The 57671-nt window shown below is 66.4% G+C and carries 50 protein-coding genes, 1 tRNA gene and 1 pseudogene (2 of these 52 only partly in view); 24 read left to right on the top strand and 28 right to left on the bottom strand.

Features of this window, described 5'->3' with window-relative positions; all coding sequences use genetic code 11:
* On the bottom strand, positions 1-1153 hold the 5' end (the start) of the coding sequence (locus ACETII_RS05930; protein WP_363349957.1) for a penicillin-binding protein 1A. It extends 1250 nt beyond the left edge of the window; 1153 of the gene's 2403 nt are visible here — the first part of the coding sequence; its start codon is at positions 1151-1153; its stop codon lies off the left edge, out of view.
* A gap of 320 nt (positions 1154-1473) precedes the next feature.
* Positions 1474-2715 carry an N-acetylmuramoyl-L-alanine amidase gene (locus ACETII_RS05925; protein WP_472787456.1) on the bottom strand — a complete coding sequence of 414 codons (1242 nt, stop codon included), beginning with the start codon at positions 2713-2715 and terminating at the stop codon, positions 1474-1476.
* Between the two features lie 714 nt (positions 2716-3429).
* Between ACETII_RS05925 and ACETII_RS05920 the strand changes: the two genes are divergently transcribed.
* Positions 3430-6414, top strand: coding sequence for an Rne/Rng family ribonuclease (locus tag ACETII_RS05920; protein ID WP_472787455.1), 2985 nt, complete (start codon positions 3430-3432; stop codon positions 6412-6414).
* Between the two features lie 74 nt (positions 6415-6488).
* Here ACETII_RS05920 and ACETII_RS05915 read toward each other — a convergent pair whose 3' ends face one another.
* Positions 6489-7658 carry a pyridoxal phosphate-dependent aminotransferase gene (locus ACETII_RS05915; RefSeq protein WP_472787454.1) on the bottom strand — a complete coding sequence of 390 codons (1170 nt, stop codon included), beginning with the start codon at positions 7656-7658 and terminating at the stop codon, positions 6489-6491.
* Positions 7659-7805: 147 nt separating this feature from the next.
* Between ACETII_RS05915 and ACETII_RS05910 the strand changes: the two genes are divergently transcribed.
* Positions 7806-9104, top strand: coding sequence for an MgtC/SapB family protein (locus ACETII_RS05910; RefSeq protein ID WP_363349953.1), 1299 nt, complete (start codon positions 7806-7808; stop codon positions 9102-9104).
* Here ACETII_RS05910 and modC read toward each other — a convergent pair.
* From modC to secA, 12 genes are all read right to left on the bottom strand, one after another.
* Positions 9099-10178, bottom strand: a complete 1080-nt coding sequence (gene modC, locus ACETII_RS05905) for a molybdenum ABC transporter ATP-binding protein (protein ID WP_472787453.1) — start codon at positions 10176-10178, stop codon at positions 9099-9101. The two genes, ACETII_RS05910 and modC, sit on opposite strands and share 6 nt — an antisense overlap.
* A complete protein-coding gene (gene modB / locus ACETII_RS05900; RefSeq protein ID WP_363349951.1) occupies positions 10175-10861 on the bottom strand; it encodes a molybdate ABC transporter permease subunit in 687 nt (228 codons plus the stop codon). The genes modC and modB overlap by 4 nt, the downstream gene beginning before the upstream one ends.
* A gap of 56 nt (positions 10862-10917) precedes the next feature.
* On the bottom strand, positions 10918-11238 hold the full coding sequence (trxA, locus tag ACETII_RS05895) for a thioredoxin (RefSeq protein WP_363349950.1): 321 nt from the start codon (positions 11236-11238) through the stop codon (positions 10918-10920).
* 572 nt (positions 11239-11810) lie between these two features.
* Positions 11811-13346, bottom strand: coding sequence for an acyl-CoA carboxylase subunit beta (locus ACETII_RS05890; protein WP_472787452.1), 1536 nt, complete (start codon positions 13344-13346; stop codon positions 11811-11813).
* 46 nt (positions 13347-13392) lie between these two features.
* Complete coding sequence (locus ACETII_RS05885; RefSeq protein ID WP_363349948.1) at positions 13393-14070, bottom strand: COG3904 family protein; 678 nt, start codon at positions 14068-14070, stop codon at positions 13393-13395.
* A gap of 91 nt (positions 14071-14161) precedes the next feature.
* Positions 14162-14237: transfer RNA gene (locus ACETII_RS05880), tRNA-Val, on the bottom strand.
* A 207-nt stretch (positions 14238-14444) separates the two neighbouring features.
* A complete protein-coding gene (locus ACETII_RS05875; RefSeq protein ID WP_363349947.1) occupies positions 14445-14726 on the bottom strand; it encodes an HU family DNA-binding protein in 282 nt (93 codons plus the stop codon).
* Positions 14727-15012: 286 nt separating this feature from the next.
* Entirely contained in the window at positions 15013-17439 is a 2427-nt protein-coding gene (lon, locus tag ACETII_RS05870) for an endopeptidase La (protein WP_363349946.1), read from the bottom strand.
* A 301-nt stretch (positions 17440-17740) separates the two neighbouring features.
* On the bottom strand, positions 17741-19006 hold the full coding sequence (gene clpX / locus ACETII_RS05865) for an ATP-dependent Clp protease ATP-binding subunit ClpX (protein WP_363349945.1): 1266 nt from the start codon (positions 19004-19006) through the stop codon (positions 17741-17743).
* A 279-nt stretch (positions 19007-19285) separates the two neighbouring features.
* Complete coding sequence (locus ACETII_RS05860) at positions 19286-20500, bottom strand: 6-phosphofructokinase (protein ID WP_405044847.1); 1215 nt, start codon at positions 20498-20500, stop codon at positions 19286-19288.
* A 136-nt stretch (positions 20501-20636) separates the two neighbouring features.
* Entirely contained in the window at positions 20637-21107 is a 471-nt protein-coding gene (locus ACETII_RS05855; protein ID WP_472787451.1) for a helix-turn-helix domain-containing protein, read from the bottom strand.
* A 201-nt stretch (positions 21108-21308) separates the two neighbouring features.
* A complete protein-coding gene (gene secA / locus ACETII_RS05850; RefSeq protein WP_472787450.1) occupies positions 21309-24128 on the bottom strand; it encodes a preprotein translocase subunit SecA in 2820 nt (939 codons plus the stop codon).
* A 351-nt stretch (positions 24129-24479) separates the two neighbouring features.
* Between secA and ACETII_RS05845 the strand changes: the two genes are divergently transcribed.
* Entirely contained in the window at positions 24480-24863 is a 384-nt protein-coding gene (locus ACETII_RS05845) for a hypothetical protein (RefSeq protein ID WP_472787449.1), read from the top strand.
* A 148-nt stretch (positions 24864-25011) separates the two neighbouring features.
* Positions 25012-25386, top strand: a pseudogene (locus tag ACETII_RS05840) (methane monooxygenase/ammonia monooxygenase subunit C); the annotation flags it as partial.
* Between the two features lie 223 nt (positions 25387-25609).
* Here the strand turns inward: ACETII_RS05840 and ACETII_RS05835 are convergent.
* Positions 25610-26524, bottom strand: a complete 915-nt coding sequence (locus ACETII_RS05835) for a polysaccharide deacetylase family protein (RefSeq protein ID WP_472787448.1) — start codon at positions 26522-26524, stop codon at positions 25610-25612.
* Between the two features lie 82 nt (positions 26525-26606).
* Between ACETII_RS05835 and ACETII_RS05830 the strand changes: the two genes are divergently transcribed.
* Both ACETII_RS05830 and ACETII_RS05825 read left to right on the top strand, forming a co-directional pair.
* Positions 26607-27110: a GNAT family N-acetyltransferase gene (locus ACETII_RS05830; RefSeq protein ID WP_472787447.1), complete on the top strand. Its 504-nt coding sequence runs from the start codon at positions 26607-26609 to the stop codon at positions 27108-27110.
* A complete protein-coding gene (locus ACETII_RS05825; protein ID WP_472787446.1) occupies positions 27107-28102 on the top strand; it encodes a zinc-dependent alcohol dehydrogenase family protein in 996 nt (331 codons plus the stop codon). Before ACETII_RS05830 ends, ACETII_RS05825 begins: the two co-directional genes overlap by 4 nt.
* Before the next feature lie 4 nt (positions 28103-28106).
* Here ACETII_RS05825 and ACETII_RS05820 read toward each other — a convergent pair whose 3' ends face one another.
* From ACETII_RS05820 to ACETII_RS05800, 5 genes are all read right to left on the bottom strand, one after another.
* Entirely contained in the window at positions 28107-29612 is a 1506-nt protein-coding gene (locus ACETII_RS05820; RefSeq protein ID WP_472787445.1) for a bifunctional aminoglycoside phosphotransferase/ATP-binding protein, read from the bottom strand.
* A complete protein-coding gene (mgtA, locus tag ACETII_RS05815; RefSeq protein WP_472787444.1) occupies positions 29605-32199 on the bottom strand; it encodes a magnesium-translocating P-type ATPase in 2595 nt (864 codons plus the stop codon). Before mgtA ends, ACETII_RS05820 begins: the two co-directional genes overlap by 8 nt.
* Before the next feature lie 186 nt (positions 32200-32385).
* Positions 32386-33819: a lipopolysaccharide biosynthesis protein gene (locus ACETII_RS05810; RefSeq protein ID WP_472787443.1), complete on the bottom strand. Its 1434-nt coding sequence runs from the start codon at positions 33817-33819 to the stop codon at positions 32386-32388.
* A 31-nt stretch (positions 33820-33850) separates the two neighbouring features.
* On the bottom strand, positions 33851-35443 hold the full coding sequence (locus ACETII_RS05805) for an outer membrane beta-barrel protein (RefSeq protein ID WP_472787442.1): 1593 nt from the start codon (positions 35441-35443) through the stop codon (positions 33851-33853).
* An 88-nt stretch (positions 35444-35531) separates the two neighbouring features.
* Entirely contained in the window at positions 35532-35774 is a 243-nt protein-coding gene (locus tag ACETII_RS05800) for a DUF2312 domain-containing protein (RefSeq protein ID WP_363349932.1), read from the bottom strand.
* Between the two features lie 233 nt (positions 35775-36007).
* On the opposite strand from ACETII_RS05800, the gene ACETII_RS05795 reads away from it, so the two are divergent.
* The 4 genes from ACETII_RS05795 (at position 36008) to ACETII_RS05780 (ending at position 39420) form a co-directional block, all read left to right on the top strand.
* Positions 36008-36490 carry an RDD family protein gene (locus tag ACETII_RS05795; protein ID WP_472787441.1) on the top strand — a complete coding sequence of 161 codons (483 nt, stop codon included), beginning with the start codon at positions 36008-36010 and terminating at the stop codon, positions 36488-36490.
* A gap of 70 nt (positions 36491-36560) precedes the next feature.
* The gene (locus ACETII_RS05790) at positions 36561-37298 is read left to right on the top strand and encodes an arginyltransferase (protein WP_363349930.1); all 738 of its coding nucleotides are present in this window, start codon (positions 36561-36563) and stop codon (positions 37296-37298) included.
* Between the two features lie 99 nt (positions 37299-37397).
* Positions 37398-37940, top strand: coding sequence for a LemA family protein (locus ACETII_RS05785; protein ID WP_472787440.1), 543 nt, complete (start codon positions 37398-37400; stop codon positions 37938-37940).
* A gap of 172 nt (positions 37941-38112) precedes the next feature.
* A complete protein-coding gene (locus ACETII_RS05780; RefSeq protein ID WP_472787439.1) occupies positions 38113-39420 on the top strand; it encodes a L,D-transpeptidase family protein in 1308 nt (435 codons plus the stop codon).
* Between the two features lie 77 nt (positions 39421-39497).
* Here ACETII_RS05780 and ACETII_RS05775 read toward each other — a convergent pair whose 3' ends face one another.
* The 3 genes from ACETII_RS05775 to ACETII_RS05765 form a co-directional block, all read right to left on the bottom strand.
* The gene (locus ACETII_RS05775) at positions 39498-40748 is read right to left on the bottom strand and encodes an NAD(P)/FAD-dependent oxidoreductase (RefSeq protein WP_472787438.1); all 1251 of its coding nucleotides are present in this window, start codon (positions 40746-40748) and stop codon (positions 39498-39500) included.
* 86 nt (positions 40749-40834) lie between these two features.
* Positions 40835-41299, bottom strand: a complete 465-nt coding sequence (locus ACETII_RS05770) for a hypothetical protein (protein WP_472787437.1) — start codon at positions 41297-41299, stop codon at positions 40835-40837.
* The gene (locus ACETII_RS05765) at positions 41296-43179 is read right to left on the bottom strand and encodes a methylmalonyl-CoA mutase family protein (protein ID WP_472787436.1); all 1884 of its coding nucleotides are present in this window, start codon (positions 43177-43179) and stop codon (positions 41296-41298) included. Before ACETII_RS05765 ends, ACETII_RS05770 begins: the two co-directional genes overlap by 4 nt.
* A 242-nt stretch (positions 43180-43421) precedes the next feature.
* Here ACETII_RS05765 and ACETII_RS05760 point away from each other — a divergent pair, with 242 nt between their 5' ends.
* The 8 genes from ACETII_RS05760 to ACETII_RS05725 all read left to right on the top strand — a co-directional run bounded on the left by ACETII_RS05760 (position 43422) and on the right by ACETII_RS05725 (position 49673).
* Entirely contained in the window at positions 43422-43697 is a 276-nt protein-coding gene (locus ACETII_RS05760) for an acyl carrier protein (protein WP_363349926.1), read from the top strand.
* Entirely contained in the window at positions 43698-44930 is a 1233-nt protein-coding gene (locus tag ACETII_RS05755) for a beta-ketoacyl-[acyl-carrier-protein] synthase family protein (RefSeq protein ID WP_472787435.1), read from the top strand. It abuts the gene before it with no gap.
* Positions 44923-45312 carry a hypothetical protein gene (locus tag ACETII_RS05750; RefSeq protein WP_472787434.1) on the top strand — a complete coding sequence of 130 codons (390 nt, stop codon included), beginning with the start codon at positions 44923-44925 and terminating at the stop codon, positions 45310-45312. Before ACETII_RS05755 ends, ACETII_RS05750 begins: the two co-directional genes overlap by 8 nt.
* Entirely contained in the window at positions 45309-45713 is a 405-nt protein-coding gene (locus ACETII_RS05745; protein WP_363349923.1) for a MaoC family dehydratase, read from the top strand. The genes ACETII_RS05750 and ACETII_RS05745 overlap by 4 nt, the downstream gene beginning before the upstream one ends.
* A 280-nt stretch (positions 45714-45993) precedes the next feature.
* On the top strand, positions 45994-46788 hold the full coding sequence (locus tag ACETII_RS05740) for an SDR family NAD(P)-dependent oxidoreductase (RefSeq protein WP_472787433.1): 795 nt from the start codon (positions 45994-45996) through the stop codon (positions 46786-46788).
* Positions 46785-47945 carry a glycosyltransferase gene (locus tag ACETII_RS05735; protein WP_472787432.1) on the top strand — a complete coding sequence of 387 codons (1161 nt, stop codon included), beginning with the start codon at positions 46785-46787 and terminating at the stop codon, positions 47943-47945. The genes ACETII_RS05740 and ACETII_RS05735 overlap by 4 nt, the downstream gene beginning before the upstream one ends.
* Before the next feature lie 7 nt (positions 47946-47952).
* On the top strand, positions 47953-49254 hold the full coding sequence (locus ACETII_RS05730; RefSeq protein WP_472788123.1) for a glycosyltransferase family 2 protein: 1302 nt from the start codon (positions 47953-47955) through the stop codon (positions 49252-49254).
* Between the two features lie 14 nt (positions 49255-49268).
* Positions 49269-49673, top strand: a complete 405-nt coding sequence (locus tag ACETII_RS05725) for a hypothetical protein (RefSeq protein ID WP_472787431.1) — start codon at positions 49269-49271, stop codon at positions 49671-49673.
* Between the two features lie 10 nt (positions 49674-49683).
* On the opposite strand, the gene ACETII_RS05720 is transcribed toward ACETII_RS05725, so the two are convergent.
* Complete coding sequence (locus ACETII_RS05720) at positions 49684-50502, bottom strand: protein-disulfide reductase DsbD domain-containing protein (protein WP_472787430.1); 819 nt, start codon at positions 50500-50502, stop codon at positions 49684-49686.
* 77 nt (positions 50503-50579) lie between these two features.
* Here ACETII_RS05720 and ACETII_RS05715 point away from each other — a divergent pair, with 77 nt between their 5' ends.
* Complete coding sequence (locus ACETII_RS05715) at positions 50580-51221, top strand: YqgE/AlgH family protein (RefSeq protein ID WP_363349917.1); 642 nt, start codon at positions 50580-50582, stop codon at positions 51219-51221.
* A gap of 154 nt (positions 51222-51375) precedes the next feature.
* Here the strand turns inward: ACETII_RS05715 and ACETII_RS05710 are convergent, their stop codons facing one another.
* The 3 genes from ACETII_RS05710 to ACETII_RS05700 are packed head-to-tail and all read right to left on the bottom strand — an operon-like array spanning position 51376 to position 54032.
* Positions 51376-52425: an NADP(H)-dependent aldo-keto reductase gene (locus ACETII_RS05710; protein WP_472788122.1), complete on the bottom strand. Its 1050-nt coding sequence runs from the start codon at positions 52423-52425 to the stop codon at positions 51376-51378.
* Positions 52426-52434: 9 nt separating this feature from the next.
* On the bottom strand, positions 52435-53148 hold the full coding sequence (locus ACETII_RS05705) for a hypothetical protein (RefSeq protein ID WP_363349916.1): 714 nt from the start codon (positions 53146-53148) through the stop codon (positions 52435-52437).
* 35 nt (positions 53149-53183) lie between these two features.
* Positions 53184-54032 (bottom strand): hypothetical protein, encoded by an 849-nt coding sequence (locus ACETII_RS05700; protein WP_472787429.1) that lies wholly within the window; start codon positions 54030-54032, stop codon positions 53184-53186.
* Positions 54033-54279: 247 nt separating this feature from the next.
* On the opposite strand from ACETII_RS05700, the gene ACETII_RS05695 reads away from it, so the two are divergent.
* The 5 genes in view from ACETII_RS05695 to ACETII_RS05675 are tightly spaced (each overlapping or abutting the next) and all read left to right on the top strand, a layout consistent with a single transcriptional unit that may run on beyond the window.
* Positions 54280-54648, top strand: coding sequence for a 2Fe-2S iron-sulfur cluster-binding protein (locus tag ACETII_RS05695; RefSeq protein ID WP_363349914.1), 369 nt, complete (start codon positions 54280-54282; stop codon positions 54646-54648).
* Complete coding sequence (locus tag ACETII_RS05690) at positions 54648-54962, top strand: DUF2849 domain-containing protein (RefSeq protein ID WP_472787428.1); 315 nt, start codon at positions 54648-54650, stop codon at positions 54960-54962. Before ACETII_RS05695 ends, ACETII_RS05690 begins: the two co-directional genes overlap by 1 nt.
* Positions 54962-56683, top strand: coding sequence for a nitrite/sulfite reductase (locus ACETII_RS05685; RefSeq protein WP_472788121.1), 1722 nt, complete (start codon positions 54962-54964; stop codon positions 56681-56683). The genes ACETII_RS05690 and ACETII_RS05685 overlap by 1 nt, the downstream gene beginning before the upstream one ends.
* Entirely contained in the window at positions 56667-57173 is a 507-nt protein-coding gene (locus tag ACETII_RS05680) for a DUF934 domain-containing protein (RefSeq protein ID WP_472787427.1), read from the top strand. The genes ACETII_RS05685 and ACETII_RS05680 overlap by 17 nt, the downstream gene beginning before the upstream one ends.
* Positions 57170-57671, top strand: partial view of a phosphoadenylyl-sulfate reductase gene (locus tag ACETII_RS05675; RefSeq protein WP_472787426.1) — the 5' portion only. The gene runs 257 nt beyond the window's last position; only the first 502 of its 759 coding nucleotides appear in the window; the start codon lies at positions 57170-57172; its stop codon lies beyond the right edge, outside the window. The genes ACETII_RS05680 and ACETII_RS05675 overlap by 4 nt, the downstream gene beginning before the upstream one ends.

The raw sequence follows: 57671 nt of genomic DNA, 5'->3' as shown, positions 1-57671 counted from the left end.
CCGTCTCGCGCTCGCGCGCGACCTCGCCCGAGGCCTCGCGGCCGGGCTGGAGGCCGATGCGGGCGCCCGCGTCATTCAGGTCGAGCACGACGGCGAGCCGCCAGGGCTTGATGTCGCCGAGCGAGGGAATGTTGGCGAGCGGCGCGCCCCAGTCGGACGAAACGTCGATATGGTTGATTGGACCGCGAAAGCCATGCGCCTCGTCGAAGCGCACCAGGCCGTCGGCCAGCGCCTTGCGGGTCCAGGCCTGCATCTTCGGGTCGAGCGTGGTGCGCACCGACAGGCCGCCCTCGTAGAGGCCCTTTTCCTTGTAACGGTCGAGCAGCTCGCGGCGCACTTCCTCGGCGAAATAACCGGCGACATAGGTGTTCGGCGACAGCGCCCGCGGGTTGACGCCGAGCGGCTCCGCCTTGGCCTTGGCCGCTTCCTCATGGGTCACGACGCCGTCGGCCTCCATGCGGTCGATGACGTAATTGCGGCGCTCGATCGCGCGGTCGCGACGCTGGAAGGGATGATAATTGTTCGGCCCCTTCGGCAGAGCGGCGAGATAGGCGGCTTCGGCCAGCGTCAGCTCGTTGACCGACTTGTTGAAGTAATTGAGCGCGGCGGCGGCGACGCCGTAATTCCCCAGGCCGAGATAAATCTCATTGAGATAGAGCTCGAGAATGCGCTCCTTCGAATAGGCCGCTTCGATGCGGAAGGAGATGATCGCCTCGCGGATCTTGCGCTCGATCGAGCGCTCGTTGCCGACGAGGAAGTTCTTGGCGACCTGCTGGGTGATCGTCGAGGCGCCCTGCACATGGCGGCCGCCTTCGAGCAGCACGCCCACGGCGCGCAGCACGCCTTCGGGATCGACGCCGGTGTGGGTGTAGAAATTCTTGTCTTCCGCCGAAATGAAGGCCTGCTTCACGAGCGGCGGGATCGCCGAACTCGGCAAAAACAGGCGGCGTTCGCGTGAATATTCGGCGAGGATCGAGCCGTCGCTCGCGTGCAGCCGCGTCGTCACCGGCGGCTCGTAGTTCTGCAATTGCGCGGTGTCGGGCAGATCCTTCGAATAATAATAGATCAACCCGGCGCCGGCGACGGCGACGATCAGGAAGACGATCGTGCCCGTCGCGAAGACAAAGCCTAGAAATCTTGCGAGAAGTCGCATGAAAATCTTCCTCTTTGGCGGCCGGCCGACCGCTCCGTTCGGCGCCTGCCTGTATATGGCGCCCGCCTGTCCCTTTTTCAGGGAGCTTGAGCCGGGCGCGCCACGAGGCGCATCCGCGCCGCTTCGGGCGCTTGTTTCTGACTGGCTCGCTTAATCCAACACGGCGAACGCCGTCCATCCCTGCCGCGCAGCCCTGCCTTAGCATTGCCCGCGTCCGTCGATCCAGTGGCTTCGGTCCCTCGCCGCAAGCCAGATTCGGGCCGCCGGGCAGAGCCCCCGCTCCGATCCGGCCGAATGCCCAATTGACCCGATTTTGTGTTTTATTGTGGGCGCGGCTTCTCGGGCGCGCGCGCCTCGCGGGAGCGGGCGGCGAAAAAGGCCTCAATCGCCTCGGCCGTCTTGCCGGCCGCCTGGTCGCGCCACTCGGGCGAGGTCAGCCGGGCGAGATCCTTCTCGCTCGACAGATAGCCGAGCTCCAGCAAGGCTGATGGAATATCGTAGGATTTCAGCACGACGAAGCCGGCGGAGCGCGCCGGATTTTTGTTGAGGCTGCCGGCCTCCTTCCAGCGGGCGATGAGCGCCTGCGCAAATTGCGCGCTGAAGGCGCGCGTCTCCCGCTGAGCGAGGTCGACCAGAATGTCGCCGACCTGTTCGCTCGCCTGCGCGCTGTCGACGCCCGCCGCCTGATCCGCCAGATTTTCCTTCTCGGCGATTCGCGCCGCCTCCGCGTCCGACGCCTTGGCGGAGACCGTATAGACCGTCGCGCCCTCGACATGGCCTTCCGCCAGCGTGTCGGCGTGGACCGAGAGGAAAAGCGCGGCGTTGTGGCGATGCGCGATGCGCACCCGCTCGTTGAGCGGGAGGAAGACGTCCTCCTCGCGGGTCATCACGGCCTTGATCCGCCCGCCCTGCTCGATCTTGGCCTTGAGGGCGCGGGCGAATTCGAGGACGATCGCCTTCTCCTGCTCGCCGTGCTTGCCGGTCGCGCCCATGTCCACCCCGCCGTGGCCGGGGTCGATCATCACCACAGGCTGGTCGGAGGGCGTCGGCGCGGCTTCCGCGACCGCGGCCGGCTCGGCCTTGGCGGCGACGGCGCTCTCGGCGACAGACGCGTTGAAGCTTGCCTCCGTCGTCGGGGCGAGGTCGATGACGAGGCGGCCCCCCTCGGCGCCCGCCTTCACGACCCGCGCGGGGGCGAGGAGGTCGACCACGACGCGGGCGCGTCCAGGCGCGAACTGCCCGTATCGATAGGATTTGATGAGCTTCGAACCAGCGGCCGAGCGGCCCTCCCTGGGGTCGATGCGAAACGCCACTTCGGGCAGATCGACGATGACGCGCGGCGGATTGGCCACGGGGCGCGCCTGCGCCTCGACCGCGCCGGTCATGTCGAAGACGAGACGGGAATGGTCGTGGGCCGTCTCGACGCGGCTCGAATAGGCCGTGACGGGCTGCGCCGGCTCAGCCGCCGCGGCGAGGCCGACGCCGGAGAACGCAGCAGCTCCCGCCGCCGCGCAGAGAAAGCGCTGGCCGGCCTTTCTCGAGCGGGGAGGCGGGTGCGTCATGGTCAGGGATCCTGCAAGAGATCGAGGCTCGCTCTCAATATAGGCGATTCTTCGAGCCTGTCCGTTAAGGCTTCGTTAACTTCCACAACCTTGCGCCGGCCTTGCCGAGCGGCCCATCGGCGGCGCTTGCGCGTTTCGCGGGCGCCCGCTATGAAGGAGCGGCGCTCCCTGGGAGTCCGCTGGCGTGCGCCATTACCGGCGCGCCTTGCAAGTCCGGCCAGCGGCTTTTCGGGATGGGCTGACGTTTCTGAAACGTCGCCAGCGGCCTTCAGGCCCAATGCGACGGATGCGCGCCGCCTTCAGGCGGTCGCGAAAGGTTTTTTGACGATCTCATGGCCAGGACCATGATAAGCGCAGCAGCGGAGGTTCGCCTCGCCCGGTTCGACCGCGCGATGCGTCTCTGCTCACGCCGCGCGCGTCCCGGTCCGTTCCCCGGCGCCTGCGCCGCGGGCGATGTTCCGGCTCGAGATCGTCATCTTGTCCGGCTCTGCGTCGAAACGTCGGGCCTGCGCCCGCGTGCGGCGTCAAGCCAAGCCTATCTCAACGCCGGTCCTCGCGCCGGCCAGAGCGCTACAGGCCGAAGGCCTTTCCCCTTTTCTCGCACAACAAGCGTTCGCGCCCTCGGGCCTCGCCGAAAAGCGGCCGCCGCGTCCCTGACTGGACCGCGGCGCCCTCCGCCGGCCGCCGCGCGCGCAGCGCCCCAAAGAGTCCCACATGGCAAACAAGATGCTGATCGACGCCTCCCACCCGGAGGAAACCCGGGTGGTGGTGCTGCGCGGTAACCGCGTTCAGGAATTCGACTTCGAGGCCGCCGACAAGAAACCGCTGCGCGGCAATATTTACCTGGCGAAGGTGACGCGGGTCGAGCCCTCGCTGCAGGCCGCCTTCGTCGATTACGGCGGCAACCGCCACGGCTTTCTGGCCTTCGCGGAAATCCACCCGGACTATTATCAGATCCCCGTCGCCGACCGTCAGGCGCTGCTGGAAGAAGAGAGCCGCGCCCATCGCCAGGACGAGGAAGAGGAGCAGCCGCATCGTCCGCACGGCCGTCGCCGCTCCCGCCGCCGTCAACCCGAGGCCGCCGAGAAGCGCGCCGGCGCCGATGAGACGCTGGTCAGCGAGGCCGTCGACGTCGAAGCGCTGATCGAGGCGGCCGGAGACGAGCAGCCGGCCAGCGAGGAGACGGCCGCCGAATCCGTCGTCGCCGCCGCCGAGGACGAGCCGCGCCCGGAAGAGGCCGAGGCCCCGACCGACGTCGAGGTCGAGGCCGAGGCGGTCGAGGCCGTTGAAGCCGTCGGGATCATTGAGCCCGACGAAGGACATCACACCATTTCCGTCGATCCGGCGGGCTTCGGCTCCGTCGAGGAGGGCGCCGCCGAGGAATTCGCCGAGGCGATCCCGGAGCCGGACCACGAATTGAAGGCGCGTCGCCAGGACGAGCGCGACGAGGAGCGCGAGCGCGCCCGCGACGAAGCTGAAGAGGCGGCCGACGAGGGCGAAGAATTGGCCAGCGCGGGCGAGGGGCTCGAGGCCCGCGCGCCGCGGGCGCCGGCTGACGAGGACCACGACGACGAGGAGCACGACGAGGAAGAACACGTCGAGCACATCGGCGGCGACGCCATGGACGAGGCCCCGTTCAGGGTCGTGCGTCCCCGCCGCCAGTACAAGATCCAGGAAGTCATCAAGCGCCGTCAGGTGCTGCTCGTTCAGGTCGTGAAGGAAGAGCGCGGCAATAAAGGCGCGGCGCTGACGACCTATCTGTCGCTCGCCGGCCGCTATTCGGTGCTGATGCCCAACACCGCGCGCGGCGGCGGCATCTCCCGCAAGATCACCGACGGCGCAGATCGCAAGCGCCTCAAGGAAATCGTTCACGACCTCGAAGTGCCGGAGGGGATGGGCGTCATCCTGCGCACCGCGGGCGCCACGCGCACAAAGGCTGAGGTCAAGCGCGACTTCGAATATCTCCTGCGGCTGTGGGAAAGCGTGCGCGAACTGACGCTGCGCTCCAGCGCGCCGACGCTCGTCTATGAGGAAGGCTCGCTAATCAAGCGCGCCATCCGCGACCTTTATGGCCGCGACGTCGAGGAGATCGTGGTCTCGGGCGACGAGGCCTATCGCGAGGCCAAGGACTTCATGCGCATGCTCATGCCGAGCCATGCCAAGAACGTGAAGCAGCACCGCGAGCCCTACCCGATCTTCGCCGAGGCGGGGGTCGAGGCGCAACTCGACGCCATGTTCTCCAATCACGTCACGCTGAAATCCGGCGGCTATCTGGTGATCAACCAGACCGAGGCGCTCGTCGCGATCGACGTGAACTCGGGCCGGTCGACGCGTGAGCACAATATCGAGGACACGGCGCTGCGCACCAATCTCGAGGCGGCGGACGAAGTCGCCCGCCAGCTGCGCCTGCGCGACCTCGCCGGCCTGATCGTGGTCGATTTCATCGACATGGAGGAGAGCCGCAACAATCGCGCCGTCGAGCGCCGGCTCAAGGACGCGCTGAAAAACGACCGCGCCCGCATTCAGGTCGGCCGCATCTCACATTTCGGCCTTCTCGAAATGTCGCGCCAGCGCATCCGCGCGGGGGTCGTCGAGGGGTCGACGGTTCCCTGTCCGCATTGCGCGGGCGCGGGACATGTCCGCTCCACCGCCTCGATCGCATTGCATGTGCTGCGCGTGCTGGAGGAGGCGCTGATCAAGAGCGCGGCGCATGACGTGACGCTGCGCACCCGCGGCGCGGTCGCGCTCTACATCCTCAACCAGAAGCGCGCGCATCTGCATTCGCTGGAGAGCCGCTTCGGCGTGCATATCACCGTGGCCGCCGACGATACTCTGACGGGCGCCAATTACCACGCGTTGGAGCGCGGCGAACTTGCGAGCGGGCCGCGCGTCCCGACCGCGCCCGCGCCGCTGCGCGTCGATTCGCTGCGCGCCGAACCGCTCGAGGAAGAGATCCTCGAAGAGGAGGCGCTGGCGGAGGAAGAGGCCGCCGCCGACGGAGCCGAGGAGGAGCGCGCCGAAGGGCGTCGCGACCGCCGCTTCGCGGGCGAAGAGGGCGAGGAGGGCGCGCCGCGCGGGCGCCGTCGCCGTCGTCGTCGCGGCCGCGGCGGCGCCAACGGCAGTGGCGAGGTTTTCGCGCCCGGCGCCGAGCAGCCGTCCGACGAGGGCCTCGCGCTGATGGCCGAGATCGAGGGCGCGCCGGCCCCGCGCGAGCCCCGCGAACCCCGCGAACCCCGCGTCGGGCGGGGGCGCGGTCCGGGCCGCTGGCGCCGGTCGGCGCCTCTGCCGGACGAGTTCCGCGATCCCTCCGCGCTCTTCCCGCTCGACGGGGGCGAGGCGGAAGCTTTCGTCTCGCCGCGGGAGGCGCATATGCCCGACTTCGCCCCCGCGCCGCAAATCGTGACGCCTGCGCTCGAGGCCGCGGCTCCCGAGGCCCCGGCCGCCGAAGCGCCGGCGACGGTCACAACGGCGGCGACGCCCGCCGCGGCGGAGGCGGAAATCCCGCCTGCCGCCGAAGCCGTCGTCCCGGAGGCGGGCCCCGCTCCCGACGCCGCGCCGGCGGCCGCTGCGCCAGAAACGCCGGCCGAACAGCCGACGACCCCGCGCGAGCCGACCCAGGTCGTCATCACCGCGGCCGATCCGAAGACCCCAAAGAAGGGCGGATGGTGGCAGCGCGTCCGCGGGCCGTTCAACGAATAGGCCGGACGTTCACTGGAAACACGCGAAACCTCGAGATTCCCTCTCCCGCGAAGCGGGGGAGGGGCAGGGACGGGCTAAAGACGCGCCTGCGGCAGCCAGGCTGCGAGCCGCGCGACGCCTTCGGCGACCTCCGCTTCCGAACCGGCATAGGAGAAGCGCGCCTTTGTCGCGCCGCGCTGTGGATCGAAATCGAGGCCGGGGGTCGCCGCGACCCCCGCCTCCGTCAGCATCCGTCTGCAAAACGCCATCGAGTCGCCGGTGAAGGCGGACACATCGGCGTAGATGTAAAAGGCGCCGTCCGGCGGCGCGAAGCGGTCGAGGCCCATCTGCGGCAGCCGCGCCATGAGCAAGGCCCGATTGCGCGCATAGGCCGCGCGGTTCTCCTCCAGTTCGTCAGTAGCGTCGAAAACGGCGAGCGCCGCATGTTGCGAAATCGTCGGGGCGCAGATGGCGAGCGATTGCTGCAAGCGCTCGAGCGGCCGCATGAGTTCTTCGGGCGCGACGAGCCATCCGAGCCGCCAGCCGGTCATTGCGTAATATTTGGAGAAGGAATTGACGACAATGGCGCTTTTTGAAAAGCGCAGCGCCGTCTCGGCGGGGACCGCATATTCGAGCCCGTGGTAAATTTCATCTGAAATGAAGACGATCCCCGCCGCCTCGCAGAAGGCGCAGATACGGGCGAGCTCCCCGGCGTCGATCATGGCGCCCGTGGGGTTGGCCGGGCTCATCAGCAGCGCGCCGTCGAGCGGCTTTTCGCGATGCGCCGCCTCCAGTATGGCGGCCGTGGGCGCGAAACGGGTCGCTGCGTCGACCGGCAGCGGCGCGGCTTCTAGGCCGAGCGAGGAGAGAAGATTGGCGTAAGCCGGATAACCCGGCGCCGTGACGGCGATGCGCGCGCCGGGATCGAAGGCGGCGAGCAGTGTCAGCATGAAGGCGCCAGAAGAGCCGGTCGTCACGATCACCCGGTCGGGCGGGACCTCGACGCCGTAGCGCGTCTGGTAATGGCGCGCGATGCGCGCCCGAAGCGCCGCCTCGCCCATCGCCTCGCCATAGCCGAGCCGTCCGGAGGCGAGGGCCGCCTCGGCGGCGGCGCGCGCGAGCCGGGGAACCGGGGCGCCGGGTTCGCCAAGCTCCATATGGATGATGCGCCGGCCCGCGCGCTCCAGGCGCCGCGCGTCGCGCAACGTCTCCATCGCCATGAAGGGCGCGACGGCGGATCGGCGGGAGGGACGCAGGCGCGACATTTTTCAACCTTTCGATTGCAGATGGCGGGATCGATAACGATTTGGCGCTAGCGAATGTCTCTAAGGCGCCGCGACTTCCAGCGCGAGTTTTCGCATCTCCCACAGAAAGGCGCTTGGGCATGAAGGCGCTTATGAAGGCATTTGGACATGTATGAATTGGGCGCCGCCGCATTGATCCAGCGGCTTGCCTATGCGCTGGCCATCGGGCTGCTCATCGGCCTCGAGCGCGGATGGGACGCGCGCGCCGAGCAGGAGGGCGAGCGCACCGCTGGCGTCCGCACCCATGGCCTCGCCGCACTGCTCGGCGGCGTCTGGGGCGCGGTGGCGCTGGAATTCTGGCATGACGCCGGCGTCGTCGCGCTGGGTCTCTCCTTCCTGCTCTTCGGCGCCGCCATGGCCGTCTTCCGCTATCGCGAGACGGAGCACGACAAGACGTTCGGCGCGACCTCCGTCGTCGCCATGATGCTCGCATATGCGCTCGGGGCCTTGGCGGTCGTCGGAAATGAGGTGGCGGCGGCGGCGGGCGCCGTGGCGACGACGATCCTGCTGGCGGCGAAGGGGCTGCTGCACGAATGGGTGCAAAAACTCACCTGGGAGGAGTTGCGCTCCGGGCTCGTGCTGCTGGTTATGAGCTTCATCCTGCTGCCCGTCCTGCCGAACCGCGCCATCGACCGCTGGGGCGCGGTCAATCCTCACGAATTGTGGCTGATGACGGTGCTGATCGCCGCCGTCTCCTTTAGTGGCTATGTGGCTGTGAAGATCGTCGGCTACCGGCGCGGGATCGCCGTTGCGGGCATGGCGGGCGGACTCGCCTCCTCGACGGCGACCACGGCGGCCATGGCGCGACTGGCGGCCGAGAATCCCAAAGACGTGGGCGTGCTGGCCGCCGGCGCCCTCTTCGCCAATGCGATCATGGGGCCGCGCGTCCTCGCCATTCTAAGCGTCGTCAATCCGGCCTTCGGCCTGCGTCTCGCGGCGCCGCTGATCGGCGTCGGCGTCGTGTATCTGCTGGCGGGCGGCTTTCTGATGTGGCGCGGCGCGGCGTCCGGCGAGCGCGAAGGCAATCCCGTGGCCGGCGCCAATCCGCTGGATTTGCCGGCTGTGCTGAAATTCGGCGCGCTGCTCGCCGCAGTGATGGTCCTTTCCAAGATTCTCACGACCTTCGCCGGCAGCTCCGGGGCCTATGCCCTGGCGCTGGTGTCCGGCGTCGCCGACGTCGACGCCATTTCGCTGTCGATGGCCCGGCACGGCGAGCAGGAGGTCGGCTGGACGGCGGCGGCGTTCACCGTTCTGCTCGCGGTGCTGAGCAATACCCTGTCAAAGGTGGCGATGGCCTGGGCCATGGGCGGGACGGCGATGGGGTTGCGGCTCCTCTTCGCTTCCATCCTGGCGCTCGGCGCCGGCGTGGGGGCGCTCGTTCTGATTCCGACGCCGCAAGGACTATAGCGCGCGTTCGTCGAGCGCCACGGCCTTGACGAGGGCGAAGGCCTCGGCGCCGCTCGTGAGCTTCAATTCGTCGAGCGCGAGCCGCGTGACGGCCGCGACGAGCCTGTCGCCGCCGCTCAACTCCAGTGTGACGAAGGCGAGGGCGCCGTCGCCGGCCTCGATCCGGGCGATCCGCCCACGCAAAATCGTGCGCACACTGGTGTCGGCCGGCGGAGATTTCGCCAGCGCGACATCCGTCGCGCGGATCGCGACGCGCGCCTCCCGGATGTCTGGAAGACGCGCGGTGACGAGAATCTCTCCGGCGGGATGGGCGAGGCGGGTGACGCCATAGGCCGGATCGACAGAAGCGACGCGCGCCGACAGCGTATTGACGAGCCCGAAACGCCCGCCCGCGATGAGCCGGCTCGCGCCCGGCAGAACGTCGAGCGGCGGACCCTGCGCAACGACACGGCCGCGATCCATGACGACGGCCTCGTCGGCGAGTCGGGCGATCTCCTCCGCGGAATGGGAGACGAGCACGATCGGCGTGTGGAACGCGTCACGCAGCCGTTCGATCAATCCCATGATTTCCTGCCGCCGCGCATGATCGAGGGCGGCCATGGGCTCGTCCATCAACAAGAGCCGCGGAGAGGCCAGTAGCGCGCGCGCGAGCCCGATGCGCTGACGCTCGCCGCCGGAGAGCGTCGCGGGGCGACGGTCGAGGAGATGGCTGACGCCGAGCGTCTCGACGATCGCGTCGAAGGGCGCGGTGCGCTCGGCGCGCGGCGTGAAGAAGCGCCCGAAAAGAATATTCGACCGGACGCTCAGATGCGGAAACAGCAGGGCGTCCTGAAACACGACGCCGACGCGCCGCTTCTCGGGCGCCAGAAAGACCCGATGCGCCGTGTCGACGAGCGTGACGCCGTCGACGACGATTCGCCCGGAGTCCGGCCGGGCGATTCCCGCGAGGAGATGGGCGAGCGTCGATTTGCCGGCCCCCGACGGGCCATGCAGCGCGAGCACGCGCGCGCGGCTTTCAAAGGCGCAGGCGAGTTCGAACTCTTGCCGGCGCAGGCGAACGTCGAGCGCGATCATTTCGAGGCGCCGAGCCGGGACTGAAGCGCTTCCGACGCGAGCAGCGCCGCGACGGCGATCGCCGCGGAGATGGCGGCGAGCCGCAGCGCCGAGGCGTCGCCGTCGGGCGCCTGCAGCAGCGCATAGATCGCGGCGGGGATGGTGCGCGTTTCGCCGGGAATGCTGGAGACGAAGGTGATCGTCGCGCCGAATTCGCCGAGCGCCTTGGCGAAGCCGAGAATGGCGCCGACGAGCACGCCATTGGCGGCGAGAGGGAAGTCGACGAGCGCGAAGCTCCACAGGCGGTTGGCGCCGAGCGAGCGGGCCGCCGACGACAGCCGCGGGTCGACGGCCTCGAAGGCCAGCCGCACCGGCCGCACCATGAGCGGAAAGCTCATCACGGCGGCGGCAAGCGCAGCGCCCGTCCAGCGGAAGGCGAAGACGAGCCCGAAATGGTCGGCGAGAAACGCGCCGATGGGGCCTCGCCGTCCAAACAGCAGCAGCAAAGCGAAGCCGGTGACGACCGGCGGCAAGACGAGCGGCAGGTGAACCGCGGCGTTAAGCGCCGCCCGGCCAGGAAAACGCCAGCGGGCCAACGCATAGCCAACCAAGACGGCGACGGGAAGAGAGGCCGCGACGGCGACGGTCGCGACCTTCACGCTAAGGGCGATGGCGACGAGATCTTCCGCCGTCAAATCGAGCAAGCTATCGCCATCCGCTTCGAGGGGCCTGTCTCAAGGCGCCGCTCGCAAGAAACATGTCAGACGGCGGCGGAGATCCATCGGCTCAGCTCGCCTTTCGGCGCGGCGCCGACCTTTTGCGCGGCGGCCTTGCCGTCCTTGAATAGAATCAGCGTCGGAATCGAGCGGATGCCGAGCTTGCTGGCGACCGCCGGGTTCTCGTCGATGTTGAGCTTGACGACCTTGACCTTGCCCTTCATCTCCGCCGCGATCTCCTCCAGCGCGGGGGCGATCATCCGGCAGGGGCCGCACCACTCGGCCCAGAAGTCGACGACGACGGGCTCGGCGGACTTCAGGACTTCCTGCTCGAAAGTGGCGTCGGTGATTTTCTGCGTGGACATGAGAGGTCTTTCGTTGCGGCCGGGGGTGGCGGGCCAATTGCGGGACAAAGGTCGAATTCGAAAGGGAACGTAGGAATGGGCGAAACCTGCGTCAAGCAGCGGCCGGAGCCGGGACAGAGCCTTGCGCCTATCGGTTGAGAGAGAAGTTCTATAATGCCCCCTCAAACACAAAGAGCGGGGACGGCCGGGCCGCACCCCACTCTTTGGCACCCTGTCCTTTAACCGGAATCCACGCTCGGTCTCGAAGTCTTTTGCGCTCCGATAACCGCTTGCATCGGCTCGTCTCTCGAACCAGTCGCAAGCTGCGTTTTCTCCGGCGTCCTCCCCGACTTGGACCGTTGCTGGGAATAGAAAGCTAAACGCTTTAAACGCTTAGGCTTACCCAACCAACTTGGCGAGGGGGACATTATGCCAAATCCAAAGGGCTGTCACCCGAAAAACGAGCAGTCTGGCGAATTTTCGAAAAGGGCGCCCCAGGATTGGGCAGCCCGTCGAGAGCCGTCTCGAAAGGGCACAAAACAAAGGGCGCGGCTCTTCGCCGCGCCCTATCGAAGCTCTTCTGCCACGCTTCGTTACAGCGGGATGTTGTCGTGCTTCTTCCAGGGGTTCTCCAGCTCCTTGTGACGGAGCAGCGCCAGCGCGCGGGCGATTCGCCGACGTGTCGAATGCGGCATGATCACCTCGTCGATATAACCGCGCTCGGCCGCGACGAAAGGCGAGAGAAAGCGATCCTCATATTCCTTGGTGCGCTGCGCAATCTTCCCCGGATCGCCGAGATCGGCGCGGAAAATGATTTCGACCGCGCCCTTGGCGCCCATCACGGCGATCTGGGCCGTCGGCCAGGCGTAATTGACGTCGCCGCGCAGATGCTTCGACGACATCACGTCATAGGCGCCGCCAAAGGCCTTGCGCGTGATGACCGTCACTTTCGGAACCGTGGCTTCGGCATAGGCGAACAAAAGTTTGGCGCCATGCTTGATGAGGCCGCCATATTCCTGCGCGGTGCCCGGCAGGAAGCCGGGAACGTCGACGAACGTCACGATCGGAATATTGAAGCAGTCGCAGAAGCGCACGAATCGCGCCGCCTTCTTGGAGGCGTCGATGTCGAGCACGCCCGCGAGCACCATCGGCTGATTCGCGACGAAGCCGACCGTGCGCCCCTCGACGCGGCCGAAGCCGACGACGATGTTCTTGGCGTGCGCCTCCTGAATCTCGAAGAAATCGCCCTCGTCGACAACCTTCGAGATGAGCTCCTTGATGTCGTAGGGCTTGTTGGGATTGTCGGGAATGAGCGTGTCGAGCGACATGTCGAGCCGGTCGACGTCGTCGAAGCTCGGCCACTCCGGCGGCTCTTCGGTATTGGACGAGGGCAGAAAGTCGATGAGCCGGCGCATCTGCAGCAGCGCCTCGACGTCATTGTCATAGGCGCGGTCGGCGATGGAGCTCTTGGTCGTGTGCACCGAGGCGCCGCCGAGTTCTTCCGCCGTAACGGTTTCATTGGTGACGGTCTTCACCACATCGGGACCGGTCACGAACATATAGCTCGTGTCGCGCACCATGAAGATGAAGTCGGTCATCGACGGGGAATAGACGTCGCCGCCGGCGCAGGGGCCCATGATGACGGAGATCTGTGGAATGACTCCGGAGGCCATGACATTGCGCACGAACACTTCGCCGTAACCGCCGAGCGCCGCCACGCCCTCCTGAATGCGCGCGCCGCCGGCGTCGAAAATGCCGATGACCGGCGCGCGGTTTTTGAGCGCCATATCCTGCAGCTTGATGATCTTCTGCGCATGGGTCTCGGAGAGCGAGCCGCCGAACACGGTGAAGTCCTTGGCGAAGACGAAGACCGCGCGGCCGTTGACGGTGCCCCAGCCAGTGACGACGCCGTCGCCCGAAGTCTTCTCGCCCTGGTCCATGCCGAAGTCCGTGCAGCGATGCGTCACGAACATGTCGAATTCTTCGAAGGAGCCCTGATCGAGCAGAAGCTCGATGCGTTCGCGCGCGGTGAGCTTGCCGCGCGCATGCTGCGCGTCGATGCGCTTGTGGCCGCCGCCGAGGCGCGCCGAAGCGCGGCGCTGTTCGAGCCCCTCGAGAATATGTTTCATGTCCAGCCCTGCTTCTTTTCTCTGCTTATTGCGCCGCGCGCCTTGTTTAGAGTTTGCGCGATCCGAGCCGCCAGCGCGCAATGTCCTTGCCGCTCAGCATGTAAAGCTGATCCGGCGAGGTGCGTTCGGCGAGATTGACCAGTTCCGGGGAGACGCCCATGTTGCTGGCGTAGCGCGCGAGCATGTCGCGCATCCCGCCGTCGTCATAATTGCGCTCCCTCACGAGCCCTTCCGAAAAATCGAAGCTCGTCGAATAATTGAACATGCGGTGAATGCCAACGCGGCTTTCCGGCGGAATCACCCGCCGCTTGCCGCCCATCAGCGCATAGACGCACGCCGAATAGCAGCGTCCCGAGACCAGCGCCATTGCATCGCCCGCCTGCGCGGCCGGGCGCGCCACCACGACCGCCATGCCCAGCCGGCGCAACGCCTGTCCGAACTCCATCGAGGCGACCACTTTGCCGCCCGGCGAGTCGAGCAGCAAAATGCCGTGCAGATTGCCGGAGCCGACATTCTCGCGGACGAAACTGACGAAGGCGTCCGGCGTCCCTTCCGCGATCTCGCCCTGCGCGGCGATCATTTGCGGGCAGCGCGCGCCGCAATTCTCTCCATTGACGCCGACGACCCGAAAACTCATCTCCTCGGCCCGCGCCGGGCCCGAGAACAGCCATGCCTGAGCCAGAAGGCTGAAAACGCATAGAGTCAGGGTCTTCAGTCTCGTCATGGTCGCGGGCGCCTCGTCTCTCCGGATGGACGTCAAGCCTAATTCCTCATCAGCGCGCGGCAAAGGACTTTCGCATGGCGCCCGCGAAAACTGGTGGGCGGTGAGAGGTTCGAACTCCCGACATTCTCGGTGTAAACGAGATGCTCTACCAGCTGAGCTAACCGCCCGCGCCAGCTTCGAAACAACGCAATCAAAGACGGGCTCGGCGTCGCCTTGCCTGTCGTCGCGCGCCCTCGCGGCCGCGGATTGCGCGCCTCGAGGCGGCGGCTGGGTTTTAAAGATGGCGCGCAGCCGTGGCAAGCGCCGAGCGCTTCAAACCGGAACGGCCGCCGGATTTCACCCGGCGGCCGTGCCCGTAAACTCACGGCAAGATTTTATTTGGTCTTGTTCAGCTCGGTCTTGAGCGCGGCGCCGGGCTTGAAGCGGGCGCTCTTCGAGGCGGGAATGTCGATCTCGTCGCCGGTCGCCGGGTTGCGGCCTTTGCCGGCGGCGCGCTCCTTGACCGAAAAAGTGCCAAAGCCGACAAGGCGCACTTCATCGCCGCTCTTGAGCGCATTGGTGATGCCCTCGAGCACAGCGTCGACCGCCGCCGCCGCCGCCGCCTTGGACGTCTCCGTCTCCGCCGCGACGTGCTCGACCAGTTCCAATTTGTTCATGGCCTATTCCTTTTATTGACGCGCTGCGGGGCCGGCGATCAAACGCTTACAAGCGGCGGTCTCGAATCGTCGGCGCGCAACGACGGCGAGTGTTGGTGCCGAATTCTAGGAAAAGCAAGGGATTCGCCGGTCGGCCCTTCAAAAAACCCCGGAAAACCGCGGGAATCGCCGCGTGCACTGCGAAAAAGTCGCGAAAATATGGCGTTTCTGACAAAGTTGCCGCGACAGGGACACAAAAAAAGCCCCGTCCGGGGGGACGGGGCTCGCTATTCTCAGGCCGCCTGGCTCAGTGGGCGCGAACGCCGGCGTCGTCCTCCGCCAAGGCGGCGGTCCGCTTGGAGAGCGCCGCGGTGTCCTCCTCCCAGACGATGGGGGTCGGCTGGGAGATGAGGGCGTGCTGGAGCACTTCCTCCATGCGAGCCACCGGCACGATTTCCAGCCCGTTCTTCACGGCGTCCGGAATTTCGGCGAGGTCTTTGGCGTTCTCCTCTGGGATCAGCACCTTCTTGATGCCGCCGCGCAGCGCCGCCAGCAGCTTCTCCTTCAGGCCGCCGATCGGCAGCACCCGGCCGCGCAGCGTAATCTCGCCGGTCATGGCGATGTCCTTGCGCACCGGGATGCCCGTGATGATCGAGACGATGGCGGTCGCCATCGCCACGCCGGCCGAGGGCCCATCCTTCGGCGTCGCGCCCTCCGGCACGTGCACGTGGATGTCGCGGCGGTCGAAGAGCGGCGGCTCGACTCCAAAGTCCACCGCGCGCGAGCGCACATAGGACGCCGCCGCCGAGATCGACTCCTTCATCACGTCGCGCAGATTGCCCGTGACCGTCATCTTGCCCTTGCCGGGCATCATCACGCCTTCGATCGTCAGCAGCTCGCCGCCCACCTCAGTCCAGGCGAGCCCGGTGACGACGCCCACCTGATCCTCGAGCTCGGCCTGCCCGAAGCGGAACTTCGGCACGCCGAGATAATCGGCGATGTTCTCGGCCGTGACGACGATCTTCTCGGTCTTCTTGAGCAGGATTTCCTTGACCGCCTTGCGGGCGAGATTGGAAACCTCGCGCTCGAGATTGCGCACGCCGGCCTCGCGAGTGTAGCGGCGGATGAGCTCCAGGAGCCCGTCATCGGTCACCATCCATTCCTCGGGCGCGAGCCCGTGCTTGTGGACGGCGCTGGGCATCAGATGCTTGCGGGCGATCTCCAGCTTCTCGGCCTCGGTATAGCCGGCGATGCGGATGATCTCCATGCGGTCCATCAGCGGCGCCGGAATATTGAGCGTATTGGCCGTCGTCACGAACATCACATTCGACAGGTCATAGTCGACCTCTAGGTAATGGTCGTTGAAGGTCTGGTTCTGCTCGGGATCCAGCACCTCCAGCAAAGCGGAGGAGGGGTCGCCGCGGAAGTCCATGCCCATCTTGTCGATCTCGTCGAGCAGGAAGAGCGGGTTCGAAGACTTCGCCTTGCGCATCGACTGGATGATCTTGCCGGGCATCGAGCCGATGTACGTGCGGCGGTGGCCGCGAATCTCGGCCTCGTCGCGCACGCCGCCGAGCGACATGCGGACGAATTCGCGTCCCGTCGCCTTGGCGATCGACTTGCCGAGCGAGGTCTTGCCAACGCCGGGCGGACCGACGAGGCAGAGGATCGGGCCGGTGAGCTTATTGGCGCGGCTCTGCACGGCGAGATATTCGAGAATGCGCTCCTTGACCTTCTCCAGGCCGAAATGCTCGGCGTCGAGCACGTCCTGAGCCTGCTGGAGGTCGCGTTTCACCCGCGAGCGCTTGCCCCACGGGATCGACAGGATCCAGTCGAGGTAATTGCGCACGACGGTGGCTTCCGCCGACATCGGCGACATCTGGCGCAGCTTCTTGAATTCGGCGACCGCCTTATCGCGGGCTTCCTTCGAAAGCTTGGTGTTCTTGATGCGCTCCTCGAGCTCGGCGAGATCGTCCTTTCCGTCCTCGTCGCCGAGTTCCTTCTGGATCGCCTTCATCTGCTCGTTGAGATAATACTCGCGCTGAGTCTTCTCCATCTGGCGCTTGACGCGCGTGCGGATGCGCTTCTCGACCTGCAGGACCGAGATTTCGCTTTCCATCAGCGACAAGCATTTCTCGAGCCGTCTGGCGACGTTGAGCGTCTCCAGCACGTCCTGCTTGTCGGGGATCTTGACGGAGAGATGGGAAGCGACCGTGTCGGCGAGCTTCGACGCGTCGTCGATCTGCGTCACCGCGCCGACAATCTCCGAGGAGACGCGCTTGTTGAGCTTAACGTAGCTTTCGAATTCCGAAACGACCGAGCGGCCGAGCGCCTCGACCTCGACTGGCGAGCCCGCGTCGTCGGCGAGCGCCTCTGCGTCCGCCTCATAGAAATCTTCGGCGCGCGAGTAATTGCGCACGGCGGCGCGGGCGACGCCCTCGACGAGCACCTTCACCGTGCCGTCTGGCAACTTGAGCAGCTGCAGAACGGAGGCGAGCGTGCCGATCGGATAGATGGCGTCCGTCGCCGGATCGTCGTCGCCGGCGTTCTTCTGCGTGGCGAGAAGGATCAGACGATCGCTCTTCGTCACTTCCTCGAGCGCGCGGATCGACTTCTCGCGCGCCACGAAGAGCGGCACGATCATATGGGGAAACACGACGATGTCGCGCAGAGGAAGGACGGGGTAGCTCTCGACGGCTCCCGGCGTAATGGCGTCGCGCTTTTCGTTACTCATCTTCGTGTCCTGCTTTCCTTTGCGCATCCCGCTTGGCGGCAACGCGAAAATGCGAGCGATCAGTATGCGTCCAGAACTAGCAAGACTTAGGCCGCAATCTTCGACCGGCGATCTCTAGTCAGACCCTGGCCGCCTGGACGCTCGCTCTTTCGTCCACGCGCCATCACTGAGGCAGCGGCGTTCAAGCCCAAACGGCCCCGTTAACGCAGGAAATGGGATACACGAACAACTGATTCAAGGATGGCCCTGGCGAGCCGGCCCCGGCGGGCGGGCCGCCCAGCCAGGCGGCGGCGCGCGCAGGTCAGGCGCTGGCGCCGCTTTTTTCGTTGCGCTCCGCGTAGATATACAGGGGACGCGCTTTCCCTTCAACGACTTCCGGGCCGATCACCACCTGCTCGACGCCCTCGAGGCCCGGCAGGTCGAACATGGTGTCGAGCAGGATGCCCTCCATGATGGAGCGCAGGCCGCGCGCGCCGGTGTGGCGCTCGATGGCCTTGCGGGCGACGGCGGAGAGCGCGTCGTCCTGGAAGGTCAGCTCCACGTTCTCCATCTCGAAGAGGCGCTGATACTGCTTGACGAGAGCGTTCTTGGGCTCGGTGAGGATTTTCTTGAGCGCTTCCTCGTCGAGATCCTCGAGCGTCGCGATCACGGGCAGGCGGCCGACGAATTCAGGGATCAGGCCGAACTTCAGCAAATCCTCGGGCTGAACCTGACGGAAAATATCGCCGGTGCGGCGCTCGTCCGGCGCCTGGACGGTGGCGCCGAAGCCGATCGAGGTCGAGCGGCCGCGCGCCGAGATGATTTTCTCTAGCCCGGCGAAGGCGCCGCCGCAGATGAAGAGGATGTTCGTCGTGTCGACCTGCAGGAACTCCTGCTGCGGATGTTTGCGTCCGCCCTGCGGCGGCACCGATGCGACGGTGCCTTCCATGATCTTGAGCAGCGCCTGCTGGACGCCCTCTCCCGACACGTCGCGGGTGATGGAAGGATTGTCGCTTTTGCGCGAGATTTTGTCGATTTCATCGACGTAGACAATGCCGCGCTGGGCGCGTTCGACATTGTAATCCGACGCCTGCAGCAGCTTCAGGATGATGTTCTCGACGTCCTCGCCGACGTAGCCGGCCTCGGTGAGGGTCGTCGCGTCGGCCATGGTGAAGGGCACGTCCAGAATGCGGGCAAGCGTCTGCGCCAGCATGGTCTTGCCGACGCCGGTCGGGCCGATCAGCAGAATGTTGGATTTCGCCAGCTCGACGTCGCCGTGCTTTGTGGCGTGGTTCAAGCGCTTGTAATGGTTATGGACCGCGACCGAGAGGACGCGCTTCGCCTGCGCCTGGCCGATAACGTAATCGTCGAGAACCTTGCAGATCTCGCGCGGGGTCGGGATGCCGTCGCGCTGCTTGACCAGCGAGGATTTGTTCTCCTCGCGGATGATGTCCATGCACAGTTCGACGCATTCGTCGCAGATGAAGACCGTGGGGCCGGCGATCAGCTTGCGAACTTCGTGCTGGCTCTTGCCGCAAAACGAGCAGTAAAGCGTATTCTTGGAATCGCCGCCGCCGACTTTGCTCATGATTTTCTCCTGATGAATCAACCCGCCGGGCGAATCGATCCAAACATGTGATACCGGCTTGGGCCTAACAAAAGGTGGAAGCCGCCCCTCGATGGCCTTCCACCCCTGCCGGTCCTGACAAGGCGCCCCCGCCGGGCGCGCCCAAAACCCGCGCGGGCCGCTCGCTCCCCCGCGCAAGCGCCTAGTCTATTTTAGGCCTGCCCGAATTTGCAACCTTTCCGCAATTTCAGGCCGAGTGCAAGATCGGCGCCCGTTCGGCGCCGTCGCGACGCCAGATCCTCAGGTCAGAATTTTTCGGACCCGGTTGAGCCGCAGCCGGAAGGCGTCCGGCATGCCGCTGCCGAGCAATGGCCGCAAATACATCCTGAAAGCGTCCGTGACATCGGTGCCGCAAGGGGTGATGAATTCGTCCGGCATCACTTTTGTTTTTGCGGCGATTTGTTCAAGAGGGGTCAGCTGATAGTCGACTGAATAAAAGCCCGTGCGATGGATCGTGACCGAGCCGTCGCAATCTCCCCACAGGGCGTATTGGACGGCCTTCTCGCCGACCTCGCGCGCCTCGCGCTGGTCCACGTCGGAGACGCAGCCGACAAAGCTGCGCTGAACATAGCCGAAGGTGTCGGCCCGCACGCGCTTGAAGCCGAGCTTGTCCTTGACGAGCTGGGTCAGTTCATCGGCCAGCGCGCCGCCGCCGAGGTGGACGTTGCCATGCGCGTCGCGCTCGACCTGTTGGGCGAGTTTTTCGGCGATCGGCACATGGTTCTCGTCGCTGATCCCTTCCGAGACGGCCACTACGCAGCGGCCGTATCTCTCCATGGTCGCCTTCACGTCGGCGAGGAACTTCTCCACGGAGAAGGCGCGCTCCGGCAAATAGATGAGATGGGGACCATCGTCGGGAAACTTCTTGCCGAGCGCCGAGGCGGCGGTGAGGAAGCCGGCGTGGCGGCCCATGACGACGGCGATATAGACGCCCGGCAGCGCCCAATTGTCGAGATTGGCCCCGGCAAAGGCCTGCGCCACCCAGCGCGCAGCCGAAGGGAAGCCCGGCGTGTGGTCATTGACCATCAGATCATTGTCGATGGTCTTGGGGATGTGGATGGCGCGCAGCGGATAGCCGGCGTTTCTGGCTTCCTCCGAGACGATGCGGACCGTGTCCGAGGAGTCGTTGCCGCCGATGTAGAAGAAGCAGCCGACGCCATGCGCGCGCAGCACCTTGAAGATTTCCTGGCAATACTTCAGGTCGGGCTTGTCGCGCGTGGAGCCGAGCGCGGACGAAGGCGTGCAGGCGACGAGCTCCAGATTATGGGTGGTCTCCTGGGTGAGATCGACGAAATCCTCGTTGACGATCCCGCGCACGCCGTGAAAGGCGCCATAGACGCGCTCGACCTCGCGGAACTTGCGCGATTCGAGCACGGCGCCGACGAGCGACTGATTGATGACGGCGGTGGGTCCGCCGCCCTGTGCGACGACGACTTTGGAAAAATCGATTGACACGCGAAGCTCCTGTCGAGACGCCGGTTTCTATGGCCACGCCGGCGGCGGTCGCGAGGCCCAGCGGAACGCTCGCCGCGCGCTTCTTATTACCAAATGGACGCCATTTCCACGAGAAACAGGGGAAGAAGCCGAGCGGCTAAACGAGCGGCTTGAGGGCGCGCCCGAGCTTGATCACCCGGCGCATTTCGCGTCTGGTGAAATCCGCGAGAGTGAGCGCTACGGCCGCGCGCCCGTTGGAGACGGCCATGCGCCATTCGGCCCGGTCGGTCCTCTCGACCCAGCCCCGCGCCTGCAGGGCGGCGAGCTTGCGCCGCACCGTTTCGCGCGGCATGCCGGTCTGGGCGGCGATCCGGCTCGCGGACAGCGATCGCCGCTCCGCCCCGGTTGAGGTCTGGCTGTCGCCTTCGGCCACGCGATCGCGCAAGTAACGCTGCGCGACGATGGTGAAGACGAGCATCTCATGCAGGTCCCCGTCGAAGACCGCGCAGCAATCGGACAAATGCGCAGCCATGAAGTCGACGAAATGGAGGTGGAAGACCGCCCAATGCGACCGCATGATGCGATCGACAATGGTGTCCATGTCCTCCGCAACGACATGATCGTCCATCCGCACGCCCTCGAGTCTCGGTGGCTTCGCCACGCCGACGCCGGGCGTCAAGTATAGGGCGCCCGGTTGTTGGGAGCCTAGCAGACCGTATCGCTTCGGGCTGTGCGCTGACGCACGGCGGTTCGAGTGGCGGGGAGCGGGCAAGCGCATGCGCAGACGATCGCGCGGAGCCGCTCGCCTCGCCCGGAGGCTTCGCTCTCGCTAAACGAGCTGGCCGTGGCAGTGCTTGTATTTCTTGCCCGAGCCGCAGGGGCAGGGCTCGTTGCGGCCCACCTTGCCCCAACTCGTGGGGTCGGCGGGATCGCGCACGGGCGCCGGCGCGAGCGCCTGGGACGAAAAGTCCACGCTGGCGAGACGCGCGTTCAAGTCCTCGAGCGCCGTCTGTTCGGCGCTGAAGCCGGCCGACAGCGCCACCGGGCTGGGATGCGACATTTCCATCGGCGGGAGCTCCGGGGGCGCCGACGGCGGCGCCTCGAAGCTCACTTCGACGCGCATGAGCTGCGCCGTGACCTGCTCGTCCCAATGGCTCATCAGGCCGCGGAACAGGTCCAGCGCCTCGGATTTATATTCGTTCAGCGGGTCGCGCTGCGCCATGCCGCGCCAGCCGATGACCTGACGCAGATGGTCGAGCGCCACGAGATGCTCGCGCCACAGCGTGTCGAGCGACTGCAGCACCACCTGCTTTTCGATCATGCGCATCAGCGGCGCCGTGTTGCGCTCCACGCGTTCGGCGTAGGCCGTGTCGGCGGCTTCGAGCAGTCGCTCCTTGAGCTCCTCGTCGGCGATGCCCTCTTCCTTCGCCCAGTCGGCGACGGGGGCGTCGAGAGCGAGCTTCGCGCTGACGTCCTCGGCAAGGCCCGCGACGTCCCAGGACTCGGCGTAGGCGTCGTGCGGAATGTGGCGGGAGACGAGATTCTCGACCACCTCGGCGCGCATGTCGGCGACCTGCTCCTCGACGCTCTCCTCGGCCATGATCTCGCGCCGGCGCTCGAAGATCACCTTGCGCTGGTCGTTCATGACGTTGTCGAACTTGAGGATGTTCTTGCGGATGTCGAAGTTGCGCGCCTCGACCTTGTGCTGCGCCTTTTCGATCGCCTTGTTGATCCAGGGATGGACGATCGCTTCGTTCTCCTGCAGCCCGAGCTTCACGAGCATGGAGTCCATGCGCTCGGAGCCAAAGATACGCATCAGATCGTCCTGCAGCGACAGGAAGAACTTGGAGCGCCCGGGGTCGCCCTGGCGGCCGGAGCGGCCGCGCAGCTGATTGTCGATGCGGCGGCTCTCATGGCGCTCGGTGCCGATGATGTAGAGGCCGCCCGAAGCGAGGGCCTTCTCCTTGAACCTGGCGATTTCCTCGCGGATTTCCGCTTCCTTGGCCTCGCGCGCGGCGCCCTCGAGCCCGGCGCATTCCTGCGCCACGCGCATCTCGACGTTGCCGCCGAGCTGAATGTCGGTGCCGCGGCCGGCCATGTTGGTGGCGATGGTGACCGCGCCCGGCACGCCCGCTTCCGCGACGATATAGGCTTCCTGCTCGTGGAAGCGCGCGTTGAGCACGGCGAACATCTTCGAGGGCTCGCCCGAGCGCGCCGCCGCGTAAAGCTCCGACAATCCCTTGGGATCGGCGAAGTCGATCATCTTGTAGCCCTGCGAGACCAGGAATTCGGCGAGCTGCTCGGATTTCTCGATCGAGGTGGTGCCGACGAGCAGCGGCTGCATCCTGGAGCTTGCGTCCTTGACCTCTTCGAGGATGGCGTGCAGCTTTTCCTTCGCCGTGCGGTAAACCTCGTCGTCGTCGTCGCGGCGCTGAACCGGGCGGTTCGTCGGGATTTCGACGACGTCGAGCTTGTAGATCTCGGCGAATTCATTCGCCTCGGTCGCGGCGGTGCCGGTCATGCCGGCGAGCTTGTCGTAGAGGCGGAAATAATTCTGGAAGGTGATCGACGCGAGGGTGACGTTTTCGGGCTGAACCTGGACGCGCTCCTTGGCCTCCAGCGCCTGATGCAGCCCTTCCGAATAGCGCCGGCCCGGCATCATGCGGCCGGTGAATTCGTCGATGATGACCACCTCGCCCTTGCGGACGATATAATCCTTGTCCTTCTGGAAGAGCTTATGGGCGCGCAGCGCCTGGTTGACGTGGTGGACGAGCGTGACGTTATGGGCCTCGTAGAGCGCGCCCTCGGTCAGCGCGCCGACCTCGACGAGCAGCTCCTCCATATGCTCGTTGCCGGCGTCGGTGAGGTGAATCGTGCGCTGCTTCTCGTCGAGCTCGTAATCCTCTTTCGAGAGCTTGGGGATGAGCTTGTCGATCGTATTGTAGAGGTCGGACTTGTCGTCGATCGCGCCCGAAATGATGAGCGGCGTGCGGGCCTCGTCGATCAGGATCGAGTCCACCTCGTCGACGATCGCGAAGTTGTGCCCGCGCTGAACCATTTGCGCGAACTCATATTTCATGTTGTCGCGCAGATAGTCGAAACCGAATTCATTGTTGGTGCCGTAGGTGATGTCGCTCGCGTAAGCGGCGGCGCGGCCTTCGTCGGAGAGATCGTGCACCACGCAGCCGACGCTCATGCCGAGGAAGCGGTAGATCTGACCCATCCATTCGCTGTCGCGCTTGGCCAGATAGTCGTTGACGGTAACGACGTGGACGCCCTTGCCGGCGAGCGCGTTGAGATAGACGGCGAGCGTGGCGACGAGGGTCTTGCCTTCGCCGGTGCGCATCTCTGCGATGGCTCCCTCGTGCAGCACCATGCCGCCGATGAGCTGCACGTCGAAATGGCGCTGGCCGAGCGTGCGCTTGGCGGCCTCGCGGACGGTCGCGAAGGCCGGGACGAGGAGTTCGTCGAGGGTCTTTCCGGCGGCGAGCTGCTCGCGGAATGCGACGGTGCGCGCGCGCAGCTCGTCGTCGGTCAGGGCCTCGAGTTGAGGCTCGAGCGCATTGATCGCCTTGACGTTCGGCGCATAGGTCTTGAGGCGGCGGTCGTTTGCCGTGCCGAAAATCTTCTTGGCGAGGGCGCCGAGCATTCCCGCGAACCTTTCTAAGATGGCGCGCCGCCATCAGCCTGCGCCAATCCGGGCGGCCGCGGCGGAGCGTCCTAATTCTTTGGAAAATCAACCACTTGCGACAGCGCCCGGGAGTCCGGGCGTCAAGGCCGGCGCGGCATTTCCGCCGGACAGATAAGGGGAGGGGCAACCCTTGTCAATGTAAGGCGTTCCGGGCCGCAGAGCCTTCTCGGGCCGGAGCCGGCGAAGGCGCTCGGCTCCAAGCGACATTCCCACTGTGAGACGATTCGCCGCGGAAGGCCGGTCCCGCGGCTCGCTTGACCGTGCGGCGGCCCCTCTCTAGCCTCCGTTCTGGAACCAAAGGCGGCGGCGGTGGATCCATTTTCGGGACGTGGCGGATTTGCGCGCATGTTGGCGGCGATTGTCGCCGGCCTGCTGCTGCTGCAAGTCGCATTCGTGGGGGCGCCGGCGCTGGCGGGTGACGCGGGCGTCATCTGCTCGACGCCGGAAGCGTCCGGCGGCAAAGGCGAGCCCGCGGCTCCCCATCGGCGTCATACGCTTTGCTGCGTCCTGCATTGCGGGGCCGTCGGCGCCCCGCCGCCACATCCGCAAGTCTCGCTGATTGCTCCTGCCGAGCTCTCGACCGCGCTCGCGTCGCCGGCGTCGAACGCGGCTCCCGCCCCTCGCTTGGAGCCCAAAGGCGCGCCACAGTCTCCACGCGCGCCGCCTTTTCCCACGCAGTCCAGTCCTGCCTGAACGTCGTCGCCGGTAGGGGCTTGCACGCCTCGACGCAGGGACGCAGCGGTCATCGTCCAGGCGACGCTGACCGAACCGCAGGAAATCCAGACGCCAGCCAACGCTGAGGCGACGCGGACTTGTCGCGCCTCGCGTCCGGCGCGCGCCGATGACCGCGGTGCGGGACACTGATTTCACGCCGAGCAACATCGTCACCTTCTATATCTCTTATCCGCTGTTCGCCGCCCTCGGGCTGGGAGCCTTCTTCTATGCAAAGACCCGCCTGCCTTTTTTCGCCAAAGGCTATTCGCTCGCCTTCCTCATCCTGGTCGTCGGCGTCTTCATGACGATTCCGAACGTGGGCTTCAATGAGTGGGGCCATACGTCATGGTCCATGGACGAGGGCTTCGCCGGTCCGCTGCATTGGGGTTTCGTCTTCTTCGGATGGATGTCCCTCGCAGTCTTCGGCGTGACGCTTCAAATCCTCGCCCGCATCCGGGCCCTGCTCGGTTCTGAGGTCATCGAAGAGTTGCGCCGACGCTGATCGGCAAGGTGCGCAAGAACCCCGCGCACATTGCCGGGGCCGGCGCCAGCGGTCAGCGCGGCGCCGGCCTTTCCCATCGCGCGCGTCATGCGCGCCCTTGAGCTTCGCGCGGCCTGGACTCCTCATAACCGCGCGGGGACTCCCTCCTCCAACTTGCCCCGCCTGTTTCGACAGGCGGGGTCTTTGTTCGACGCGCGGACGAGCCCCAGGCAGAAGTGGGCGGCTAGGGAGCCTCGGTGATGGCCCGGAAGGGCTTAGGGATCCGCTCGCTTTTCAAGAGCCGCGAGAAAATCTGCAGGCCGCCCGGCTCATTGCCATTGGGGTGCACCAGCACAATCGAGCCCGCCCGCGGCGGGGGCCCGAGCGCAAGCCAACTGTCGGCTCCGAGCGCAACGAGATGGCGCTCCGAGACCTTCTCCAGCAGGGTCCGGTCCGAAACGAGGCCGGGGAAGCGGAAGAAGACGGAAGGGCTTTCGCCATGGGCGATGAGCAGCTTCTCGGTTTCGAAAATCTCGGCGTCGAGGTCGACGCCGGGCCGCAGAAGATAGTTCTGTCCGTTCTTGAGCCCGGGGACGTAAGGGTGGGTGTAGGAGTGGTTGGCCCAGACAATGTCGAGCGCGCCCGAGCGGCGCTTTTCCTGAAGCCAGGCGAAATCCGCGTCGTGATGGGCGATCCAGCCGCCGGAGACGGCGAGGGTCAGGGGCGTCCCCGGCCCTTGGGCAGCAACCTCCTCGATGAAGGCCCGGTCGAGCGGCTTTTGGCTCGGGCAGAGGTCGCCCGTGACATAGGCCCCCTCGCCCTTGCCGTGGATCAGCCCGGCGTTGACCAGCGCCGGCGGGCGGTCGGGATCGGCGGGCGGGCGCACGGCCTTCATGAAGCGCGTTTCGGCCTGTTCGGCGTCGGTCGTCGCGGCGCAGCGCCAGCAGGCGGCGTGTTCGAGCGACGTCTCGAGGCTTTGCGGATCGACCGTCAGCAGCAGGTCGTCGCCATCGACCGCCATGCGGCGCGTCGCAAGGCGCATCTCATGACCCCGGGCGCAGCTTTCGAAGACCGGCGTATAACCATTCACCCGCGCCCCTGTCGCGCCGGCGACGGGCGGGACGACCGCCGGCCGGCAATCCTCCTCGGCGCGCGCCATTGCGGCGCTCGCGAGCGATGCGCAGAATAAGAGAAGGACGGGCCTCAGTTTCACAAGCGCGATGTTTAGCAGAAACGCAGCCATGGAAAAGCCAAGCCTCGAGGTGGAATTGGTCGAATGCGCCGAACTCGCCGCCCGCCTGGGGGCGGAAATCGCCGCGCGCTATGGTCCGCGCGAGGAGACGCCGCTCTCTGTCGTCCTGCGCGATGGCGGCGGCGCGCTCGTCGCCGGGCTCGATGGCGCCACCCATTGGCGCTGGCTTTATATCAGGCGCCTGTGGGTCGCGCCGTCCCGTCGCGGCGAGGGGCTCGGGGCGCGACTGATCGAGACGGCGGAACGCGCCGCCCGCGACCGCGGTGCCATCGGCTGCTATATCGATACTTTCGACCCGCGCGTCGCGGCTTTCTATATGCGGCAGGGCTTTTCGCGGGTGGGAGAGATCGCGGATTTTCCGCTCGGCGGGCGGCGCATCTTCTTGAGCAAGCGGCTCACGCCGGAGGCGGCGGGCGACGCCCCCTCCCTGGCCCTCCCCGCTGAAGCGGGAGAGCACGGCCGGGAGGGTCGGAAGGGGAAGAACGCGACATGACTGAGACAGTCTCCGCCATGGTCCTGCGACGCCCGGGGACGCCGCTCGTGCGGGAAGAGCGTCCGCTTCCGACCGCGGGCCCCGGCGAAGTTTTGCTGCGCGTCGAGGCCTGCGGCGTCTGCCGCACGGATCTTCACGTCGTCGACGGCGAATTGACGCACCCAAAACTCCCGATCATTCCGGGCCACGAGATTGTCGGGCGGGTCGCGGCGGTCGGGCCGGGCGTTACCGGCTTCGCGCTCGGAAGCCGCGTCGGCGTGCCCTGGCTGGGGCGCGCCTGCGGCCATTGCCCCTATTGCGCCAGCGCGCGCGAAAACCTTTGCGACGATCCCCTCTTTACCGGCTATACGCGCGACGGCGGCTACGCCACGCATACCGTCGCCGACGCGTCCTTCAGTTTCCCGCTGCCGGAGGGCGTTGAGCCCGCGGCCCTGGCGCCGCTGCTCTGCGCCGGCCTCATCGGCTGGCGCACGCTGAAAATGGCGGGGCCGGCGCAGGCGATCGGCGTCTATGGCTTCGGGGCGGCGGCGCATATCATCGCGCAGGTCGCGATCCTTCAGGGCAGGCGCGTGCACGCTTTCGTGCGGCCGGGCGACGCCGCCGCGGCGGCCTTCGCCTTGTCGCTCGGCGCGGCGAGCGCGCAAGGCTCAGACGCGCCCGCGCCGGAACCGCTCGACGCCGCGCTGATCTTCGCGCCGGTCGGCGCGCTCGTCCCGCAAGCGCTCGCGGCCGTGAAGAAGGGCGGCGCGGTCGTTTGCGGCGGCATCCATATGAGCGACATACCGAGCTTTCCTTACGCGCTGCTCTGGGAGGAGCGGCGGCTGCTCTCCGTCGCCAATCTCACCCGGGAAGACGCGCGCGAATTTCTCGCTCTGGCGCCGACGCTGCCGTTGAAGATGCACGCCACGCCCTATGCTTTGGCGCAGGCCAACGAGGCCCTGAGCGATCTGCGAGACGGGCGCCTGCAGGGGGCGGCGGTGCTCGTGCCCTGAGGCGTCACGGCTGCCCTCGCCAAGCGGGCAGAACGTCCCGAATTTGCGCCACGATCGCGGAAAGCTCACGCGCCGCGTCGATCGTTTCCCAGGCGATCGCGCCCGTCTCCTTCTTCATCTGCGCCGCCAGCACCTCCGCCGTCGCGTCCGAGACGTCGTTGACGCGGCGCTCGACGCGCGCCCGTCGCTGCGCCAGATCGACGTCGAGCCAGAAGCCGAAGAAGGGAACGCCGGCGGTCGCGGCCGCCGTCTCGATCGCCGCGCGGTCCTGCGGCCGGTCGAAGACCGCCTCGACGATGACCGGCCAGCCGGCCCTCGCGACGCGGGCGGCGGCGGCGAACATTTCCTCATAAACCCGCTTAGAGACTTCGCTTGTGTAAGCTTGCGGCGGCAGCCGGTCGGCAGGCGCGGCGTTGAAGAGCCGCTTGCGAATCCTGTCGCTGTTCAAAATTCGCGCGCCCGGCGCCGGCGCGAAGCGAGGGGCGAGCGCCGCCGCGACGCTGGACTTGCCCGAGCCGCTGAAGCCGCCGATCGCGACTATGGCCCCCTCGCTGCGGCGGAGCACGGCGCGGGAGAGGTGGAAGAAGGCGCGCGCCGTTTCAGCGTGACCCTGCGACGCCTCGACATGCGCGCGGATCGTCGCGCGCAGCGCCATGAAGAAAGGCAGGAGCGGCAACCCGTCGGCTTCGCTTTCGCGCCGCGCGTCCAGATAGCGGTTAAAGGCGACATTGGCGAGCGCGGGCAGGCCCACGCGCCAGAGATCCATCAGCAGAAAGGCGATGTCGTAAAGGACGTCGATCGTCGAAATCTCGTCCGAGAACTCGATGCAGTCGAAGGGCGTCGGTTCGTTCTCGAACAGACAGATGTTGCGCAAATTCAGATCGCCGTGGCAGGGCCGGACACGGCCCTGGGCGCGGCGCGCGTCGATGCGCCCGGCCTGCGCGGCGAGCGCGTCGCGCAAGGCTGCAAGATGCGCGTCGGTTTGCGCCGCGTCGGCGGCAGGGGCCTGCCCCAGGCTCTCCGCCATGCTGTCGACGATGCGCCGCATCGCGTCCGCGCCGCCATGGACCGTGTCCGGCGCCGCCTCGTCATGCGATCCCGCCACGCGTCGCGCCAGCGTCTCGATCATCTCGCCGGTGAGGCGGCCCGTGCGCGCCATATCCTCGAAGAGCGCGTCATCGGCGAAGCGGCGCATCTCCACGACCGCGTCGATAAATTCCCCGGCGCCGTCGAGCGCCAGCGCGCCGTCGGGCTCGCGCGTGACGCGCCGCACGCCGAGATAGAGCCCGGCCGAAAAGCGCCGGTTGAACGCGACCTCCCGCGCGCACATCTCGAGGCGCAGGGCGCGCGTCGAAAAATCCAGATAGGGCAGACGCACGGCGCGCTTGAGTTTGTAGACGCGGTCGGCGCCCAGCAGGACGATCGAAATATGCGTCACGATCCGCCGCGGCGCGCCGAGCGTCGTTGAGAGGAAATCGACGATTTCCTGCTGGGGATCTCGGTCAGTCATCGCTGAATTGCTCGAAAAAAGCGGTCTTGGCGAAATGCGCGAGGATGGCGTAGCCGAGCAAAAAGAGACCGATCGCCGGCCAATAAGACCAGGGCAGGGGCGTAAAGCCAAAGATCGCGGCCAGAGGCGAATAGGGAAGGCTCGCGCCAATCAGGCAGACGACGATCGTCGTGAGCAGCAGCGCATTGCTCGCCCGGCTCTCGATGAACGGGATCTTGCGCGTGCGGATGATGTGAATGATGAGCGTCTGGGTGAAGAGCGATTCGACAAACCAGCCGGTTTGAAAGAGCTGGGGCTTTTCCCACGCGTTGAAAGCGACGAGCATCAGGATGAAGGTCGCATAGTCGAAGATCGAACTCACCGGCCCGAGATAGAGCATGAATTTGGCGATGCCGCCAATGTCCCATTTTCGCGGGCGCGCCAGAAATTCCTCGTCGACGTTATCGGTCGGGATGGCCGTCTGGGAGAAATCGTAAAGCAGGCTATTCGTCAGAATCTGGATCGGCGTCATCGGCAGGAAGGGCAGGAAGACGCTCGCGCCGAGCACGCTGAACATATTGCCGAAATTCGAGCTCGCGCCCATGCGCACATATTTGAGGATATTGGCGAAGACCTTGCGGCCCTCGAGCACGCCGTCGTTCAGCACGGCGAGGCTCTTTTCGAGCAGAATAATATCGGCGGATTCGCGGGCGATGTCGACCGCCGTATCGACCGAGATGCCGACGTCGCCGGCTTTCAACGCCGGGCCGTCATTGATCCCGTCGCCGAGATAGCCGACGACATGGCCTTGTCTGCGTAGCGCCGCGACGACGCGCGCCTTCTGCGGCGGCGACAGCTTGGCGAAGACCGTCACGTTAGAAACGCAGGCGGCGAGCGCGGCGTCGTCCATCGCGTCGAGGTCGGCGCCGAGCAGCAGGACGTCGATGTCGAGGCCGACGTCCCGGCAGACCTTGCGCGTGACGATGTCATTGTCGCCGGTAAGAATCTTCACGGCGACGCCGCCCTTGCGCAGATCGGCGATGGCGCGCGCGGCGCTCTCCTTCGGCGGGTCGAGAAATGCGATATAGCCGAGAAGCGTCAGCTCTCTCTCGTCCGCCGCCGTGAAGACCGACTGCTGCGGCGGAACCGTGCGATAGGCGACCGCGATCACGCGAAAGCCGTCGGCGTTGAGTTCGGCCGTCTCGCGCTGGGCGGTTTCGAGATGTGAAGGATCGAGGGCGCCGCTTGCCTCCGCGGTCTCGAACCAGCTGGCGACGGCGAAGATCTCTTCGACCGCGCCCTTGCAGATCAGCAGGCGTTCGCCGTCGTCGCTTTCGACCACGACCGAGAGGCGGCGACGGTCGAAGTCGAAAGGAATTTCGTCGATCTTTTTGAAACTATGGCGAGGCGCGAGTCTTTCCTCGATCTCCGCGTGCTGAAGAACCGCGACGTCGAGCAGATTGCGCAGCCCCGACTGGAAATGGCTGTTGAGATAGGCGAACTCCAGCACCCGGTCGAAGTTCCGGCCGTAGATGTCGAGATGGCGCTTGAGGATGATGCGGTCCTGGGTGAGCGTGCCGGTCTTGTCGGTGCAGAGCACGTCCATGGCGCCGAAGTTCTGGATGGCGTTCAAGCGCTTGACAATGACCTTTTCGCGCGAAATGGCCATGGCGCCCTTGGCGAGATTGACCGTGACGATCATCGGCAGCATTTCCGGCGTGAGGCCGACGGCGACGGAAATGGCGAAGAGAAACGCCGCGAGCCAGTCCCCCTTGAAATAGCCGTTGATGAAAAATACAGCCGGCGCCATCACCGCCATGAAGCTGATCATCAGAAGGGTGAACTTCTTCACGCTTTCGTCGAAGGCGGTCGAGTCGTCCGCTTCAGCGATCCGGTCGGCGATCTCGCCGAAAAGCGTGCCCGCCCCCGTGACGAGAACGACCGCCTCGCCATAGCCGCTCACCACATTGGAGCCCATGAAGGCGAGACAGGAGGCCTCGAACGGCTCATGCGCCTGCGCGGCCGCGGCGAATTTTTCGACCGGCATTGACTCGCCGGTGAGCGCCGATTGATTGATGAAGAGATCCTTCGCTTCGATAAGCCGCACGTCGGCGGGGATCATGTCGCCCGCCGCGAGGCGCACGATGTCGCCGGGGACGAGCGCTTCAAGCGACGTTTCGACGAAGGGGTCGCCGCCGGAGTCGGGGCGACGCACGGAAACGTGGGTGCGCACCATGGCGCGGAGTTTTGCCGCAGCCGAGTTGGAGCGATGCTCCTGCACGAAGGCCAGCAGCACGCTGAGCACGACGATCGCCGAAATGACAATCGCGGCGCGCTGGTCGCTCAGCGCGAAGGAGGCGGCGGCGAGCGTCAGCAGCAGACCGTTCAACGGATTGAAGACATGCCGCGCCAAGAGCCGCAGGGCGCCGCCCGCCGCCTCTCGCGCAACGCGGTTCGGCCCGAAGCGCTTCAGCCGCCGCGCCGCCTCGGTCTCCGAGAGCCCTTCCGGGGAGGCGCGGAGCTTGCGGAACAGCGCGTCGAGACTGACCGAGGAGGCTTGGACGAGCCTTGCGCGCGCGGCTTTGTCTTCATGGGGGCGAAAATTCATCCCGCTCCTCTTGGGGGCAGATGGCCAAGCTCACGTCCAGGGTCACTGCCGGCCTGCAGGATAGAGAGCCGTCTCAATGGGAAAGTCCAGTGATCCTGTGACCGCCGAACGGGTCATCGTCAACGGCGAGCGCATATCGGCGGGGACCGGCGAAGGTCGCGGCGGCCCGTCCGGGCCTCCTCGTCTCTAAGCCTTGCGGCGTCTGCGGAGCGCCGAGAGCGGCAGGCCAATGACGCTGCGAAGGCCGCCGATGTCGAAGGCGAAAGCGAGCGCGCCATACACGCCCGCGCCCACGACGAGCTGGAGGGAGAGACTCGTGGCCCCGGGCGGCAGGGCGCGTAGCGGCAAGCCCGCGCCGATCATGACCGCAGTCGCGGCGATCGCGCCGAAAATGTCTCGCGCGCGCGGCCACACGGGCTCGAGCAGAAAGAGCATCGTCACCAGAGCGATGAGCCCGCTCATGCTCGAAATGGATTGCGCCGCGGCGAAGCGCGCGGCGCCCGGCGCCGGCGGCAAGAGCGCGAGGGACAGGAGGTTGGCGATCACCGCGACGAGCGCCGCAATGACGAGCGGCGCGAGACGATGCGCGAGCTGAAAGGCGGTGGCGACGCCGTAATTCAGCATGCCGAAAGCGAAGAAGGCGGGCGTCATCAGGGCGAAATAGGCGGCGAAGGCCCCATGGAACGCCCGCGGCGCGAACAGCGCCTCGAAGCTCGGCAGAATGAGCCAGGCGCCCGCGACCGCCGGCAGCAGCAGGGCGAAGACGACGCCGAGATTGCGCGAAATCTGCGCGCGCCCCGCGTCCGCGCCGAGCGTCGTCTCCCGATCCACCGCAATCTGAAACAAGACGACGTCGATCGCGGAGCCGACCGCGCCGACGACGCGGACCCCCGTCTCGAAGGCGAGCGACAGAAGCCCCACTTCCGCAAAGCCGTCGAGGCGCGAAAGCAGCGCGCGGTTGGCGAGCGGCACGCTCTGATAGAGCACGGCCGCGAGTATGATTGGCAGCCCATAAGCGAGATAGCGCCGCAGGCGCGCGGCCTCGGCCTTGTGAAAGCTCGTTCCCGGATCGATGAGGGTGCGGCGAGCGACGACGACGGCGCCGGCGACCGACGCCATCATGCCGATGAGCGCCGCTTCGGCGGAGCGAAAGACGAAGGCCCCGCCGACCGTGAAAATCAACGCCAGGCCGTTCTTGGCGATCACCAGGGCCCCATAGGCGCGGTTTTGGAAGCGGGCGCGTAGAAGAGCGGCCGAGACGTCGAACGAGGCGTTGGAAAGCGAGGCGCCCACGGCGAGCGCCGCGAGATCGGGCGCAATCTGCAGGCGGGGGCGCAAAATCCACAGCGAAAAGGAGAGAAGAACGGCGAAACCGGCGAGCGCCGCGAAGGCGGCGTCGAGCGTCGAACGAATCTCGGGGCGTTCGTGTCGGTCGCGCTCGGCGTAAAAGCGCGTCGCGGCGAGGCGCAGCCAGTCGAAAACGAGCGTCTGAAAAACGACCGCGACGGCCAGCGCCAGCATGAAGCGGCCATATTCGGATGGTCCCAGCGCCTTCGCCACCATCAGGGCGACGGCGAAGTTCATCAGGCTGTTGAGAAGAAAGGGCGCCATCATCTCCATGGCGGGCGCCCCGGAGGGGGGAGCAGAAGCGTCAAAGCTGGAATCTCAGGCCGACGAGATAGACATTCGCCGTGTAGTCGGCGTTGGGGAAGGAGCTGTCGAGCAGCTCGTGCATGTAGCTGGCGCGAAGCGAGACGCTGCGGGTCACCTTGTATTCGAGCTTCGCGCCGAGATTGGCGCCGCGTTCGCGCACATCCGTTCCCTGGTAGTTGTTGACAAAATAAGCGCCGGTGAGCGTGACGTTGAGATTGCGCAGGAGGTCGTGCGAGAGGGTGGCGCTGATCGCGCGAGAGAGCGCGCCGCTCGCATAGGCGAGAGTCGTTTCGTTCATGCTCGTGGTCCCGCGCAGGGTCACGGTCGTCAACGCCGAGGGCGTGTAAATCAGCGCGGCGTCGATCACCGGCCCGCGAAGCGGCGGCAGGCGTGGATCGACATAGTCGCGTTGCCCGTAGCCGCCGGAGATCTCTCCCCTGACGAGCGACGTGACATTGACGTCGGCGCCGCCGCGCAGGATGTAGCCTTTGCTGTCGCGATAGAATCCATTGGGGTCGACGGGGGAATCGTGCACGCGCCGGTCGATCGTTCCCTCGACGAAGGGCTTGAGGTCGGGCGTCGCCTCATAGGCGACGCGCGCCAGGACGCCGTAACCATTGTAGCTCGTGCTCGCCAGATTGAAGGTGGAGCCGTCGGAATATTGCGCGTTCTGGTACCAGACCCGGTCATAGGTTCCGCGCAGCGAGACAGCGAACCGCCCGAGTTTGAGCGTCGGCCCCGCCTGCGTCCCGAAACCCAGAACCACCGGGCGGTTGATCACATAGACTCTGGGCTGGCCCGACGCGAGCGTCGGCGCGCCGGGGCGCAGGGTGTCGAGCGACATGCGACCGCGCAGGTCGATGGCGACGTCCCGGGTCACGTCGTAGCGCGCCGCCGACTCGCCGGTCGCGTCCGGTCGGCTGGCGCTGGCATAGTTGAAATATTCCGAGTAGCCGCCGCGCAGTTCGCCTTCGAGGCTATGGCGGTCCCAGTCGGATTTGACCTTCACGCCGCCCTCGCCGCGCACGAACGGCGACGGCCTGTGATTATAGCCGGGGGCGATGCGGTTGGGATTGTCGTCATAGCCGCCGCTCGCCTGAACGTATGGGAAGATCAGGGTCGATCCCACCGGGACGCCGAGGGGGTCGAACGGGTTCTGCTCCAGTCCGGGCTTCGGCCTCCCGGCCTTGGGGGCGGACGACGTCGCAACGGTCGGGGCCGGCGCGGCGCGCGCCGTCGCCGGGCCCCGCCGCAGGCTCTGCCGCGCGGCATAGGAGGTTCGATAGGGCTCGAGCGGCGGCAGCGGATTTTTGGGCGAGAAGACCGGCGGATAGGCGACGCGGGGCGGCGGATAAGGCTTGGGGAGTGGCGGGCGCGGCTTGACGAAGTTGGCGGCGGTGGAGTTGGGCGGATCGCTTTCCCGGATGGGGCCGCGCAGCAGCGGCGCAGGCTGCGTCGGGATCGAGACGGGCTCGTCGGTCCGCGCCCGCGCCGCGGTTGACGGCGCCGCCGCCGCTGTCCCGGCGAGCGCCGTCGACGCCGCGCAGAGCGCGGCGACGGCCATCCGGCTGCGCGGGTGTTGAGGCGGCACGTCATCCCTCGCCAAGGCGCGCGAAAAAAAAGCGTAAGCGCAGCCTTAGCGTTAGGGGCCTATGGTTAACGCAACCTTACCGGCGGAGCTACTCCATGCCGAGGGCGGAGAGGTAAAGACCGAGAATCTCTTCTTCTTCCTCGCGCTTGTGCTTGTCCTGCCGGCGCAGCGACACGATCTTGCGCATCACCTTCGGGTCGAAGCCCGTGCCTTTGGCCTCGGCGTACACATCCTTGATGTCGTCCGAGATGGCGCGTTTTTCCTCCTCGAGCTTTTCGATTCGCTCGATGAAGGCGAGCAGATGGCCGCCGTCGACGGCGTTGGTGTCCATGTCGTTATCCTGCGAAGATTGCGCCGGAAGCCGCGTCGCGCCCGCCGGGAGTGGCCGCGAGGCTTGCGACAGCTTCTTGACCTCGTCAAGGCGCGCGTCCGCCTAATCCCCATAATCCCAAGCATGGACCTTCGCGCTCCTGCGGCGCGGCGGCCTTGAAAGCCTTTCGCGCGCGTCCGACATTGGATCGACGCCAGGCCGACTTCGGCCCGCGCGCAGTCTGGAGCCAAGACATGAGCGGCGACTTTCGTGGGGATTACCCGGGCGGCGCGCCCTATTCGCGCCCGCAGCCTCAGGCCCCCTACATCCCGGCGGCGGCGCTCGAGGGCGTGCGCACGCGCCGGATCATGGCCGTGGGCCTCGATCTGATCCTGGTCTCGGGACTCTCGGTGGCGCTGTTCTTCACGCTCTTCATCCTGAGCTTCGGCATGTCGGCGCTGCTGCTGCCGCCGATCTTCCCGCTCGTCGCGTTCTTCTATAACGGGCTCACCGTTTCGGGCTGGCGCATGGCGACGCCCGGCATGGCGTTCATGGACCTGGAAATGCGCACCATGCAGGGCGCGCCGGTTCCCTTCCTGCAGGCGGCGGTCCACGCCGTGCTTTTCTACGTGACGTGGATGTTTCCGCCGCTGTTCCTGACCTCTTTCGTGACCCGCGACAAACGCTGCCTCCATGACATTTTGGCGGATGTGATCGTGTTGAGGCGCTCGGCCTGAAAAAGAGACATTGGCGGGCCGCCGGTCGCCGCCCTATTCTCGAAAGAGCGAGCCAGCGAACGAGACGAGCGTGACCAGAGAACCTCGTGATGCGCCACAATTTTATCTCACCTCGCCGGCGCCCTGCCCCTATCTGCCGGGCCGGGCGGAGCGCAAGGTGTTCACGCATCTCATCGGCCTGCGGGCGCCTGCGCTCAATGATTCTCTGACCCAGGCGGGCTTCCGTCGTTCGCAGACCATCGCCTATCGGCCGGCCTGCGAACATTGCCGGGCCTGCGTCTCGGTCAGGGTCAAGATTGCCGACTTCATCGTCTCGCGCGGCCTGCGCCGCGTGCAGCGGCGCAACGCCGACGTCATGGGCGAAGCGCGCCCGGCGCGCGCGACGCCCGAGCAATATGCGCTGTTCCGGCGCTATGTCGGCGCGCGCCACGCCGATGGCGGCATGGCCGACATGAGCATGGTCGATTATCAGATGATGATCGAGGACAGCCATGTGGACACGCGACTCATCGAATATCGGCTGCCGGCCGACGCGCCCGGCGCCGACGCCGACCGCCTCGTCGCCTGCTGCCTGACGGACCGGCTCGCCGACGGCCTGTCCATGGTCTATTCCTTCTACGAGCCCGACTTCGAGCCGCGCTCGCTCGGCGCCTTCATGATTCTCGACCATATGCGCCGGGCCGAGGCCGCGGGGCTGCCGCATCTCTATCTCGGCTATTGGGTCGAGGGCTCGCGCAAGATGGCCTATAAGGCGCGCTTCCTGCCGCAGGAGCGGCTCGGTCCGGAAGGCTGGACGCGGATTGGGTGAGGGCGCTTTACTTTTTGTGAACCATGCGCCCAAAGGCTTCGGTAAGGTAACTTTTTTGCAAGTGCTGGTAAGCGATTGTCTCTCACGAAGAGGCTCGCCATGCTGGTTTTTTCGATTGCATTCGCCTTGCTCGGCGTCACGGGGGCGATTTTGCTGAACGCCCGGCGCCGTCTCCTTGCGCTCGACGCGAGCTGCGCGGCCGCGGCGGCCGAAGTGGAGGTGCAGGCGTTGCGGCTGCACGCGCTGTTTCCGGCGCTCGTCGGCCTGATGCGCGCCTTCGCGCCAGAGGAGCGCGTGGCGATCGACGCCGTCGCTCTGGCCTATGCCGGCGCCCGGCGCGCGCATTCCCCACAAGCCAAGCTCTTCGGCGAAACCCGCCTCACGGACGGCGTCCACGCCCTCCTCGGCCGGGCGCAGGCGGTTCCGCACATCCACAATCTCGAGGATTTTCGGGAGCTTCGGCAGCGGATGGACGACGCCGAGCGCACGCTCGCCGCGGCCCGCCGGAAGCTCAAGGCGACAACCGACGCCTATAATTCGGCGCTCGGCCAATTCCCCGAGAGCCTTTTCGCGAAGCGGCTGCGGCTCGCCCCGCGAGTCTTCTATGACATTGGCGTCGACGAGTCCGCTGAGGAGGCCTAAAGTCAAGACCAAGTTTTTTCGGCCGCCCCGCGGGCGGCCACAAAATCGCCGGCTGTTGGAGCTTTGTTAAGGTTAACAGCCGCGAACTTGAAAAACCGAATCGGCGCTGCGCCGCCGCGCCGCCTTCATATTCTCTCCGCAGCCGCGGAACTGACTGCGACTGGAGCGACTCGTGAAAAAATTACCGATTTTGCCGCTTTCTCTTACGCTTGCGCTGGGCGCGGCGCTGCCCGCGCGGGCCGAGACCGGACAGGCCGAATGGGCCCAGCGCTACGACGCCGACGCGCGTCTGACGGTGTCGCGCTCGACGACGCCCATTCTTTCTGAACAGACGGTCGCGGCGACCGAAGCCGCGATCGAGCGCTACCGCCAGATCGTCGAGACGGGCGGCTGGCCGGCGGTGCCCAATCAGACCTTGCGGCTCGGCTCCAACGGCGCGGCCGTTTCGGCGCTGCGCCGTCGCCTGATCGTCTCCGGCGACATTGGCGCCGAGACCGGCACGAGCCCGATTTTCGATTCTTACGTCGAGGCCGGCGTGCGCCGTTTTCAGGCCCGCCATGGCATCATCGAGACCGGCGTCGTCAACCAGCAGACGCTCGCGGCGCTGAACGTTCCCGCCGAAACCCGCCTGCGCCAGCTCGAGACCAATCTTGTGCGCCTGCGCAGCTTCTCGCACGAGCTCGGGGCGCGTTACGTCACCGCCAACATTCCGGCGGCGCAGGTCGAGACGATCGAGAACGGACAGGTCGTCACCCACCACATCGCCGGCGTCGGCAAGATCGACCGTCAATCCCCGGTGATGCAGACCAAGGCCTATCAGGTCAATTTCAACCCGTTCTGGACCGTGCCCGCCTCGGTGATCCGCAAGGATCTCATCCCCAAGATGCAGGCCGACCCCAATTATCTGCACGACAACCACATCCGCGTTTACAACAAGGAAGGCCAGGAGCTGCAGCCGGAGCAGATCAACTGGCGCTCGCTCGACGCGCTCAATTACAAGTTCCGCCAGGACATCGGCGGCGACTTCAACTCGCTCGGCGTGGTGCGCATCGACATCGCCAATCCTTACGGCGTCTATATGCACGACACGCCGGCCAAGGGCGTCTTCGGCGACGATTTCCGCTTCGTCTCGTCGGGCTGCATCCGCCTCCAGAACGTGCGCGACTATGTGGCCTTCCTGCTGCGCGAGACGCCGGGCTGGGACCGCGACGCCATCGACCGCGCTATCGCCTCGGGCGAGCGCATCGACGTCAAGATCAACCCGGCGGTCCCGGTCTATTGGGTCTATATCACCGCCTGGGGCACGCCCGACGGCGTCACCCAGTTCCGCGAGGACATTTATCAGCGCGACGGGCTGAACACGGCGCAAATCCAGGCGCCCGACTATTCCCAGGCGCAGACGCCGGCGCCGACGCCGGTCGCGCAGCAGGCGGCGGCCCCGCGCGGCGGACGGCTGCTGCCGCGCGACGAAGAGAACTGATCGAGCTGCGGCCCCGCCTCTAGCGGGAGGGGCCGCCTCGCGGCAAACGCAAGCGCGGGCGTCCTCCTTAAGGGCTCCTACCGCGTAATGAGCCGCGCGCCCCGGTGGAAAGTGAAATAGGCGGCGATCCAGCTGATCGCCACGAACAGCCGGCTGCGCAGATTGACCAGAAAATAGACGTGGACGACGCTCCAGAAGAGCCACCCCACGAAACCCGTCAGCTCGAGGCGCCCGAGCTTCACAATGGCGGACTTTCGGCCGATCGTCGCGAGATTTCCATGATCGCGGTAGCGGAACGGCTTTCTGGGCCTCTCGCCGCGCAGGCGACGGCGGATGGCGCGGCCGGCGTACCAGCCCATCTGCTTGGCCGAGGCCGCGAGCGCCGGGACGGAAACCCCGTCCGGTCCCGCGACATGGGCGAGATCGCCGACGACATAGACGTCGGGGAATCCCGCGACCGTCAGCTCGGGGCCTACCGGAATGCGCCCGGCGTCGTCGCCCGCGACGCCGAGCCAGTTCGCCGCGGGCGAGGCGCGCACGCCCGCCGCCCAAAGAACGACGCCGGCGGGGATTTCCTCACCTGCGGCGACGACCCCGGCGGGGCGCACCTCGGCCACGGCGGCTTCCGTCCGCACCTCGACGCCCATGCGTTCGAGCGCGCGGCGGGCATAGGTCGACAGCCGCTCGGGGAAGGCGGAGAGGAGCCGCGGTCCCGCCTCCAGCAGGAGGATGCGCGCCCGCGCCGGGTCGACGCGATGGAACTCCGGGGGCAGGGTTCGTCGCGCCAGCTCTGAGATGGCGCCGGCGAGCTCCACTCCCGTCGGTCCGCCGCCGACGATGACGAAGGTCAAGAGCCGCGCCCGCTCCAGCGGGTCGACGCTCGCTTCCGCCTGTTCGAAGGCCGCAAGCAGGCGGCTGCGGATCAGCGTCGCGTCGTCGATTGATTTCAAGCCCGGCGCGAGCCGCGCCCAGTCGTCATGGCCGAAATAGGAATGGGCGGCGCCGGTCGCGATAATCAGAAAGTCATAGGCGATGTCGATTACGCGGGTCTTGACGGTCTTTCGCGCCGTATCGATCCCTTCGACGGCGAGCATCAGCACGGTGACGTCCGGACGCCCTCGCATTACATAGCGGATCGGCCAAGCGACGTCGGGCCCGGCGAGGGCGGCCGTCGCGACCTGATAGAGCAGGGGCTGGAAACAATGGTGGTTCTGGCTGTCGAGCAGCAGGATCCTGGCGCCGCTCCCCTTCAGGGCCTGCGCCGCGGCGATTCCCGCGAACCCGCCGCCGATAATGATGACGCGGGGCGGGCGGTCGGTAAAAGTCATGGGCGGGCGTCCCGGGATGCGATCCCGCAACAGCTAGCCCGCGAAAGGCGTCTGAAAAGTCTTTTTTCGAAGAGGGTGCGCGCGGCTCAGCGTTGACGAGCCGCCTCCGCCGCCTCGTCGGGCAGGCTGGCGACCGGGGAGGAAAGCGCCGATTTCTGCCGCTCGGCGCGCCACACGCCGCCGCACATGTCGGTCGAGGAGGACCAGGCGCCCGAGCCTTTGGCGCCCTTCAACAAGCCGTGGAAACGCACGACGTGCTGGCCTTCGCCGGTGAAGCGCGCGACGATATTGCCGGTCTCGTCGACATAGCCCCAGCTTGCGACGCGGGAGCCCGTCGATTCCGCAATCCTGTTGTCGGCGACGGTCAAATCCGAGGGGATCAGCGTCGGACACTCGCCGACGGTCGTGGTCGCCTCGATGCTCCAGGAGCCATTGGGATCGGTTGGTCCCGTCGCCGCCGCGGGCGCGGCCGGCTTGCGATGCGTGTGGGGCTTCGCCAGGGCGCCGCCCGCCGCGAGGGACGCCGCCACGGCCACGACAAAAAATCTCATTTGGCCTCCTCCAGCGCGCGCTGCAGCACGTCATACATGTCGCAGCCGACGTAGATGAATTCAGTGACGCCCGCGTTGCGCAGCGTCTCCTCCAACTCGCCCGGCCGCCCGGCGGAATAGAGCTTGGCGCCGGCGCCTTTCAGCGCAAGCGCGGCCGGCGCCGCAGCATCTGCATAAATCCGATCCGACGCGCACAGGCAAGCGAGTTTTGCGCCAGACGCCCGGAAAGCGGCCGTCAAATCCGCGGTCGACTCCGTCTCGGGGCCGAAAACGGCTTCGATTCCGCCGGCTTCGAAGAAGTTCTTGGCGAAGTTGGCGCGCGCCGTGAAAGCTGCGACCGTGCCGAGATTGGCAAGGAAGATTTTCGGCCGACTGCCGCTTTTCTGGGCGCAGGCGTCGGACTCGTCGCGCAGCCGCTCGAAGGGCTGAGAAAGGCGGTGGGGCGGCAGCGGCGCGGTCTTGATCGCGCCGGCGGGCGCTTCGGCCGACTGGCGCGACGCGTCGAAGGGCGAGAGGACCTCGAGCGGCTTTTCGTGAATGTCGGGGAACTCATTGGCCCCGATCACCTTTTCTTTCGCGCGGGCCGCTCGCTTGGCGCGTTCGCCGGCGGTCGCCGCCACGCGGCCCTGGAAGGTCCCCTTTTCGAGCGCCGCCGGCAGGCCGCCGTCGGCCTCGATCTCCTGGAAGGCGGCCCAGGCGCGCGCGCAGAGCTCCTCCGTCAGGGACTCGAAGCCGCCCGCCCCGCTCGTCGGGTCGTCGACGACGTCGATATGGGACTCGTCCTGCAAGACGAGCTGCGTGTCGCGGGCGAGGCGGCGGGCGAAGCCGTCGGCGGCGCCGGAAGCCTGGGTGAAGGGCAGGACGGTGATCGTGTCCGCGCCGCCAACCGCCGCCGAGAAGGTCGCGAGCGTGCCGCGCAAGATGTTGTTCCAGGGGTCGCGGCGCGACATCATCCGCCAGGCGGTTTCGGCGAAGATCAGGACGGGCTTGGGAGAAAGTCCGCAGGCTTCCTCGACGCGGGCCCAGAGGCGGCGCGCGGCGCGGAACTTGGCGACGCCGAGAAATTCGTCGGCGTCGGCGGCCAAGCGCAGCGCGATGAGCGACCGCGCCGTCTCGACGTCGAGGCCATTGTCGGTCAGCGCGCGCAGATAGGCGACGCCGGCGGCAAGGGCGAAGGCGAGCTCCTGCGTCTCCGAACCGCCTGCGGCGTGGATCACGCGCGCGTCGGCGACCGCCACGCCCGCCCCGAAGCCGGCTTTGGCGATCGTCTTCACCGCCTCGGCGAAGCTCTTCGCGCCTTGCGCCCAGGGGGCCGGCGCAAAGCCGTGCAGCGCCTGCAGGCCGAGCGGATCGACGCCGAAGGAGATGCGCGTGATCGACGGCTCGATGTGATGGCTGTCGACGTAGCGCATGATCGCCGCCGCGGCGTTCGGCGCGCGCGGGGAGGCTTCGACGAGCAGGGGGATGCCGTAATCGAGGCGAACGTTCTCGAGGAGATGCGCGATCGTAGCGTCGCCGTCGCTCGTCAGGCCCGCCCCATAGGCGCCCTGCGATCCGGCGAAAACGATATGAAGGCCGTCGGCGCCGCCTTCGAGATCTTCGAGCGCAAGCTTGTTGGCGGCCTCGGCGTCGGCGAGGTCGACGCGCCCGAGGATCGACCAGCGGCCCGGCGTGCGGCGCAGCGCCCGCGGCCCGGCGTCCCTGGCGCGGGGGTAGAGCGGGGCGAGGGCCGCGCCGTCATAGGTCTTCGAGACGAGCGCGTCGAAGGAGCCGCCTTTCAGGGCCTTGTCGACGAGTTTGCGCCACTGCTCCTCGGTCGGCTGTGGAAAAACCCCGGCAATGGCTGTCTCATTGGCGCTCATGTCGTGCTGACCCCTCATGTTTTGCGGGGCCTTTTGCCACGAAGCGCCGGCTGGGGGAAGCGGCGCGCCGCCGCAGGGCCCGGGCCGGGCTTTATTTTCGCGCCCAAAACCCGTAACCAAGGCGCACCCGCGCGCCAGGCGGGTGGCGCGAGGACCGCCTGCCTGCGTCAATGCGCCGCGCGCGGCGCAAAGCTTGAAAAAGCGCCGCGCGAAGGACCTTGCTCTTTCGCGGGACCGTGAGACCCAAACGGAGCCATTTCGTGACCGATCAGCCCCAAGACCTTTCCAAGCTGAAGGAAGACATCATCGAAGTCATCGCCTCCGAGGGCATGGTCGACCGCAGCAAGGTCACGCCCGATGCGACGATCGAGAGTCTGGACCTCAAGTCCGTCGACATCGTCATGATCCTCACGGCGCTCGAGGAGAAGTTCAACGTCTACATTCCGATGGATGGATCGTTGCAGGAGGCGAAGACCGTCGAAAGCCTCATCGACGCCATCGCCCAGCACATTCAGAAAGAGCGCGAGACCCAGTAAATGCCGGCTTCGCGCGGGGGAGACCGAGGACGCAGGGTCGTCGTCTCGGGCATGGGCGCCGTCTGCGCCTCGGGCGTCGGCGCGCGCAGGCTGTGGGAAGCCGCGCGCGACGGCGTCTCGCAAATCCGTCCCCTCAAGACGGAGCGCCCCTATGACGGGCGCATCAAGATCGCCGCGCAAGTGCCGGATTTCGATCCCGCCGCCTACATCGAGCCTGCCGTCCTGCCTTTCTGCGACCCCTTTACGCAATTCGCGGTGGTCGCGGCGGACGAGGCGATGGCGCAGGCGGGGCTCAGCCGCGCCGACGTCGCCGGGCCGCGCACCGCCGTCATCATGGGCACGGGCATCGGCGGGATGACGACCATCGAGGACGGCATCTACAAATATTACGTCGAGCGCACGCGGCCCGACACGCTGAGCGTGCCCAAGCTCATCCCCAGCGCCATGCCGACGACGATCAGCGCGCGCTTTTCGGCGCTGGGTCCGACCTTCGCCGTCGGCAGCGCCTGCTCGTCGGCGAGCCAGTCGGTGGGGATCGGCCTGCAGATGATCCGGGCCGGCATGGTCGACAGGGCCATCGTCGGCGGCGCCGAGGCCTGCGTGATCAACGCGACGATCCGCGCCTGGGAGGGCCTGCGGGTGATGACGCCCAATCTCTGCCGCCCCTTCTCCAAGGGCCGCAACGGCATGTCGCTGGGCGAGGGCGGCGCCGTCTTCGTGCTGGAGACGGCGGAGGCGGCGCGCGCCAGGGGCCATGCGCCGCTCTGCGAACTCGCCGGCTACGCCACGACGAGCGACGCCAAGGACCCGGTGCGGCCGGACCTCGACGGGGCGTCGAGCTGCATTGCGCTGGCGCTGGAGGACGCCGGGCTCGCGCCGCGCGACGTGCATTACGTCAACGCGCATGGCACGGCGACCCACGCCAATGACATCACCGAGTCGGAGGCGATCCTGCGCGTCTTCGGCGATTACGGGCGCGACGTGCCGGTTTCGTCCACCAAGCCGATCCACGGCCATGCGCTGGGCGCGAGCGGCGGGCTGGAGCTTGCGATCACCATCGAGGCGCTGCGCGCCCAAACCGTCCCGCCGACCATCAATTTCCTCGAATTCGATCCGAGCTGCCCGATCGACGCCGTGCCGAATGCGGCGCGAGCGCACAAGATCGACGCGGCGATGTCCAATTCCTTCGCCTTTGGCGGCATCAACGCCGTTCTTGTGGTGCGGCATGCCTGAGGCGCGATCGATCCTCGGACCTTTCCGTTTCCGGGTCGACCCGGAGCGTGCAGCCGCCTTTGCGCGCGAGATCGGCGACGACGGGGCAAGCGTGCCGCTGTCCTATCCCGCGGTTTGGATCGCCGATCCCAGGCTGTTCGATCCGGTGCGCGCGTTATGCGCCGCGGAGGGCGTCGTGCCGGTGCACGAGTCGCAGAGCTTTTCCTTCGCGGCCCCGCTGCGCGCCGGCGTCGATTATGACGTGACGGTCGCCCTGCGCCGCGATGAGACGCCGCCGCGCCTGATCCTCGACGCGACGATCGCCGTCGAGGGCGCCGCCATCGCCAAGAGCGAGACAATGCTGCGTCTCGTGCCGCAGGCGAGTTTCGGGGGCGCGGCATGAGCGGCGAGATCGCCGTTGGCGACAAGCTGCCTGAAAGCGTCATCGGCCCCTTCGACGCCGCGGCGCTGACGCGCTATGCGGACGTCTCGGGCGACGACAATCCGCTGCATCTCGACGACGCGCTCGCGGCGAAGATCGGCCTCGCCGCGCCGCCGGTGCATGGCATGAAGCTCCTCGCCGCTTTCGAACCGATGCTGAAAAACTGGCGCGGGGATTTGCAGCTGGTCGGGCTCTCGGCGAAGTTCATTCAGCCGATCCTGCGCGGCGAGACGGTGACGCTCTCCGGCCGGGTGCTGCGCGCGTCGCGCGACGAGATTTTCGTCCGCCTCTTCGCTCATGGCGCCTCGCGCACGCCGGGGATTATTGGCGAGGCGACGCTACGGCGGGAGACGCCGACATGACGGCGGCAGGTGGATCTTGTCCACGCTCCAAGGGGATTGATTGTTTCGCCGCTCCAATCCCTCTCCCTTACGGGGAGGGTGGCGCGCGAAGCGCGACGGGTGGGGTTCAAGCCGCCACGACTGTCGTTGCGGCCTTACCCCACCCGACCCCGCTGCGCGGGGCCACCCTCTCCGTAAAGGGGAGGGATAAGCCGGCGCCAGCGATGTCGACAAAGCCGCGCGGACGGTTTTGCGGCGAGGCTTTCGGCCCCTCTCGCCCCGGCCGGCAAGAGGGTTTCCGGTGACGCAGCGCCTGCTCATCACCGGCGCCTCGTCGGGCATCGGCCGCGCTCTGGCGCTCGCTTATGCGAGAGACGGCGCGAGCCTTTTCCTGCTCGGCCGCGACGCGGCGCGGCTCGAGGCGGCGGCCGAGGCCTGCCGCGCCGCCGGCGCCGCCGAGGTCGAGGCCCGCGTCGCGGACGTGCGCGACCGCGCGGCGATGGCGCGGCTGGTCGAAGCGGCCCATGCGGCGCGGCCGCTCGACATTCTCGTGGCCAACGCCGGGGTGGCGACGGGCCTGTCGCCGGGGCAGGTGCTCGAGACGCCCGACGCGGTTCGCGCCATGATGGCGATCAACGTCAACGGCGTCTTCAATACGGTCGAGCCGGCGATCCCGGCGATGTGCGGGCGCGGCGGGGGCCAGATCGCGATTGTCGGCTCCATGGCGGGCGTGCGGAGCCTGCCCTATTCGCCCGCCTATTGCGCCGCCAAGGCCAGCGTCCACATGTGGGCCGACTGCCTGCGCGGCCGGCTTGCGCCGCATGGCGTCAAAGTGAGCCTCATCGTGCCGGGTTTCGTCGAGACGCCCATGTCGGCGCGCACCAAATCATGGCAGCCAGGGGCCATTTCGGACGCGAGGGCGGCCGAGATCATCAAGCGGGGCCTCGACCGGCGCCGCCCGGTCATCGCCTTCCCCGGCTACATGTATGTCGCCATGCGCTTCTTCAGCCTGCTGCCGCCGGCGCTGGTCGACGGGGTCATGCGGCGTTTCCATGTCGAGGTGCCCGAATCTCTCGAGCGCGGCGAGGGAACGTGAATCCTGCCGTCATCCTGACATGGGCCGCCGCCCTCTATTGGCTGGCGGCGATGGCGCTTCTTGTGATTTCGGTCGTGGGCACGATTCTGCAGCCGCGCATCGCCGCGCGCCGCGCGACGCGGCGCGACCAGCCGCCGGTCTCGATCGTGCTGCCGGTCAAGCTTCTCGAAGATGGTTTCGAGCGCACGCAGGAGTCGGCCTTCGCGCAGCTCTACCCGGCGTTCGACGTCGCCGTCTCCTCGACCGAGGCGGAGTCCCCAGCCGTGAGAAAAATGCGGGAGATCTTCGCCCGCCACCCCGAACGGCCGGCGCGCCTGCTGCTCTCCACCGCGCGTTTCGCCGCGAGCCCCAAGGTCGATAATCTCTACGCGCCCTTCATGCAGGCCACACATGACGTGATCCTCATGAAGGACGCCAATGTGATGCTCGAGCCCGAGGCCTTGGCCGAGCACATGCGCCAGCTGACCGCGGAGGTTGGCCTCGTCTGCGCCATTCCCTATTGCGCCAAGCTCGACAATTTCCCCGCCCATGTCGAGGCGGCGATCATCAACGGCCCGCATGCGCGCATGCTGTTCCTCGCCTCCTGCCTCGGACAAGGGCACGGCGTGGGCAAGATCATGCTGTTTCGGCGTTCGGATTTTCTGCGGGCGGGCGGTTTCGACGCGATCTCGCACACTGTCGGCGAGGACAATGCGCTCGCCAAGGCGATGCGCCGAATCGGCAAGCGGCCGGTTTTTTCGCACTGGCCGGTGCGCCAGGAGCTCGGCGCGCGCGCCTTCGCGGACGTTTATCACAGACAAGTGCGCTGGAGCGTGATTCGCCGCAACGACGAGTTGCTGTCCTTCCTGCTGGAGCCGATTTGCCAAGCTTTTCCGGCAGTTATCGCAGGAGGGCTGGCGGCGCCGCTGATTGGCGCGCCGCCTGCCGCGGGCGTCGTCGCCACCTTTCTGGCGTGGTTTGCGCTCGAGACATTGCTTTCCATGGCCAAAGGATGGCAGTTATCTCTAGCGGCGCCAGCGGTTTTTATCGTCCGCGAGGCAATGATGCTCGCGGTCTGGGTGAACGCCTGGATGACCGACCGGGTGGTCTGGGCGAGGGACAAGGTCCACGCGCGCGTCGCGGCGCCGCCGGCGCCTCCCGCGCAAGAAGAAGGATAACCTTTTGCTGCTCGGACTCCTCCAGTTCCTGGTCGACGCGGTCGCCTATTTCTGCGTCTTGATCCTGGTCGCCATCGGCGTCGGCTATCTCGTGGTCATCGGCCGGTTTCTCTATGATTGGCTGCGCGGCGCGCGGGACCCGCAGGCGCCGACGGTTGCGGACGCGGACCTGCCGCATGTTCTGTTGCAGATCCCCGTTTTCAACGAGCCGCTTGTCACCGAGCAATCCTTGCGCTGCGTCGCCCAGCTCGACTGGCCGAAGGATAAGTTGCGAATCCAGCTTCTCGACGATTCGACCGACGAGACGACCGCCCGCGCCGCCGCCGTCGCCGAGGAATTGCGCGCCGATGGGACGGTCATCGACCATGTGCGGCGCACGGATCGCTCGGGCTTCAAGGCCGGGGCCTGCGCCCATGGGCTGACCCTGACCGACGAACCCTTCATCGCCATGCTGGACGCGGATTTCCGTCCCCCGGCGGATTGGCTCAAGCGGACCGTGCCGCTGTTCCTCACCGACCCGCGCGCCGGCTTCGTTCAGTCGCGCTGCGAATTCCAAAATTATGAGACAAATTGGCTCACGCGGGCGCAGGGGCTTATCCAGGACGGCCATTACATGGTCGAGCAGCGCTCCCGCGCGCTTGCCGGCTGGCTGTTCCAGTTCAACGGCACGGGCGGAATCTGGCGGCGCGCCACGATCGAGGACGCCGGCGGCTGGTCCGATTATTCGCTGTGCGAGGACCTCGACCTGACCGTGCGCGCAGAACTTAAAGGCTGGCGCGGCCTCTTCGTCTCCGAGCCGCCGATCCCCGGACAGGTGCCGGACGGCATCCGCGACTTCCGCCGGCAGCAGCGGCGCTGGTCCAACGGCTTCGTTCAGGTCGCGCAGAAGACGATCCTGCCGATCTGGGAGGCCCCCTGGCCGCTCGCCAAGCGGGTGATGGCGATTTCGCTCATCGCGCACCAGATTTTCTTCCCGGCGGCGGCGATCGGGCTCATCGCCTTCGTCGTCGGGGCGCTGTTGCACGGCTCGTTCGAGCCTTATTTGGGGCTTCTCGAACTCGTCGGCGTGATGACGCTGCTGGTGGCGCTCGGCATTACGCTCGCCCCCTACCTTGCGCTGAAACGCGGCACGGTGGCCGATTACGCCAAGACCGTGGGCTCGGTGCCGCCGCTGTTCATCTATCTCGCCTTCGCCAATGGCGCGAAGATCCTGCAGACGCTGCGGGGTCGCAAATCGACCTTCAAGCGCACGCCCAAGCAGGAGACGGCGACGGCCGACGCGGCGACCGTGGAGGTCGAGGCGGAGTAACGGGAGACGCCGGAATGCGGCCGAGCGCGAATTGGCGAATCTGGACCGCCTCGGGTCTGGCGAGCCTTGCCGGCCTTTACGGCCTCCCAGTGCGCGCGGAGGGGCCGCTGATGATCGTCGGCTGCGCGGAACAGAGAGGGTTCTCTTTCTATGACGAACCCGGCCACCAATCGGACCGTCCGTATATTCTGCTGCGCAACAAAGAGGACTCGAAGGAGTTTTTCCGCATCTACGCCGACGCCGCCGCGACCAAGACGCAGCCATGGCCTTTTGCCGGCCCCGTGACGGCGGCGATTGTCCCGCAGCGGACGTTCGACTGGATCGCGGGTCTGGCGCGCCCCATCGTCGTCGAGGCCCGGCGGTCGAGTTTCACCACGATCATCATCCGCACCGCCGTCGCAGCGGAGAGATGCCCCTGAAAGCGGGGTTTCACTCGAGGCGCGCGGGGGCCTCGAAAGCGCCCTTGTCGGTCACCACGGTCACTGTCGCGTCCGCGCCTTTCGGATTTTGGCCGGCTGAGAACAGCGTCAACAAGAACCCTGCGCCGTCGGACTTGCTCTCGATGAAGAGCGGCTCCTGAACCTCCGCAAAAACGTCCTGCGCCTTGCCGGGACCCGCGACGCTCAGCCGCCAGGCGCCGTCGGCGGCCTTGCTGATCGAGAGCCGCTTCCCGGCCTCGGCGGCGCCGATCTTGGCCGGCACGCGCTTTTCCGCGGCCGCGATCGTCGCGGCGAAAGGAGAGGCGCCGGCCTGCGGCAGGGCGAGGGATAGCTCCGCCTTCGCCGGCAAACAGATCTTGCCGCAGGCGGCGTAGTCGAGCCTCATGGCGAGCGTCACCGGCGCCTTCGGATCCTTCGGGGTGATTGTCAGCGGAAAGACGACGCTCTCGTCATAGCCGGCGACGACGGAGCCCGCTTCGTCGATATGTTTCGGCGCGGGAAAAGCAGTTTCGACTTTTGCAACATTCGTCGATTTCGAGAAATCGAAAACCGGCGGCGTGCCGGCCTCGCCCGGCTGACGCCAATAGGTGACCGTCTTGGGCGCGAGAGCGATTTCGACGCCGGCGCGATAGGCGCCGCCCTGTATCGGGCCGGCCGAGAGCAGGCGGACGGCGGAGATGGTTCCTTTCGCGGGGGCCGTCGCGAAGTCGGAGTCGGCGGCGCGGGCCGGGCCGACGGCCAAGGCGGCGAGGGCGATGAAAGCGGCGGAACCGGCGCCGCGGACGGACTTGAGCGTGAGATTGGGCATGGTCTTTGACGATTGATTGGACCCGATCTTCTTTCACGCCGCTTGTTAAGGGGGCGTTGCGGGCGTAGCATGACCCTATGAGCGGACTGCACAGGAAGCAAGAAGCGGCGAGACCGGAACGATTCGTGGAGAGCGGCGGGCGCCGGTTTCTTGACGGACAGCTTTTGGTCGCCATGCCCGGGATGGCGGACGAGCGCTTCGCGCGCTCGGTCATTTATCTCTGCGCGCATTCGGAAGACGGCGCGATGGGCATTGTCGTCAATCAGCCGTCGCGGGTGAAGAACTTCCCGGAATTGCTGGTGCAGCTTCAGGTGATCGCCCCGCAGGAGCGCATCAGCCTGCCGCGCGGCGCGGAAGAGATCCAGGTGCTCTCCGGCGGACCGGTTCAGACGGATCGCGGCTTCGTGCTGCATACGCCCGACTTCTTCCTCGATAATTCCACGCTCCCCATCGACGACGGCGTGTCGCTCACCGCCACGGTCGACATTCTGCGCGCCATCGCCGCCGGAGAGGGGCCGAATCGGGCGCTGTTGGCGCTGGGTTATGCTGGCTGGGACGCCGGCCAGCTCGAAGACGAAATCCAGCGCAACGGCTGGCTCCACTGCCCTGCGGATCCGGCGCTGCTGTTCGACCGGGATCTTCCCAGCAAATACACGCGCGCGCTGCGGTCCATGGGCGTCGATCTGGAGCGGCTGTCGTCGAGCGCGGGTCACGCTTAGGCGGCCCCAGCCTTCTCCTTACTCTTTGCGTGACCGCTTTTCCTTCCGGCGCGGAGAGCTTGGACAAGCCGGCCATGACGGCTGGCGGGACGCGCCCCTTTTCAGCGCCTTGCCCGGCTTCGCGCCGGGCAATCTGGGACCATTAGCCGGACCCTCACGGCGCCGGATTGCTGTGCAGCTGGTGAATCGCGTCGATACGCTTCTCTATCTCGGGCGTGATTGCGAGCCGCATCGAGTCCAGATCTGTTCTAAGCTGCGCCATCGTTGTGGCCCCGATGATGTTCGACGTCACGAAGGGCCGCGACGTCACATAGGCGATCGCGAGTTGCGCCGGATCGGCCCCGAGGTCGCGGGCGAGCGCGAGATAGGCGTCGATCGCCGCCGCCACCCCCGGCTTTTCATAGCGCTGGGCGCGTTCGAAGAGCGTCGTGCGCGCGCCGGGCGGGCGGGCGCCGCCCTGATATTTCCCGGTGAGATAACCTTGCGCGAGCGGCGAATAGGCGAGCAGCCCGACCTGTTCGCGCTCGGAAAACTCGGCGAGCCCCATCTCGAAGGTGCGGTTGAGCAGGTTATAGGCGTTCTGGATCGAAACGACGCGGGGGCCGTGTCCAAGCTCGGCGGCGCGCAGAAAGCGCGCGACGCCCCAGGGCGTTTCATTGGAGAGGCCGATATGGCGGACCTTGCCGGCCTTCACCAGTTCGTCGAGCGCCGCGAGCGTTTCCTCGATCGGGACCTCGGCCCGGCTGGACGGGCGCCGATAGGTCGTGCCGCCAGCGCCCCACAGCGGCAGGGAGCGGTCGGGCCAGTGCAACTGATAAAGATCGACGTAGTCGGTCTGCAGGCGCTCCAGCGAGCGCTCGATGGCGAAATGAATGTTCTGGCGGTCGAGGACGGACTTGGCGCCGTCGTCGCGCAACCAGCTTGCGTCGCCTCGGCCGGCGACTTTCGTCGCGATGATCACCTTGTCGCGGTTCTTTCGCGCCGCGAGCCAGGAGCCGATGATGCGTTCGGTCGATCCCTGCGTCTCGGGTCGCGGCGGGATTGAATAGATTTCCGCCGTGTCGACGAAATTGACCCCTTGCGCAAAGGCGTAGTCGAGCTGCTCATGCCCTTCCGCCTCCGTATTCTGCTGACCCCAGGTCATGGAGCCGAGGCAAATCGCCGAAACGGAGAGATCGGTGCGTCCGAGTTTCCGGTAATCCATCATCTCAACCTAACGTAAAAATTGACTCGATTGCAGCGCGAGCCGCAGCTCGAAGCTGTGAAGCTGGGTGAAAGTCGGGAGGAGCCAGTTCCGGATCGCCGCCCGCACGACGAGCGACATGGCCGCAGGCGGTTCACGCAGGAAGTTGGACAGCGAGAACTCGGGATTGTCGAGAAACCTCACGATCGGCCGCTCGAGCTTGGGAATGACCAGCCTGCCGCGCGCCCGATAGCTGGCGAGCGTCTCGCGCGCGTCGAAGCCCAGCGGCGAGGCGCCCTCGTTGTGAACGACGCTCACCCACAGGTCCGGCCAGGTCGTAGTGAGGAGGCGGCAATTGTTCGCCGCCATCTGCGACATGTCGGCCTGGAAGAGAACAATGGGCATGACCGCGCTGCGCGCCGCCTCCTCCAGAAAGCCGATTTCCGCGATGGTGGCGAAGAGACGATCGAAGGAGCGGCTCCAGACGTCGACGATTTTCGGCCGTTCGTCAGCGATCAGCAACTGGTCGAAAAGCGCGATCTGGCCGCGTACGTCGTAGATGTCGACGATCCGCGACAGCTCGGGAAAGCGTTGGGCATAGGACGGTTCGCGGGCGTCCGTGTCGAAACCGTCGACCGGAACGCCGCGCGAAAGGTAGTAGTCGGTCAGCAGGCGCGCGGTGGTTGTAACGCCAGTGCGCGAATGGGGCGAACAGACGAAGTAGACGAGCGTGCGGCGACTCATATGACCCTCGCGGACGAGGCGGCGCCGCCTTCGCCTTACGCCTTGGCTGCCCCGTTGATGAGGTCGAGAAGGCCGACCCGCTCGAATTCATCCGCGACCCGAGCGAGCCAGGTGCGGACATAACCGCGCAGGACGAAAGAGTGATCCGCGGGCTCGCCATCCGCCGTCTGATTGGCGATGAAGACCGAATAGGGCGCTCCCGCCAGCTCGACCTGCTCATAGGCGAGTTCGCCGAGCTTGGGGATGGTGATTTCGCCCGTCGTGGTCACTTCCTCGAAGTAGCGCGCATGGGTCTGCGGGTCCCATTCGAAGAAGGTCGTGTCGTTCACATGGTTTTTCACCATGAAATAATTCGCGTCCGTCATATAGGGCGCGATCTCCGCGATCTCGTCGAGCGAGGCGATCGACGGGCCGATGACGTGCAGCAGGATGAAACGGAATTCACCCGCCTTCACCGCGTCGAAAAAGCCGATTTCGTCCAGGGCCTCGAGCGCGGGGCTCAGCCCGCCGGCGCGCACGTCGATGACGCTCACCTTTGCTTGCGCCGAGTTCAGCGTATCGATGATCTTCATCTGATCGGCCGTCGAGGTCAGATCGACGATCATGGTCTCGTCCGGATGGAACCGGTGAAGCGTGCCGCGCGGCGTCTCCGTGTCGAAGGCGCGGGCCTCGATATCGTTGAGCGACAGAAAGTCGAGGATGGCCCGCGCGATCGTCGTCTTGCCGACGCCGCCCTTGTCCGCGCCCACGACAATCACCGCCGGCCGGACATCGGCGACGGGGGCCTTCGAGGCGGCCGCCTTGGGCGCGGGCTCACGCCGCGGCTCCGGCTCCGGCTTCGGAGACGGCGTTTGTTTTGCGGGTTTTATTGGTTTTTTTACCATGCGGTCTCCTGTGGCGCTTGAGCGTCGGCCGCTCGTGGACCCCTGATTCTTAGCAAACATATTTTAACCTTGCTTGTCATGCCCCAGCTTTCCCAGGCCGATTATACCGATGATGGATGTGAAATAAGTGATAGGGCGAATTTTGAAAGTGAATTGACTTCCGGGCGATTTAAGGTATCTAACCGTTCGAAATACAGAACGCCACAGCCGAGGGCGGCGTCGTTTCCGCAAATCGAAAAACGAGCGCATGAGTATTGCATTGGACATTGTCGACACGCGCGCTGCGCCGCTGGAGCCCGAGACGCCGTTTCTGCGCGTCGAGGACCGCAATGGCGTCGTTCATGAGCTCGCGGCCGTTGAAGGCTGGAGACTTATGGAAATCCTCCGCGATTACGGCATCGGTATGGAGAACACCTGCGGCGGCGCGCTCGCTTGCGCCGAATGTCACGTCGTGCTCGACGCCGTTTCCGCCGCCCGCGTGCCGCCGCCGCGCGAGGACGAGCTGGAAAAGCTCGACGAATTGCCGATGCTTTACGAAAATTCTCGCCTGAGCTGCCAGATCATCTGGTCGGACGAGATGACGGGGCTGTCGCTCAAACTGGCGCAGGAGACGTGATGCCGGCGCTCAAACATCCACAGATTTTACTGGCGTCCAATCTCGCCGACGGGGAGGTGGTGTTTCTCGGGCCCTCGGGCTGGGAGCGCGATCACGTCAAAGCGCGCGTCGCGCACGACAAGGACGAGGCGGCGGCGCTGGAGGCCTTCGGAAAAGCGGAGATCGCCGCCAATCGCGTCGTCGACGTTTATCTCGCCGACGTCGCCGTTGGCGCGGACGGCGTTCCGGCGCCGCTCCATTACCGAGAAAAAATGCGGGTCAAGGGACCGAGCGTGCGCCTCGATCTCGGCAAGCAGGCGGCGGGAGGCGCATGATGACCGCACATGATCCCAGTCTCGCCCGGCCCAATGCGCCGGTCACGACCTATCGCTACGACGCTTTTGACGCCGCTTTCGTGCGCGAGCGCGTCGCGGAATTTCGTGAGCAGGTGCGCCGGCGCCTCGAAGGCAAGTTGACGGAAGACGAGTTCCGTCCGTTCCGTCTGATGAACGGCCTCTACCTTCAGCTCCACGCCTATATGCTGCGCGTCGCCATTCCCTATGGCACGCTGACGGCGCTGCAGATGCGCCGCCTCGCCGATATCGCGGACAAATATGACCGCGGCTACGGCCATTTCACGACTCGCCAGAATCTCCAGTACAATTGGCCGAAGCTCGTCGACACGCCCGATATCCTCGAGGCGCTCGCCGAGGTCGAGATGCACGCGATCCAGACCTCCGGCAATTGCATTCGCAATGTGACCGCCGATCATTTCTCGGGCGTCGCGCCGGATGAAATCGAAGACCCGCGCCCGACAGCCGAATTCCTGCGCCAGTGGTCGAGCGCGCATCCGGAGTTTTCGTTCCTCCCGCGCAAATTCAAGATCGCCGTCACCGGCGCGGCGCAGGATCGCGCCGCGATCATGGTTCACGACATCGGCCTGGCGATCGTGAAGAACGACGCGGGCGAGATCGGCTATAAGGTGGTCGTCGGCGGCGGCCTCGGACGGTCGCCCTTCATCGGCAAGGTTATTCGCGACTTCGCGCCGCGCGCCGATCTCCTCGCCTATCTCGAAGCCATCATGCGCGTCTATAACCGCTTCGGCCGTCGCGACAACAAATACAAGGCGCGCATCAAGATCCTCGTTCACGAAAAGGGGATCGACGAGGTGCGCGCGGCCGTCGAGGCCGAATTCGCGGCGATGGACCGTTCCGTCTTCGCCTACGATCCTGCAGAATTCGACCGCATCGCCGCGTTTTTCGCGCCGCCGCCCTATGAGACGCTGCCGGCTGACTCGCAGAAGCTGCGCGCCGCCCGCGTCGAGCATCCCGCCTTCGGCAATTTCGTCGAGGTGAATGTCGGGCCCCACAAGATTCCAGGCTACGCCGTCGTCACCGTGTCGCTGAAGCCTATCGGCGGGATTCCCGGCGACGCCACATCGGCGCAGATGCGCGCGCTCGCCGAGGCGAGCGAGCGTTTCGGCTTCGGCGAATTGCGCGTCTCTCATGAGCAGAACATCATCCTGCCGCATGTGAAGCAGGACGATCTCTTCGACCTTTGGAAACTGCTCGACGCCGCCGGCCTCGCCACGGCCAACGCCGGGCTCGTCTCCGACATCATCTCCTGCCCCGGCCTCGATTACTGCTCGCTGGCGACGGCGCGCTCGATACCGATCGCACAGGCCATCTCGAAGCGCTTCTCGGATCTCTCTCGCCAGCGCCGCATCGGCAAGCTCGGGATCAAGATCTCCGGCTGCATCAACGCCTGCGGCCATCATCACGTCGGCGCGATCGGCATTCTCGGCCTCGAAAAGAAGGGCCAGGAGTCCTACCAGATCACGCTTGGCGGCGATCCGACCTTTTCCGCGTCGGTCGGCGAAATTCTCGGCCCCGGCGTGACGGCCGAGCAGGCGCCCGACGTGATCGAGCATCTCGTCGATTTCTATCTGGCCGAGCGCCAGGAAGGCGAGACTTTCATCGAAACCTGGCGGCGGATTGGCCATGCGCGCTTCAAGGATGTGCTGAGACGGGAGGGCGAGGATGGCGCTGATATCTGACGGCCGCTTCATCGACGACGTCTGGCGCCGGCTCGCCGAGGAGGAGGCGCTGCCCAAGAGCGGCAAGGTCATCGTGTCGCTCGCGCGGCTCGACCATGCGATCGAGGTTCACGGCCCCGGCGTCGATCTGGGCGTCATCGCGCCCAACACGACGGAGCCCGCGGCGCTCGCCGACGCGCTGCCAAAACTGGGCCTCATTTCGATCGTTTTCCCGGCCTTTGCCGACGGGCGCGGCTTTTCGCTGGCGCGCCTTCTGCGTCGCGCCGGTTTTGCGGGCGAATTGCGCGCGAGCGGGCGACTGCTCGCTGATCAATATGCCCATGCGCTCGGCTGTGGCTTCGACACGGTGGAAATCCCCGACGACATCGAGGCGCGGCAGGACGAGACGCAATGGCGCGCCGCGCGCGACGCGCACGCCCGCACCTATCAGCGCGGCTATGTCGCGCCGGGCTCCATTCTCGACGCGCGGCGAAAGGCGGCGGCGCAATGACGGCCTCCATTCCCGAGATTCTCGCGCCGCGGCTGCTGCCGCTCGATCTCGATCACCGGCTGCAGCTCGTGCGCGAACTCATCCCTGGCCGCATCGTCTTCACGACGAGTTTCGGCATAGAGGATCAGTTCATTACCCATTCCATCTTCACCCAGGGTCTCGACATCGACGTCGCGACGATCGACACGGGCCGCCTCTTTCCCGAAACCTATGCGCTTTGGGAAGACACGGAGGCGCGCTACGCCCGCCGCATCCGCGCCGCCTATCCGCCGACCGAGCCGCTCGAAAAGCTCGTCGAGGAACAGGGCGTCAACGGATTCTACAAATCCGTCGAGGCGCGCAAGGCCTGCTGCCATGTGCGCAAGGTCGAGCCGCTCGGCCGGCTTCTCCATGGCGTTTCCGGCTGGATCACCGGTCTGCGGGCCGATCAGTCGGCGGCGCGGGCCGACGTCGCCATGATCGCTTTCGACACAAACTACAGGACGATCAAGATCAACC

Source organism: Methylocystis sp. NC52PC (genome assembly GCF_055698645.1).
Note: the sequence above shows the minus strand (reverse complement) of the source record. Positions and strands in the feature narration are given on the sequence as shown.

Coding starts and splice junctions, on each gene's coding strand:
- ACETII_RS05925 (WP_472787456.1), bottom strand. CDS start 2,715: ATGACGCACCCGCCTCCCCGCTCGAGAAAGGCCGGCCAGCGCTTTCTC.
- ACETII_RS05920 (WP_472787455.1), top strand. CDS start 3,430: ATGGCAAACAAGATGCTGATCGACGCCTCCCACCCGGAGGAAACCCGG.
- ACETII_RS05915 (WP_472787454.1), bottom strand. CDS start 7,658: ATGTCGCGCCTGCGTCCCTCCCGCCGATCCGCCGTCGCGCCCTTCATG.
- ACETII_RS05910 (WP_363349953.1), top strand. CDS start 7,806: ATGTATGAATTGGGCGCCGCCGCATTGATCCAGCGGCTTGCCTATGCG.
- modC (WP_472787453.1), bottom strand. CDS start 10,178: ATGATCGCGCTCGACGTTCGCCTGCGCCGGCAAGAGTTCGAACTCGCC.
- trxA (WP_363349950.1), bottom strand. CDS start 11,238: ATGTCCACGCAGAAAATCACCGACGCCACTTTCGAGCAGGAAGTCCTG.
- ACETII_RS05890 (WP_472787452.1), bottom strand. CDS start 13,346: ATGAAACATATTCTCGAGGGGCTCGAACAGCGCCGCGCTTCGGCGCGC.
- ACETII_RS05885 (WP_363349948.1), bottom strand. CDS start 14,070: ATGACGAGACTGAAGACCCTGACTCTATGCGTTTTCAGCCTTCTGGCT.
- ACETII_RS05875 (WP_363349947.1), bottom strand. CDS start 14,726: ATGAACAAATTGGAACTGGTCGAGCACGTCGCGGCGGAGACGGAGACG.
- lon (WP_363349946.1), bottom strand. CDS start 17,439: ATGAGTAACGAAAAGCGCGACGCCATTACGCCGGGAGCCGTCGAGAGC.
- clpX (WP_363349945.1), bottom strand. CDS start 19,006: ATGAGCAAAGTCGGCGGCGGCGATTCCAAGAATACGCTTTACTGCTCG.
- ACETII_RS05855 (WP_472787451.1), bottom strand. CDS start 21,107: ATGGACGATCATGTCGTTGCGGAGGACATGGACACCATTGTCGATCGC.
- secA (WP_472787450.1), bottom strand. CDS start 24,128: ATGCTCGGCGCCCTCGCCAAGAAGATTTTCGGCACGGCAAACGACCGC.
- ACETII_RS05835 (WP_472787448.1), bottom strand. CDS start 26,524: ATGGCGCGCGCCGAGGAGGATTGCCGGCCGGCGGTCGTCCCGCCCGTC.
- ACETII_RS05830 (WP_472787447.1), top strand. CDS start 26,607: ATGGAAAAGCCAAGCCTCGAGGTGGAATTGGTCGAATGCGCCGAACTC.
- ACETII_RS05825 (WP_472787446.1), top strand. CDS start 27,107: ATGACTGAGACAGTCTCCGCCATGGTCCTGCGACGCCCGGGGACGCCG.
- ACETII_RS05820 (WP_472787445.1), bottom strand. CDS start 29,612: ATGACTGACCGAGATCCCCAGCAGGAAATCGTCGATTTCCTCTCAACG.
- mgtA (WP_472787444.1), bottom strand. CDS start 32,199: ATGAATTTTCGCCCCCATGAAGACAAAGCCGCGCGCGCAAGGCTCGTC.
- ACETII_RS05810 (WP_472787443.1), bottom strand. CDS start 33,819: ATGGAGATGATGGCGCCCTTTCTTCTCAACAGCCTGATGAACTTCGCC.
- ACETII_RS05800 (WP_363349932.1), bottom strand. CDS start 35,774: ATGGACACCAACGCCGTCGACGGCGGCCATCTGCTCGCCTTCATCGAG.
- ACETII_RS05795 (WP_472787441.1), top strand. CDS start 36,008: ATGAGCGGCGACTTTCGTGGGGATTACCCGGGCGGCGCGCCCTATTCG.
- ACETII_RS05785 (WP_472787440.1), top strand. CDS start 37,398: ATGCTGGTTTTTTCGATTGCATTCGCCTTGCTCGGCGTCACGGGGGCG.
- ACETII_RS05775 (WP_472787438.1), bottom strand. CDS start 40,748: ATGACTTTTACCGACCGCCCGCCCCGCGTCATCATTATCGGCGGCGGG.
- ACETII_RS05770 (WP_472787437.1), bottom strand. CDS start 41,299: ATGAGATTTTTTGTCGTGGCCGTGGCGGCGTCCCTCGCGGCGGGCGGC.
- ACETII_RS05765 (WP_472787436.1), bottom strand. CDS start 43,179: ATGAGGGGTCAGCACGACATGAGCGCCAATGAGACAGCCATTGCCGGG.
- ACETII_RS05755 (WP_472787435.1), top strand. CDS start 43,698: ATGCCGGCTTCGCGCGGGGGAGACCGAGGACGCAGGGTCGTCGTCTCG.
- ACETII_RS05750 (WP_472787434.1), top strand. CDS start 44,923: ATGCCTGAGGCGCGATCGATCCTCGGACCTTTCCGTTTCCGGGTCGAC.
- ACETII_RS05745 (WP_363349923.1), top strand. CDS start 45,309: ATGAGCGGCGAGATCGCCGTTGGCGACAAGCTGCCTGAAAGCGTCATC.
- ACETII_RS05725 (WP_472787431.1), top strand. CDS start 49,269: ATGCGGCCGAGCGCGAATTGGCGAATCTGGACCGCCTCGGGTCTGGCG.
- ACETII_RS05720 (WP_472787430.1), bottom strand. CDS start 50,502: ATGCCCAATCTCACGCTCAAGTCCGTCCGCGGCGCCGGTTCCGCCGCT.
- ACETII_RS05715 (WP_363349917.1), top strand. CDS start 50,580: ATGAGCGGACTGCACAGGAAGCAAGAAGCGGCGAGACCGGAACGATTC.
- ACETII_RS05710 (WP_472788122.1), bottom strand. CDS start 52,425: ATGGATTACCGGAAACTCGGACGCACCGATCTCTCCGTTTCGGCGATT.
- ACETII_RS05705 (WP_363349916.1), bottom strand. CDS start 53,148: ATGAGTCGCCGCACGCTCGTCTACTTCGTCTGTTCGCCCCATTCGCGC.
- ACETII_RS05700 (WP_472787429.1), bottom strand. CDS start 54,032: ATGGTAAAAAAACCAATAAAACCCGCAAAACAAACGCCGTCTCCGAAG.
- ACETII_RS05695 (WP_363349914.1), top strand. CDS start 54,280: ATGAGTATTGCATTGGACATTGTCGACACGCGCGCTGCGCCGCTGGAG.
- ACETII_RS05690 (WP_472787428.1), top strand. CDS start 54,648: ATGCCGGCGCTCAAACATCCACAGATTTTACTGGCGTCCAATCTCGCC.
- ACETII_RS05685 (WP_472788121.1), top strand. CDS start 54,962: ATGACCGCACATGATCCCAGTCTCGCCCGGCCCAATGCGCCGGTCACG.
- ACETII_RS05680 (WP_472787427.1), top strand. CDS start 56,667: ATGGCGCTGATATCTGACGGCCGCTTCATCGACGACGTCTGGCGCCGG.